This is a genomic window from Streptomyces sp. CLV115 (assembly GCF_038448545.1).
In the GTDB taxonomy this organism is placed as follows: Bacteria; Actinomycetota; Actinomycetes; order Streptomycetales; family Streptomycetaceae; genus Streptomyces; species Streptomyces sanglieri.
In genome coordinates, this window is the sequence record NZ_JBCEWQ010000078.1 from 1 (window position 1) to 40619 (window position 40619).

A 40619-nucleotide genomic window follows, 5' to 3' on the forward strand; every position below is an offset into this window, starting at 1 on the left:
GTGAACGGGAGGTGGCCTCGGGGAGGACCGTGCAGCCGCGTCATGAGCGGCGCGGGGATCCGGCCGCGGCCCCGCGCACGCGCAGTGGACGGGGCGAAGACCGGGCCCGCCCCGCGCACCGCCCACCCACGGCCCTCGCCGTCACCGCTCCCGGCCTCGTGCGCACCGCGCTCACCGGCTCCTACCTCCGGACCGCCGCCGTCCCGCTGCTGCACGCCGCGCTCAACCCCTCCCCGCCGCTGACCCAGCGCGCCGTCGGCGGCGGCATCCGGGCGATGATCCCGCTCCAGGCCGTCCTCGCCGCCCGCACCGGAGCGGTCGGTACGGCGCTCGCCGTCATGGGACTCGTACCGATCGCCCGCAACCTCGCCCGGAAGGTGAGCCCGACATGACGATCCGCCTCGGCTACGGCACCAACGGGCTCACCGATCTCCGCCTGGACGACGCCCTCGGGCTGCTCGCCGACCTCGGGTACGACGGGGTCGGCCTGACCCTCGACCACATGCACCTCGACCCCCTCGCCCCGGACCTCGCCGCCCGCACCGCCCACGTGGCGGCCCGGCTCCACGAGCTGGGGCTCGGCGTCACCGTGGAGACCGGCGCCCGCTACGTCCTCGACCCGCGCCGCAAGCACGGCCCCTCCCTCCTGGACCCGGACCCGGAGGCCCGCGCCGCCCGCACTCGGCTGCTCGTCCGGGCCGTCGGCATCGCCGCCGACCTCGGCGCCCACGCCGTGCACTGCTTCAGCGGCGTCATCCCGCCCGACACCACCCCCGACACCGCCTGGCAACGGCTCACCGGCTCCCTCACCCCGGTGCTGGAGGCCGCCGACCGATCCGGCATTCCGCTCGCGATCGAGCCCGAGCCCGGACACCTCCTCGCCACACTCGCCGACTTCCATCACCTGCGTGTCCTCTGCGCAGATCCCGCGCCGCTCGGACTCACCCTCGACATCGGCCACTGCCAGTGCCTGGAGCCCGCCATGCCGGTCGACTGCGTCCACGAGGCCGCCCCCTGGATCCGCCACGTCCAGATCGAGGACATGCGCCGCGGCGTCCATGAACACCTCCCCTTCGGCGAGGGCGAGATCGACTTCCCGCCCGTGCTCGAAGCACTAGACACCCTCTCGGACACCGGCTACCGGGGCCTCACCGTCGTCGAACTGCCCCGCCACTCCCACGCCGGACCCGAACTCGCCCGCACCTCCATCGAGTTCCTCCGCAAGCACGGTCCGTCGAGCCACTGAATCGCCGAAGGGAGCGACACCATGCCGATGTCCCCGACGAACCCCCCGCTGCTGACCCGCGAGGAGCTCGACGCACAGCTCGGCGGAGCCGCGCGCGCCTGGCTGGACGAGGCACTCGCCGAGGCGGAACACGCCGCCTCCCACCCGGACACCGAACAATCCCGCAGCCCCTACGCCGCCCCACCGTGGGAACTGCGCTACGCCGCGGCCGGCCGGCACTGCGGACTCGAACACACCGACTCCGTACGCGCCCTCCTGCTCATCGAAGCCAGAGCCGCGCTGCCCGCCCTGACCAGGCTCTACGAACAGGGCACCGCCGCCGAACGACGCGCCGTCCTGCTCGCCCTGCACCGGCTGGACCTCGGCCCCACCGCCCTCCCGCTCGTCGAGGACGCCCTGCGCACCAATGACACCCGGCTCGTCGCCGCGGCCGTCGGACCGTACGCCGCCGCCCATCTCGATGCGCACAACTGGCGCCACGCCGTTCTCAAGTGCCTCTTCACCGGGGTCGGAGCCGAAGCCGTCGACGGACTGGCCCGCCGCGCCCGCGGCGACGCCGAACTCGCCCGGATGCTCGGCGACTTCGCCGCCGAACGCATCGCCGCCGGCCGCAGTGTCCCGGCCGACCTCACCCGCGTCCTCGAACTCACCACCCCCGGTGCCGCCGCCCCCACGGAGGAGTCCTGATGCGCATCTTCGACCCGCACATCCACATGACCTCCCGCACCACGGACGACTACCGGGCGATGTACGACGCGGGAGTCCGCGCACTCGTGGAACCCTCCTTCTGGCTCGGCCAGCCCCGAACCTCGCCCGCCAGCTTCTTCGACTACTTCGACGCCCTGCTCGGCTGGGAACCCTTCCGCGCCGCCCAGTACGGCATCGCCCACCACTGCACGCTCGCCCTCAACCCCAAGGAGGCGAACGACCCGCGCTGCACCCCCGTCCTGGACGCCCTGCCCCGCTATCTGGTCAAGGACTCCGTCGTGGCCGTCGGCGAGATCGGCTACGACTCCATGACCCCGGCCGAGGACACCGCACTGGCCACCCAGCTCCAGCTCGCCGCCGACCACGGCCTGCCCGCCCTCGTGCACACCCCCCACCGGGACAAGCTCGCCGGGCTGCACCGCACCATCGACGTCGTCCGCGAATCCCACCTCCCCCCGGAGCGGGTGCTGCTCGACCACCTCAACGAGACGACCGTGAAGGACGCCAGGGACAGCGGCTGCTGGGCCGGCTTCTCCATCTACCCCGACACCAAGATGGACGAGGACCGCATGATCGCGATCCTCAGGATCCACGGCACCGAGAAGATCCTGGTCAACTCGGCGGCCGACTGGGGCCAAAGCGATCCCCTCAAGACCCGCAAGGTGGGCGACGCGATGCTCGCCGCCGGGTTCAGCGACGACGACGTCGACAAGGTGCTCTGGCGCAACCCCGTCGAGTTCTACGGGCAGAGCGGCCGGCTCCAGCTCGGCATCGCCACCCCCGAACCACTTCACGAGGGCAACTCCGTCCTGCGCGGCGGGGAGTGAGGCGATGCGCTTCCGCCACCCCGACGGCTCCACCGTCCACCTGTCGTACTGCACCAACGTCCACCCCGCCGAGACACTCGACGGCGTCCGCGCCCAACTGCGCGACCACTGCGAACCCGTCCGCAAGCGCCTCGGCCGCGACCGGCTCGGCATCGGCCTCTGGCTCGCCAGGGACGCGGCCCGCACCCTGGTCGACGACCCGGCCGAGCTGAGGTCCCTGCGCGCCGAACTGGACCGCCGCGGCCTGGAGGTCGTCACCCTCAACGGCTTCCCGTACGAGGGATTCGGCGCCGACGAGGTCAAGTACCGGGTGTACAAGCCGGACTGGACGGACCCAGAAAGGCTGACCCACACCACCGACCTCGCCCGGCTCCTGGCCGGACTGCTCCCCGACGACGCCACCGAAGGAACCATCTCCACCCTCCCGATCGCCTGGCGCACCCCCTTCGACTCGGACCCCGAAGCGGCCAGCGCCGTACACACCGCGCTCACCACCCTCGGCGAACGACTCGACGCCCTCGCCGAACTCACCGGCAGATCCATCCGCGTCGGCCTCGAACCCGAGCCGGGCTGCACCGTCGAGACCACCGCCGACGCGATCGCCCCGCTCACCGCCGTCGCACACCCACGCATCGGCATCTGCATCGACACCTGCCACCTCGCCACCTCCTTCGAGGACCCCGGCACCGCCCTGGACACCCTGCGTGCCGCGGACATCCCGATCGTCAAATCACAGCTCTCCGCCGCACTGCACGCCGAACACCCCCACCTCCCCGAGGTTCGCACCGCACTCGCCGCCTTCGCCGAACCCCGCTTCCTGCACCAGACCCGCACCCGCACCGCCGCCGGACTGCGCGGCACCGACGACCTCGACGAGGCCGTCACCGGCCGGGCCCTGCCGGACGGAGCCCCCTGGCGCGCCCACTTCCACGTCCCCCTGCACACACCGCCCGCGCCACCGCTCACCTCCACCCTTCACGTACTGCGATCCACCCTGACCCGCCTGGTGGGCGGCGCACGCCCCCTCACCAGGCACCTGGAGGTCGAGACGTACACCTGGCAGGCGCTCCCGGCCGCGCTGCGGCCCCGTACCCGCACCCAGCTCGCCGACGGCATCGCCGCCGAACTCACCCTCGCCCGCGACCTCCTGGTCGACCTCGGCCTCAAGGAGCTCCCATGACCACAGCCGAGCAGCCCACCGGGACCGCGGCTCCCACCCCTCTCCTCGTCATCGACGTCGTCGGCCTCACCCCACAGCTCCTCGACCACATGCCGCACCTGAAGGCCCTGGGACAGTCCGGCACCCACGCCCCGCTCGGCACCGTCCTGCCCGCCGTCACCTGCGCGGCCCAGTCCACCTTCCTCACCGGCACCACCCCCGCCGAGCACGGCATCGTCGCCAACGGCTGGTACTTCCGCGAGCTCGGCGACGTCCTGCTCTGGCGCCAGCACAACGGACTGGTCGCGGGCGACAAGCTCTGGGACGCCGCCCGCCGGGCCCACCCCGGCTACACCGTCGCCAACATCTGCTGGTGGTACGCGATGGGCGCCGACACCGACATCACCGTCACCCCACGCCCCGTCTACTACGCCGACGGCCGCAAGGAACCCGACTGCTACACCCGGCCGCCCACCCTCCACGACGAACTCACCGAGAAACTCGGCACCTTCCCCCTCTTCCACTTCTGGGGCCCCGGCGCCGACCTCGTCTCCTCGCAGTGGATCATCGACGCGACCCGGCACATCCTCGACACCCGCCACCCCGACCTGGCCCTGTGCTACCTCCCGCACCTCGACTACGACCTGCAGCGCTTCGGCCCCGACGACCCGCGCTCCTACCGGGCCGCGGCCGAACTCGACCGGGCCATGGCCCCCCTCCTGGACGACGCCCGCCGAGAGGGCCGCACCGTGGTGGCCCTCTCCGAATACGGCATCACCCGCGTGGACCGGCCCGTCGACATCAACCGGGCACTGCGCCGCGCCGGCCTCCTGGAGGTCCACACCCAGGACGGCATGGAATACCTCGACCCGATGGCCTCCCGCGCCTTCGCCGTCGCCGACCACCAGCTCGCCCACATCTACGTACGCCGCCCCGAGGACCTGGAAGCCACCCGCGAAGCGCTCCGGGACCTCCAGGGCATCGAGCAGCTCCTCGACGACGAGGGCAAGAAGGCACACGGCCTGGACCACCCGCGCTCCGGCGAGCTGGTCGCCGTCGCGGACCCGGACGCCTGGTTCACGTACTACTACTGGCTCGACGACGCCCGCGCGCCCGACTTCGCGCAGCTCGTCGAGATCCACCGCAAACCCGGCTACGACCCCGTCGAACTCTTCCTGGACCCCCAGGACCCGTACGTCCGGGTCAAAGCGGCCACGGCCGTCGCCCGCAAGAAGCTCGGCATGCGCTACCGCATGGCGGTCGTGCCGCTGGACCCGTCACCTATTCGCGGCAGCCACGGCCGCCTTCCGCAGAGCGACGAAGAAGGTCCGCTCATCCTGTGCTCCACCCCCCACGCGTTCACCGGCCCCGTCCGGGCCACCGAAGTGAAGTCCCTGCTGCTCCGACTCGCCGGACTGCACTGACAACGTCCCGCCCCCCAGAAGGAGTTCCCCCATGAGCCGCCGCACCCCCGTCGACGCCGAACTCGCCCACAAGCTCAGCAGGCGCTCCATGCTCGGCGTCGCCGCAGGAGCCACCGCAGCCGCCCTGCTCGGCGCCGCCGCCCCGGCCGCCTCCGCCCAGGGCAGGCCCCAGGGCGACCCCCTGCTGCCGCCGGGCCGCCTCGGGATCCAGCTCTACACCCTGCGCGACAAGGTCTCGACCCTCGGCTTCGACAAGGTCTTCGCCGAACTCTCGGCGTACGGCTACGACGAGGTCGAGTACGCCGGCTACACCCAGGGCTCGGCCGGCGCCATCACCCTCGCCCAGCTCAAGCAGCTGACCCGCGACCACGGTCTCAAGGGCATCGGCAGCCACGTCGGCTACTACGACGACAACAACGCCGGCGCCTACACCTTCGCGCAGAACCTCACCAAGGTCCTCGACGACGCCCAGGCACTCGGCCTCAAGCACGTCGGCACCGCCTCGGGGCCGTTCCGCTACGGAACGACGGTCGACGCCTGGAAGCGCGCCGCCGCGGACTTCAACACCTACGGTGCCGCGGCCAGGGAGCGCGGCATGAAGTTCTACCAGCACAACCACGCCGAGGAGTTCTCCTTCGCCACGGACCGGCCCGACGTCCGCCTCTACGACGTGCTGCTCGCCGAGACCGACCCCGATCTGGTCTTCCTGGAGATGGACATCTACTGGGCCTACGTCGGCCAGTTCCGGTTCGGCAAGCGGGCCGACGGCACCCCCGACACCTTCGACCCGCTGCACTACGTACTGAAGCAGCCCGACCGCTACCCGCTCTTCCACGTCAAGGACGGCGAGCACGACATCGCGGCCCGCGACGGCTACCGCATGGTCGACGTCGGGGACGGCGACATCGACTACAAGAAGTTCCTCTCCGCCGTCACCAGGACCCACGGCGGCCGCCGCGACCACCACTGGCAGGTGGAGCACGACCAGCCGATAGTGGACTCCTTCACCACGGCCCGCCGCTCCGCCGCCTACCTGCACACCCTGCGCCGCAAGGGCTGCTAGGACCGCCCGCCCGCGAAGGCCCTCCCCGCGACCGGCGAGGAGGGCCGCCGGGCGGCCCGGTGCCGCGGCCGGTCCGTTCATGCACGCGGGCAAGCGGCCCACATCCTGTGCTCGAACCGAACGTACGCCTGCGACCACGGAGCGTGGACGAGGTGGGGCGGATGGCGCCGGGTGCACCCGACGCGCCGCACTGACCACCGGAAACGCAGGTGAGAGGTGCGCAGAACCCCTGGTATTGTTTTCCATGTCGCCGCGGGAAACCGGGGCCGACCACCTGGTCCGGGTGGCGGAATGGCAGACGCGCTAGCTTGAGGTGCTAGTGCCCTTTATCGGGCGTGGGGGTTCAAGTCCCCCCTCGGACACAATGGTCAACCGACCCAATGAAGCCGGTCACAGAGACACCTTGTCACTGTGACCGGCCTTGTTGTTGTGGTGGACACGATCTGGCCCTCTGCGAGCTCGCACAGGGCCAGACCTGTTTGTGCTGTTCGGACGGGGAGTTCCTGGCGGTAGCGGATGCCGATGTCCCGGGCGAAGGCGACGGACCCGCGGCGGCGGATCGCGCGCCCATGGCCGGGGGTGGTGCTGCCCTGTCGGAAGCCGGGTGCTGTCGTCGGGCAGGACGGCCGGGCGGGTCCGGTGCACGCGAGCCCGCCCGGCCGTCACCGGGGTGCTGGTCAGCCGAGGGGCAGTTCCAGGGCGGCCTCGTGCCCGGTCGGGGAGGTGATGGTGAGGGTGCCGTCCTGCTTGCCGGTGAACGCGTAGAGGCGGTCCCGGCTGTTGACGACCAGGGTGAGGCGGTGGCCGTCGGCGAGGTCGTAGGCGGCGGGCTGGAGCGTCCAGTCGACGGTCCGGTCCGTGCCGGTGACCAGGCCTGTGGTGGTGAGGGGTTCGTGGGTGATGATCCGGGCGGTGCCGTCCGGGGCCACGTCGAAGAGGTAGGCGACCAGGGTCGCGGCGTCGCCCGCCTCGGCGCGGACGGTGAGCCTGAGCCTGGCGGCGCCGCGGATACGGCGCCCGCCCGCCAGCTCCTCGGTGGACCAGACAAGGAGCCGGTCGCGGTCGAAGCCGGCCGGGTCGTAGGTCTTGGGGTTGCCGAACCACTCCTTCTGGCCGGTCTCCATGATGTCGTCCATGGCGGTGGCGGTGGTCTCGTCCCCGGCGGTGAACGCGCGGCTCCAGCCCGTGGACGGCTTGTCGGACAGGGTGCCCTCGCCGTCCCCGTCGGTGCCGCTCAGGTACCAGGCCTCGGTGCCGGTGGTGGCCTCGGACCAGGAACCGAGCGATTCGCGCCGTGCTGCCTCGTCAATCCGGTCGCCGCCGGTTCCGGTCGGCTTGGTCTTGTAGGTGAACATCACCTGGCTGTTGACCACCGGCCAGTCCGGCACCTTGTTGGCCGTGCCGAGCAGGTGGTGGTCGAGCCAGGCGTAGGCCTCCGTCGTCGGCTTGAGGTAGCCCCAGAACGGGGTGCCGCTCGGCATGCCGGTGATGCCGACGCCCTCCGGGGCGCCGTGGTCGCCGATCCACAGGTTCAGGTGCTTGGGAACGGTGAGCTTCTCGAAGGCCGCGATCGCCTCACCCGCGGGGAACAGGCTCTCGTGCCAGGTGTTCGAGTAGAAGGTCGGGACACCACGGGCGTTGGTGATGTCCACGTAGGTCTCCGGGGACCGCACGGTGCCCCACTCCACCACCTCCTCCATGTTCTGCCCGTCCTGGAAGTTCTGGAGGATGCGCCACGTCGCGTCGTCGAACTTCTCCTTCTCCTTGCCCTTCTCGGCTCCGGTGAAGTTGATCAGCAGCTCCACGGCCTTCTCGTGCCGGGTGCCGTTGTCGTAGAGGCTGGTGGCCAGATTGCCCCATGTGCTCAGGGCGACCACGGCGGCGACCCGGTTCTTCTCGTCGTGCGCGGCGACCAGCTGGCTGATCCCGGAACCGTAGGACAGGCCCAGGAAGCCGACCCTGCTCGGCGCGAACAGCCCTTCCGCGTGGTCGATCACCTTCGACCCGTCCGCCCAGTCGTCCGGGCCGGCGACGCCGATGAACCCGTCGGACGTGAACGGCCCGTCCGGCTCGCCGAATCCTCGGGGCGTGTACGCCAGAACGTGGTAGCCGCGCGCCGCCAGGGAGAGGTATCCCACCATGAACGGCATCCAGCCGTACGGGTTCCACCCGGCGGGCACGATCACCACCGGGCGCGGCTCCGAGGTCTTCTGCTTGATCGCGAACGCGGAGAGACCGATCTCGTCCGTCACGGCAATGCGCGGGAAACCGACCCCGGCCTGCCCCAGGACCCGCTCCACCAGCTCCCGCAGCCCCTCGGGAAGCGCCCCGGCCGGGGCCGTCCCCTGGAGCGCCGCGAGCAGGGCCCTCGCGACGGCGAGTACCGACGGGTTGATGTCCAGGCTCGCGCCGCGCCAGATGCCGTTGGCAGCGATGTCCGCGAGGGTCGCGTCGGTGACCGACGCGACCGGCTCTCCGCCTTCTGTAGTCATGTGAACCGCTCCGTTCCTGCTGTGGCTGGATGACCAGGGCGCCCACCTCCGGGCGCCAGGCGGATCATGGACAGGGGTGCACACACCGAAACGGAAGGGCGACCGACCGCACTCGATCGGATGGAGAAACCCCCGGCCCGTGGTCCCGGCAGCGGTGTACTTGGTGGACGGGCCGGGCCCGGGCGGTGGCCTTCTGCGAACAGGCCCGAGGAGGGTGCGGCCACAGCCGAAGTCCGGTCACAACGGCCGTGACCGAGCCATGGCTCGACGATGACCGGTTGACGCCCCTGACAGGGCGCCCGGCCGGCTCCTGCCGCCCGGATCGCCCGATCCTGCCGGCGCTCACCGGCTGCGACCACCGGACCGGACCGGCAGCGGGAAGCCGGTCGAGTGCCGGTCGGGAATCCTCACGGTCGGCATTCCGCGTTCCCGGGCCCGCGCGTCGATGCGGGGTGTCGCATGTGACGCCGCGCCCCGCTCCCGGACGCCGGCGCCTCGCCTCCGTGGGCTCCCGCGCCACTCGCCGGGCATCGCCGACTGCTTGCCGCCGGCCGCCGGCCGCTCGTCACGATCCGGTCTCGGAGGGCGGGTGGGGGCTTGTTTCCGGCCGTGTAATCGTTTCCAATCTTCCGTGTAATCGATTCCATGGCTACGGCCCACTGGTTTCGAGGCTCACGGAAACCACAAGGAGGTGGTCCGGACATGACGAGCATCAAGGACGTCGCGGCTCAGGCAGGGGTCTCTGTCGCCACGGTCTCCCGTGTTCTCAACAGTCATCCCTCCGTCAGCCCGGACGCACGGACCCGGGTCCTCGCCGCCGTCGACGCCCTCGGCTACCGGCCCAACGCCGTCGCCCGCTCGCTGCGCACCGATCAGACACGCACCCTCGGCCTGGTCATCAGTGACGTGCTCAACCCGTACTTCACCGAACTGGCCCGCTTCGTCGAGGAGGAGGCCCGGGCCCTCGGCTACAGCGTCATCATCGGCAACGCGGACGAGCGGCCGGAGCTTCAGGACCATCACGTCCGCACGCTCCTCGACCGCAGGATCGACGGGCTCCTCGTCTCGCCCGCCGACGGCGACTCCCCGCTCATGTCCGAGGTGTCGCGCGGCGGTACGCCGATGGTCTTCGTGGACCGCTGGATGCCCGGCGTCGACGTCCCCGTCGTACGCGCCGACGGCCGCCACGCGATCCGGGACCTGGTCGCCCATCTGCACGCACTCGGCCACCGCAGGCTCGCCATCATCGCCGGCCCCGCGGCCACCACCACGGGCGACGAACGCGTCGAGGCCTTCCGCGAGGCGCTGCGTGCGTACGAACTCGACCTGCCCGAGGCCTACATCGGCCAGGGCGACTTCCAGGCGGACAGCGGCCGGCGCGTCACCGAACGCTTCCTGGCGCTCCCCGAGCCGCCCGAGGTCGTCTTCGCCGCCGACAACCTGATGGCACTCGGCGCGCTGGACGCCATCCGGGCGGCCGGTCTGCGCGTCCCGCAGGACATGGGGCTCGCCGCCTTCGACGACATCCCGTGGTTCGTCCACACCGACCCGCCGATCACGGCGATCGCCCAGCCGACCGGCGAACTCGGCCGCGCCGCCGTCCGTGCGCTGGTCGACATGGTCGAGGGCCGGTCCCCGCAGTCCGTCACCCTTCCCGCCCGCCTCGTCGTACGCCGTTCCTGCGGCGAGCCCGCTTCGGAACAGAGGAGCAACTTGTGAGCAAGCCGGACGAGTTGCTGCGCATCGAGGGCGTACGCAAGACCTTCCCCGGCGTGGTCGCGCTGGACAGCGTGGACTTCGACCTGCGCGGCGGCGAGGTGCATGTCCTGCTCGGTGAGAACGGAGCGGGCAAGAGCACACTCATCAAGATGCTCTCCGGTGCCTACCGCCCGGACAGCGGACGGATCTTCGCCAAGGGCCGCGAGGTCCGCATCCACGGTGCGCAGGACGCCGAACGGCTCGGCATCGCCACGATCTACCAGGAGTTCAACCTGGTGCCCGATCTGACGGTGGCCGAGAACATCTTCCTCGGCCGGCAGCCGCGCCGCTTCGGAATGATCGACCGGCGCCGTATGGAGTCGGACGCCGAGGTGCTCCTGCACCGGGTCGGTCTGCACGTCTCGCCGAAGGCCAAGGTCCGTGAACTGGGCATCGCCCGGCTCCAGATGGTGGAGATCGCCAAGGCACTCAGCCTGGACGCCCGCGTGCTGATCATGGACGAGCCGACCGCCGTCCTCACCTCGGAAGAGGTCGACAAGCTCTTCCGGATCGTGCGGCAGCTGCGCGAGGACGGAGTGGGGATCGTCTTCATCACCCACCACCTCGAAGAGATCGCGGCACTCGGCGACCGGGTCACCGTGCTGCGCGACGGCCGGTCCATCGGCCAGGTCCCCGCATCGACGCCCGAGGCGGAACTCGTACAGCTGATGGTGGGACGCAGCATCGACCAGCAGTACCCCCGCGAACGCCCGGAAACCGGCGACCCGTTGCTCTCGGTGCGCGGTCTGACGCGCAACGGCGTCTTCCACGACATCAGCTTCGAGGTACGGGCCGGAGAGGTGGTCGGTCTCGCCGGACTCGTCGGCGCGGGACGCACCGAGGTCGCCCGCGCGGTCTTCGGCGCCGACCCCTACGACGGGGGCACCGTCGACGTACGCGGCGAGCGGCTGGCCAAGCACGACGTCACCGCCGCGATGAGCGCCGGAATCGGCCTCGTGCCCGAGGACCGCAAGGGACAGGGCCTGGTGCTCGACGCCTCGGTCCAGGAGAACCTGGGCCTGGTCACCCTGCGTTCGGCGAGCCGGTCCGGACTCGTGGACCTCAAGGGACAGCGGGTGGCCGCGGCCCGGATCGCCGAACAGCTCGGCGTACGGATGGCGGGTCTCGGCCAGCACGTCCGTACGCTCTCCGGCGGCAACCAGCAGAAGGTCGTCATCGGGAAGTGGCTGCTCGCCGACACCGGAGTGCTGATCCTCGACGAACCCACCCGTGGCATCGACGTCGGCGCCAAGGTCGAGATCTACCAGCTCATCAACGAGCTGACCGCCTCGGGCCACGCGGTTCTGATGATCTCCAGCGACCTGCCCGAAGTCCTCGGCATGAGCGACCGGGTGCTGGTCATGTCCCAGGGCCGGATCGCCGGAGAACTCCCCGCCCACGAAGCGACCCAGGACGCGGTGATGGCTCTCGCCGTCGGCGCGGCCCCCACGACAGCGCCCACCACGACTACGGCGGCGGATCCGACCGTGAACGAAGAGGAGAGCCCCCGTGGCCACTGACACGCTCAAGAGCAATACGGGCGCCAGTGGCGCCGCAGGGCGCACGGTTCGCCGGCTCCTGCTCGAAAACGGCGCCCTGAGCGCCCTGGTCGTACTCCTGGTGGCGATGTCGCTGCTCTCCGGCGACTTCCTGACCACCCAGAACCTGCTGAACGTCGGTGTACAGGCCGCCGTCACCGCGATCCTCGCGTTCGGCGTCACCTTCGTCATCGTGTCGGCGGGCATCGATCTGTCCGTCGGCTCGGTGGCCGCGCTGTCCGCGACGGTCCTCGCCTGGTCGGCCACCTCGGAGGGGCTGCCGGTCTGGCTGGCCGTCGTCCTCGCCGTCGCCACCGGCATCGCCTGCGGCTTCGTCAACGGGGCCCTCGTCTCGTACGGCAAACTGCCACCGTTCATCGCGACGCTCGCGATGCTGTCCATCGCGCGGGGCCTGTCCCTGGTCATCTCCCAGGGAAAGCCGATCGACTTCCCCGACCCGGTCTCCGTGCTCGGCGACACGCTCGGTGGTTGGCTCCCTGTCCCCGTCCTCGTGATGGTCGTGATGGGACTGATCGCGGCACTGGTCCTCGCCCGTACCTACATCGGCCGTTCGATGTACGCGATCGGCGGCAACGAGGAGGCGGCCCGGCTCTCCGGGCTGCGCGTCAAGCGGCAGAAGCTGGCGATCTACGCACTGTCCGGGCTCTTCGCCGCGGTCGCGGGCATCGTCCTCGCGTCCCGGCTGACCTCCGCGCAGCCGCAGGCCGCGCAGGGGTACGAACTCGACGCGATCGCCGCGGTCGTCATCGGCGGCGCCAGCCTCGCCGGCGGTGTCGGCAAGGCGTCCGGCACACTGATCGGCGCGCTCATCCTCGCCGTGCTGCGCAACGGGCTGAACCTCCTCTCGGTGTCCGCCTTCTGGCAGCAGGTCGTCATCGGTGTCGTCATCGCCCTCGCGGTGCTGCTGGACACGGTCCGCCGCAAGGCCGGATCCGGCGCCGCCGCCCCGGGCGGTTCCTCTGCCGCGCCGGGGTCGCCGGGATCGGGCCGCAAGGGAGCGGGAGTGCTGAAGTTCGGCATCGCCGCAGTGTGCGTGGCCGTCGTCGTGGGCGGGGTGTCCTACTTCAACTCCGGCTCCTCCGGAGGCAACACCAAGGTGGGCATGTCGCTCTCCACTCTCAACAACCCCTTCTTCGTGCAGATGAAGGCGGGCGCACAGGCCGAGGCCAGGACGGCCGGGGTCGACCTCACTGTCACCGATGCGCAGAACGACGCCTCGCAGCAGGCCAACCAGCTCCAGAACTTCACGAGTTCCGGCATGAAGTCGATCATCGTCAACCCGGTGGACTCCGATGCGGCGGGCCCCGCCGTCCGGGGCGCCAACAAGGCGGACATCCCGGTGATCGCCGCCGACCGAGGGGTCAACAAGGCACGGACCGCCACCCTCGTGGCATCCGACAACGTGGCAGGTGGCAGGCTCGCCGCCAAGGCACTGGCCGACCGGCTCGGGGGCAGGGGCAGCATCATCGTGCTGCAGGGGACGGCCGGCACCTCGGCCAGCCGCGAGCGCGGCGCCGGATTCGCCGAGGGACTCAAGGCGTACCCGGGCATCAAGGTCGTCGCCAGGCAGCCGGCGGACTTCGACCGCACGAAGGGCCTGGACGTCATGACCAACCTGCTCCAGTCCCACCCCGGGATCACCGGTGTCTTCGCCGAGAACGACGAGATGGCACTCGGCGCGGTCAGGGCGCTCGGCAGCAAGGCGGGCACGTCGGTGTCCGTCGTCGGATTCGACGGAACTCCCGACGGGCTGAAGGCGGTCGGCGCAGGCACGCTGTACGCGTCCGTGGCCCAGCAGCCGAAGGAACTCGGCCGGATCGCCGTGCAGAACGCGGTGAAGGCGGCGGAGGGCAAGAAGGTCGACAGCATGGTGAAGGTGCCGGTCAAGGTCGTCACCAAGCAGAACGTCGCCGATTTCTCCTGACCGCGAAAGACAGCGAAAGACCGCAGATGACCGCAGATGGCCATGGATGACTGCGGATGACTGCGAACGAGTGGGGCCCGGGCGGGCCCCGAGCAGTGGCCGGCCACGGAAAGCAGGAACGATGAACGACAGCGATCGCGATCACGGCCAGGACCGGTACGACCTGCTGGTCGTGGGCTCCGCCAACGCCGACCTGGTCGTCGGCGTCGAACGCCGGCCGGCCGCCGGTGAGACCGTGCTCGGCTCCGACCTTGCCGTCCATCCGGGCGGCAAGGGCGGGAACCAGGCGGTCGCCGCCGCCCGCCTCGGTGCCCGCACGGCTCTGCTGGCCCGGGTGGGCGACGACGCGCACGGCCGCCTGCTGCTGGAATCACAGCGGGCGGCGGGCGTCGATACCGCCGGTGTCCTCGTGGGCGGGGCCCCCACCGGCGTGGCGCTGATCACCGTGGACCCCTCGGGGGACAACAGCATCGTGGTGTCGCCGGGGGCCAACGCCCGGCTCACACCCAGGGACGTCCGGGCGGCCGGCGCGCTCCTCGGCGCCGCCCGAGTCGTCTCCGTACAGCTGGAGATCCCGCTGGAGACGGTCGCCGAGGTGGCCGGGGCGATGTCGCCCGGCAGCAGGCTGGTGCTGAACCCCTCTCCGCCCGCGCCCCTGCCCGGCCGTGTGCTGGGTGTCTGCGACCCCCTGGTGGTCAATGAGCACGAAGCGCGCTACGTGCTGGGCGAGTCCGCGGGCAGCACGCCGCAGGAGTGGGCGCGGGCACTGCTCAGTCTCGGCCCCCGATCGGTCGTGGTCACGCTGGGGGCGGCGGGAGCTCTCGTCGCGGACGGCCGTACCGGCGATGTCGTACCCGTTCCGAGCCCCAGGGTCGAAGCCGTGGACACGACCGGGGCGGGCGACGCCTTCACGGCAGCCCTGGCCTGGCGGCTCGGCCTGGGGGAGGAGCTCACGGAGGCCGCCGCGTTCGCCGTCAGAGTGGGGGCGGCGGCCGTCACCCGGCGGGGCGCGCAGGAGTCCTTCCCCACGGCGGACGAAGTCCCGGCCGCAGCGGAAGCCGCCACCCCGTGAAGAAGGCAGGAATCCTCAACCGCCACCTCGCCGGAGCCCTGGCCGAGCTGGGACACGGCGACGGAGTGCTGATCTGCGACGTGGGCATGCCCATCCCGGCCGGCCCCCGCGTCGTCGACCTGGCCTTCCGCGCCGGAGTCCCCTCGTTCGCCGAGGTTCTCGACGGTCTGCTGGACGAACTCGTCGTGGAGGGCGCGACAGCTGCACACGAGGTCGTGGAGGCCAACCCGGAGACCGCCCGGCTCCTGACCGACCGCCTGACCGGACTCGCCCATGTACCCCACGACGAGCTCAAGCTGCTCTCGGCGGGAGCCCGGCTGGTGGTACGGACGGGAGAGGCGCGGCCGTACGCGAATGTCCTCCTGAGGTGCGGGGTCTTCTTCTGACCTCTCCGCAAGGGCCGGGCGGTATCGTTCGGTGCACCGGAAGAGGGGCAGGCGGGTCGGTGGGACCAGTGCTGTTGGTGGACGTGGACGGACCGCTTATCTGTGCGCTTCGATCCCGTCTCGCTGTCTCACTGGCCAGCCCGCCCACGCCCGCTATGGCCTGCCCGTGTGCGTGCCTCACTCTGGAAGGCCGTCAGCGGGTGAGCGCCCTCCGAGATCGCCCGGTGATCGCCATGACTGCGAACGGGAATGCATCCCGACCGAGGCCGAGGGCCATCCCACGTCCATCCAGGCACGGTGATGCGCCGGGGTGGCCGGAGCCTCGGCAACACCTGGACCTACGAATTGCAGACCTGCCGGAGACGCAAGCCACGGGAAGCCTCTGCAGCCGCGCCCGCCAACGGCACCGCCGCCGACAGTGAAACTGTCACCTCTGGGACACCGCTACGGTCGAACCAGATCAACAACCATCACATGGCTGCCAGTTTCATCGATATCGGGCACATCCGAATGTGTCCCACCTACCGTGCAACGGTGATTCTCTTCTACTTCTCCAAAGCTGGTGGGGAGGATTGGGACCTCGCCTCGCCACCGCTCAACCGCGACGGCATGCCGGTTCTCGTGGACGATGATCTCCGCTTCGAAGACGAGAACGGTCTCCGACCGGTGACGTTCATCAACCGCTGGCTGCGAGAGCTGCCGATCAGCGGAGCCCCTGCCGAGAGCTCATGGAAGACCTACGCCCTACAGCTGAAGTCTTGGGTCGAATTCCTGTCCGCCCATGGCATCGCCCTGTTCTCCGACCGCCAGCGGCTACGAGACGGCCTGTCCCTGTACTCCGAGCATCGCCTGTCCGGCCCGCTGGAGGTCCGGCTTGGAGCGTCCAGCTGGAACCTTGCGATCAAAACCATCGCGGCGTTCTACCAGTGGGCCGTGAACGAGGGGCACTGTCAGCAGGTCCCGTTCTCCTACGCAGTGGGCTCCCACCTGCGCCCTGACGGCGTACGAGTGGAGTCCGCCCGTAACCTCGCCACCGTGCGCGGCGCCAGACGGCACGCCACCCGTAAGTATCTGGAGCGGCCGTACTCCGATCTGCTGCTCAACGCTCTCGCGGGCAACGGCCCGGACGGCGAGCCCGACCGCACGTTCCGGGGCCGCGAGACCGGCAGGAACGTCGCCGGGGGTTCGCTTGCGATCTCCACCGGTCTGCGGCTCCGAGAATGGCGGCTCCTCACGCTGTGGGAGATCCCTCCCCTCCCCCGCCAGCGGACCGCCGTCCCCATCCCGTTGTCGCTCGCACCTCCGACCACCAAGGGCAGCAAGGGCCGACAAACCTGGGTGGAATACGACGCCCTGGCCCGCGTCCACGACTACACGACTCTGGAGCGGGCCGCCCATGTGGACGGCTCCCGCTGGCGCCCTGCTTACGCCCTCCACGTAGAGAACCCAACATACGAGGGCGCCTACCTCAACGGCACCTACCGCCGCTGGCACCTGCTGACTCCAGCCGAAAGGCTCCGCCTTGTGGGCCCCGGTGGCGGGAGCGCCCTCCTCGCCGTCCAGTCCGACGGCTCACCCTTCCTGGACTGGGCGACCACACTCCGCCGGACCTCCGCCCGCGTCCGAGACCGGTGGGAGCCCGCGTTCCCGCACGTCCACCCCCACATGACCCGCCACACGATGGCCATGGCCACCCTGGAAAAGCTGGTGCGCGGCTACTACCAGCAGGCCGCCCGCCTGGTCCTCGACACCGGCGACGACAACGCCATGGCTCTCTACCTCACCAAGGCCGATCCCCTGCTAATCCTGCGGGACCTCCTCGGCCATGCCAGTGTCGCCACCACCCAGGTGTACCTCCATCTTCTGGACACCCAGCGGATCTTCCGCCAGGCATACGAGGACGCCGACCTTGACCCGGCCGCCCGCCTGGAGGCCGGATCAGAATTCCAGGACTCCGATGCCTGCTGAAATCCAACAGCCTCTCGCCGTTCAGTACACGCTCCCGGGTCAGCGGCCCTACCTCGGCATGCTCCACGAGCTGCCCGACCATGTGCTGGCCGGCGACCTCGCCCGCGGACTTGTTGCTGCCGCTCATCCCAACGGCCCGATCCGCACCTACCGCGAGGCCCGGCATGCCGTCCGCTGCGCCCGGCACCTCGCCCGCTACCTGCACGCGACCGGATTCACCGGCCCTCTTTCCGGTCTCACTGCAACACGCATCACGCCCTACTGGCTGGAGTTCGGGTTCACCTTCGAGCGGCACAGCCGCATCACCCTCAACGGCTTCGTCGCTGACGGCGGCAGCCTCAACGCCGGCGTCCAAGCCCACCTCGACGGAAGGCCGATCAACCAGCAGGTCGGCTCCACCCCCCATCGGCCCTACAGCGACGCAGAGTGGCGGCGCATCGATCAGGCCGCCCGCAGCGCCATCGACACTGCCTGGCAGGACTACCGCAAGGCTCTGGAATCCGCTGAACGCGGGGCCAACCCGATCGTCCACGGCATCACCCGGGACAATCTCGCCTGGCTGATCCGTAGGACCGGCCCCGTGCCGGTTCGCGCGATCCGAGCGATGATCCCTGGAGCCTCTTGGGCAATCACCACCGCGGTCCTGGAGATTCGCGACGCCCTGTTCCCATCCGGGTATACGGCACTCGTCTACAACCTCCGTCTGGCCATGCTGACGGGCGCCGTGCCCGACGGTATCGACGCCCTCGCCGTACCCGACTTCACGCACACAGGCCCCGCCACGGGCATGCTGTCGTACCGGAAGGGTCGGACCGCCCGCGAAGCGCTCAGCCTGCGCGGCCCCGCCGTGCGACTCCTGGACCAATGGCTCTCCCACTCCGCGCCTCTGCGTGAGCATGCCGGAGAACTCTCCGACTCCATGTGGATCAACTACAACGGCACGGCGCTGTCCGGGCAACCCCGAACCCCATGGCAGCGGATCAAGTGGGCTCAGACCGTCGGCCTGACCGACGACAACGGCCGGCCTATGGCCCCGCACGGCGGCAGGATCCGCACGACCTGTCATCACAGGCGCGACCGCTCCGCCTGGACCGGGCGCACCACCATCGACCCCAACCACACCCCTGCGATCGAAGGCGATCACTACCTCCACCACCACACCCCCACCCAGGTGGAGGCCATCGAGGGAGTCATCGAAGAGGCCCAGCGAGACATTCGCCGCAAGGCCGCACCACCGGTCATCGCTACCAGCCGAGACGCCGCCCGGTTCGCTGCCGACTTCCCTCGCCTCGTTGCGGACGCCGGACTCGACGGCGACGCCATCAAGGGGCTACTGGCCGGCGAACAGGACGTGTTCGTCGCCTCGTGCGCCAGCCTCTACAACAGCCCCCATGCCCCGACCGGAACCGCCTGCCCAGCCCGCCCCTGGGTGTGCCTGTTATGTCCACTCGCCGTGTTCACCCCAAGGCACCTGCCCAACCTGCTGCGTCTCCAACGCTATTTCGCCGATCAGGAACGGCACATGACGAACGCGCAGTTCCTGGCCATCTTCGGCCCCTACGCCGAGAGGCTCAGCACCGACCTGCTGCCCCGCTTCAACACGACAGCGATCCAGTCCGCGACCGAAAACGGGTTTGCGGTCCTGCGACCGGAGGAGATCCCGTGACCAGACCCGACGCTCTGCCCGCCAGCGCCGGTAACAGTCCCTTCACCGGCTCGGACATTCTCCAGACTGCTGGGTACCGCACGCGGCCCGGCACTCGTCACCCACACTTCGACCAGGACGTCTGGGACCTGACCTGCGTCGCCGACGCCCCAGCGTCCTGGCCGCGGAGCGAGCAGATCCTGGACTTTACTCAGGTCACCAATCCGACCTGTCGAGTGGTAGCGCGCACCTATTTGATGGCCCGCCTCGTGCCCACTCATCCGTCTGTCGCCGTCCTCCCGCAGGCATACCGTTCTCCGCTCGCCCTGCAGACGCTCCGGCACGAACTCGTCCGCCTCACAGCCTGGTTCAACCACCTCACCAAGGCGGGACTCACCAGTCTCCGGCAGATCCACCAGCAGCACTGTGACGCCTACCTGCCCGTCGTCTCCGCCGGCCGCACCAACCCCGGCCAGGCGGTCACCCCCGGCACCATCGCAGGTTTCGTTCTGACCACTCAGGCTCTGGCCGCGTACGCACCGCTGCTGCCCGACGCCTACCCGACAGGTTTCCGTCCATGGGGCGACCGCACTGCCGCCCAGGTCGCCGGATACCAGCGTCCCGACACCAACCAGACTCCTGCCGTCCCAGACGACATCCTGCGGCCCCTCCTCGCGGGCGCCTCCTACCTCATCGACACGATCAGCCCCCACCTGGCCGAGGAAGCCTCCCGTGCCCGGCAGACCATCGCCCGCCGGAGCGGCATCCGGTCGTCCCTCCGCGTCGAGCACCACCCGCTCGTCATCGCCGAAATCGAGCGGTCTATCGCGGCCGGAACCCCGGCGCCCCGTGCTGCCCCTTCCGGCGTCTCCCGTCGGCTAAACACGGGTTGGGACACCTGCGACCCACTCCTCACACTCGCCCATACGTCCTTCACCAAAGACATCCTTGGGCTCTCCTCCACCCAACGGGATCTCGAGAGGCTTCGGCCACAGTTGGAGGCATGGGTCGCTGCCTGCGGTATCGAGAACCCGTGGTGCCGTGGCGCGGCAGCGGTGCCTCGCGCCGATGACGAAGAGCCTGTGCCTTGGGCCCTCCCGATGAATCACTTCGCCCTGGACAGCACGGTTTTCGCCGTCATTTCCGCCGCCTACTACCTCACCTCGGCACTGTCTGGCATGAGGAACTCGGAGCTGGCCGAACTGACGCACGGCTGCCGCCGCAGCGAAGACCGCACCTACGGCTCCCGCCACTGGCTGGACTCCCGCCGCGTCAAGGGTGAGAAGTTCGGCGGAGTACCGGACTCATGGGTGGTCATCGAGGATGTACACCGCGCTGTCGGAGCCGCTGAAGCCCTCGGCGGCACGGAGCCTGGGGACCTGATCTTCCCCGGCGCCAACAACTCGGCCAACCGGTACACCGCGCTCCGGGACTGGATCAACGGTCCTCACGGGCAGCATCTCGGCCTCACCCCGATCCCCGATGGACCTGTCCACCCGCGGGCTCTGCGCCGTACCCTCGCTCTGTCCATCGCCCAACGCCCCCACGGCCTCCTGGCCACAAAGTGGCACTTGAAGCACGTCTCGGTGGCCACCACCGAGGGCTACACCAAGGCTCGGGAATTGCATCAGACGGGCGCGAAGCCGCAGGTCACCTGTTCACGGCGACGGCCTGACGGACCCCAACGCTACTACGAACTGGCCTTCTGAACAGGCAGTTTGCCAGGCACATCCCGTCTGATGCAAGATCTGCCCTCCAGAAGGGATGGTCTGGAGTGGCGCAAGAACGGAAGGTGGCCCTGGCTGGGGCGGCTCATCTGGAGCTGGTCTCGGGGGTGATCCAGCTGCGTCCGGAGGACGCGATGGTCGACGCGATGCTGCGCGGCTGGCGGGCCCAGCAGATGTCCCGGGGCCTGAAGGAAGACACGATCGCCGGGCGGGAGCGGCTGATTCGCCGCTTCCAGGAGTTCACCAACGAGTACCCGTGGTCGTGGTTGCCGGGCCACACGGACGAGTGGTCGGCCTCGCTGACGGGTGAGCGGCACCTGGCGCCGTCCACGATCCGCAGCTACCAGGGCGACGTGCGGCAGTTCACCGAGTTCCTCATCGACGGCCGCTACGGCTGGGCGGTCGCCTGCGAGGACGCCTTCGGTACCCACCCGGTGGCGATCTGCCACGAGTGGAACACCATCGCCCACCTCAACGACTACGAGGGCGACCCGGAGGCCCGGCCGTTCACCCGCGAGGAGCTCCAGCGGTTCCTCGACTACGCCGACGACCAGGTCGATCGGGCGGTGCGGTCCAAGCGCAAGGGCGCCCTCGCCGCCTACCGGGACGCCACCTTGTTCAAGGTCATCTACGGCTGGGGACTGCGGCGCACGGAAACCTCGAAGCTGGATCTGGCCGACTTCGGCCGCAATCCGAAAGCCCGTCAGTTCGGACGGTACGGCACGCTGAACGTGCGTTACGGCAAGGCGAAGAAGGGGCAGCCGCCGCGGCGCCGGAACGTGCTGTCGGTCATGGACTGGGCGGTGGACGCCGTCCAGGACTACGTGGAGAACGTCCGCCCGCAGTTCGGCTGCGAGGACCACCCAGCGCTGTGGGTGACCGAGCGGGGCGGGCGGGTCAAGCCGTCGGAGATCAACGCCCGGTTCGTCGCCTACCGCGCGGCGCTCAAGCTCCCCGAGGCATTGGTCGTCCACTCGCTGAGACATTCCTACGTCACGCATCTGACTGAGGATGGGGTGGATCGGCGGTTCATCCAGGAGCAGGTCGGTCACGAGTGCGATAGCTCCACCGCCATCTACACCCACGTCAGCGACGACTTCATGAACACTGCTCTGAGCAAGGCACTGAACCCGGCGTTCGACGAGGCGCCGACCAGGAAGGACCGATGATGGCCGCCAAGCTCGACTACCGCTGGCACCTGCGTCACCTGATGGCGGACCGCGGAATGTTCTCCACCACGGACCTGCTGCCGCCGCTGGCCGAACGCGGCATCACCCTGTCCTCCAGCCAGGTCTACCGGCTCGTCGTCGAACGCCCCGAGCGGCTCAGTCTGAAGATCCTCATGGCCCTGCTGGACATCCTGGACTGCACGATGGACGACCTGATCGAACCCGTTGCCGCAGCCAGCGCCGCGCAGAGGCCGAAGAAGGCGGCCGCGGGCGGAACGACGGCCGAGGGCATCGGCGGCCTGCGGCCCAAGCGGGCACGGATCGCACCGGTGGACCGGTGAACGGGCTCTCGGAAGAGGTGCTGGCCGACCCGGTCGGCCTGGTCGTGCGCCTGGTCGGCAACGTCGAACGGCACCTGGAAGCCGACCGCATCCGCGAGATCGTCTGCACGGTCATGCGCGAGCGGGCTGGTCGCCGGCGCCTCGCCCAGGCCCTGCACGAGGATCCGTCACTGCTGCGGACCGGACGACCTCCGGCACCGTTCTGCGTCGCACGACTGCTGATGGCCCTTCACGAAGCCGGCGCACAGGACATCGCCCTTCCCCGCTGCGGTGAGTGCGGCCGCGCACGCCCCTACGTCGGCAGCCGCAGCGGCGGCCGACGGGGCTGCTCGCCCTGCTTCGACAAGGCCGCCGACTGCGCGGGCTGCCACCAGCAGCGGCGCGTCGTCAGCCGCGACCGCCACGGCAACCCCCGGTGCGCGAAATGCCCCGATACGGACGGCGATCCATTCGCCACGCTCGCCGGCCTCATCACCACGGTCGATCCCACGCTCGACGCGGGCGCCGTTCAAGCAGCGCTCGACCGCGCCACCGTCCGAAAGGCCGGCCAGCGCCGCCTGGCCTGGGCGATCACCGCCCAACCCGACCTGCTGACCGGTGCTGGCTACGACGCCCCAACCCCCGCCGTCCTACGGTTCATCGACGCACTCGTCCAGGCCGGAGCCACCAGGGTCGTCAATCCGGCCTGCTACCGCTGCCATGAGGTCAAGTCCCTGTCGAAGGTGCTCGACGGCAAACGGGTCTGCCGCAACTGCTTCGCCCGCAACGCGGCTGTGCCCTGCACCCGCTGCGGCTCCGTCCGCGAGCCCGCTGCCCGCGACGCCGAGGGGCGGCCGCTGTGTCCCAACTGCCTGGTCAGTGACCCCGTCAACCTGGAGGAATGCCGCGACTGCGGGCGCCGCCAGAAGGTCGCCGCTCGGCTTCCCGACGGACCACGTTGCGCCAACTGCCGGCCCAGGACCGCCGCCCAGTGCGGCATCTGCGGACGGACAGGAGTCTGTGAGATCTCCCGTGTCACGGGCGAACCCTGGTGCAACCGGTGCCAGTTGCGGTGGGCGCCCTGCAGTGGCTGTGGAGCCGTCGACCACGTCCGCAGCGGCACGTGGGATGCACCCCTGTGCGCGAAGTGCACCAACCCGGACCCGGACTACTGGGGCCGCTGCCCCGTCTGCCGACCACCTGGCAGCTCAGCACCCGTCCCTGCCAGCGATGCGCGCTCGACCGGCAAGTACGCGACCTCCTGGCCGGCAACACGGGCACGATCCGGCAGGACCTCGTCCCTCTCTACAAGGCACTGTCCGGAGCCGAACGCCCCACAAGCACCATGTTCTGGCTATCGGGCTCGAAGGTCGGCGGCCTGCTCCGGCAGATAGGCCGTGACGAACGGCCCGTCACCCACGACACGCTCGACGAGTTGCCCGCGAGCAAGGTCCTCGCACATCTCCGCAGCGTCCTGGTCGCCACCGGCGCCTTGCCGCCTCGCGACGAGCGGCTGGTCGCCCTGGACCAGTGGATCACCTCGGCGCTCCAAGCACGCACCGATCTCACCGAGCGCCGGATCCTGCACGGTTACGCGGTCTGGCACCACCTACGTCGACTCCGGCGACGCCTCGGCCAGGAGCACACCACGCACCTGCAGGCGCTGAACGTACGCTGCCACGTCACCGCAGCAGCGAACTTCCTCGACTGGCTGTCCGACAGCGCTCTCACGCTGGGCACGTGCACCCAGGTTGACCTGGAGCGATGGATTGCCGACCCCAAGGCCACCTACCGGGACGAGACCAGCCACTTCGTCCGGTGGTCCGTCCAGCACCGGCATGCCAAGGGACTCACCTACGGCACCGTGCGCTGGACAGGACCCTGCGGGACGATCGACAGCGAGAAGCGCTGGGCCGACGCCAGGCGCCTCCTGCACGACGACACGCTGGCGACCTCGGATCGAGTCGCCGGCCTGCTGCTGGTCCTCTATGCCCAGCAGATCGCCACCATCAGCCGCCTGACGGTCGACGACGTCCACCTCGACAACGACAAGGTCGGGATCACGTTCGGCACCTCACCTGTCGTCCTCCCCGAACCGCTGGCCGGCCTGGTGCGCGACCTCATCGCCACCCGGCGCGGCAAGGCCAGGATCGGCGCCCCCGACGACGCGCCGTGGCTATTCCCCGGCGGCCGTCCCGGACAGCCCATCGGTGACGACCGGCTCGGCCTCCGCCTCCAGAAGATCGGCCTCCAGCCGCGCCAGGACCGCTCCACCGCCCTGTTCACCCTCGCCACCGAGGTCCCCGCCGCCATCCTTGCCCGGATGCTGGGCGTCCACATCCAGGTCGCCGTCCAGTGGCAGAAGGCATCGGCCGGCGACTGGGCCGCCTACGCCGCCGAGGCCAGCCGCCGTGCCCCCACTCCGGCGGGCGAAGTCCAGACCAACGAGGTTCCCGATGGCCAGCACCCAAGAACAACAAACCCTCCGGGGCTAACGACGTGAAGAGCCACGTTGATCTTGCCGCGATTCCTACACCGAACGAGAGGTGCAACCCATGACCGACCATCTGTCTGCCGTCTTCACGATGCTTGGGCCGGGAGGCCGACGCTTCGCCGATCCCGAAAGCTGGGCGCGTCTTGAGTCGGAGGTCGGCACAGAACTCCGCAGCGACTACAAGGAGTTCATCGACGAGTACGCGCCGATCACGGTCAACAGCCACCTCTATTTCAAGCACCCGGCGACCACACGTTGGAACCTTCTCAAGGACATCCGGGAGACCGAGCAAGCCTTCCGCGATGCCGACTGGGACGGCCTTCCGCACCCGGAGACCGGTGCTGGCGGAGTTCTGATTCCTGCCTTGTCGACCGACTTCGGCTTCCACGTCTTCCTCAGCCGCAGCCCACGGACGCCCGACTGGAGCGTGGTGGTACACGACCGGGACAAAGGCGGGTACTGGGAGCATGCCATGAGCTTCGCCGAGTGGCTCTACCGGCACCTCATTGGCAGGTAGTCATCCATCCCAATGGAACGCATTTCTACCCCGGTCCGGTCAATCTCGAACACTTGCCCATGAGTCCGGACGATCGCCCCGTTCCCTGGTACGGACCTGACCGCGGGATGTGACGGTGGTTATCTAGTGTTGTCAAGCCATCGAGCCAGTTCATCCCAGATCTGATCCGGTAAGGCATGTTAGGCAAGTTCTAACTGCGGAGGGTGTCGGCGGACGTATCCGCTAGTGTCGAGGACAGGCAGACACTGTGATCCAGGAGGAGCGGTGTACTACAGCGGGTTGGGGCTCGACCGTGTCGTTGATCGGCGGGGAGACTCGGACTGGATCGAGGCACTGCTGACCAGGGCCAGTACCCAGGTCATTCCCCTGTGGCAGGACCAGTGCCTGGTGCGAAACGAAACGCCGTTGCGGCTGCCCTTGGCCCAGGCGAGGGACATCCTCGTCGCGGCCGGCGACCGGGTGCTGCTCGGCCTCGAAGGCGAGAGGGCGGTGTTCGCGGCTGATGTGTCCGGGCTCGAACGGGAGAGCGCCGTCGAGCTGGCCGGCGCGGACAGGATGCTGGACGTGCGGGCGATGGTTCCCACCATCACGCCGGACGAAGCGGGTCTGCTGGCGTACGCGCGGGGAATTCTGCACTGGAACCGCAATCAGCGGTTTTGTGGCGCCTGCGGGGGCCCGGCCCGGTCCTACAATGGTGGCCACCTGCGGACCTGCCAGAACTGTGGGAAGCTGCTGTTCCCGCGGATCGAACCGGCCGTGATCGTGCTAGTCGAGCTTCCAGGCACGCCCCGGCGCTGCCTGCTCGGCCGCCATGCGGCATCCGGCCCGAACCGCTTCAGCACCCTAGCCGGGTTCGTCGAGATCGGCGAGAGCTTCGAGGACACGGTGCGCCGCGAGGTGCGGGAGGAAGCCGGCGTCACCGTGGGTGCGGTGACCTACCAAGGTTCCCAGGGGTGGCCGTTCCCGGCCGGGGTGATGATCGGGTTTCGCGCCGAGGCCCTTTCCGACGCGATCGATGTGGACAACGTGGAAGTGGTGGAGGCACGCTGGTTCACGGCCGCGGAACTGCGCGCGCGGCTGGCGGACGCTGCTCTCGGCGGCCCGTACCGGGTCGATTCGATTGGCAAGGCGCTCATCGACCAGTGGCTGGCCGACACAGACTGAACCGATGCGGTGCGAAGACAGATTTACGCTGCCTCGCTCATCTTCTGCTTCAACTCGGCCACCGCCTGCGTCCGTTATCTGGGGTTGAGTAGCCAAAAGCGCAGCTCAGAGGCCATGGGGCGCTGTAAGGCATGAGGGCAGCCCGCTCGCAGGTTTGGACATCTGTCTGACGAAGAGTCTCGATCGAAACTCTTTGCCGCCCTGGTCAGAGGGCCTGCGCACCCGCCGACTGAGCTGCGGAGTGAAAACCGCAGCGACGGGGACCAGCGTACAACCGCATGCCTTACAACCCTTACGGCTTACAGCAACCCACGATAACCTCGGGGCCGAGGCATTCTGAGAGTTCCAATACCCGACTCCACCATTAAACCCTCGGAAATGGACGCCTCTGGAACCGGTTCGATATAGGCACCCCGTGAACGTGATCCTGCCGGATCAGTCCTTCGATCCACATTCATCGAGCGGCTTTGCCGTCGTCGCGGAGTTGGAAATAGCGGGCTGTTCGACATTTGGCAAGTGATGCCCCTCGGGAAAGCTTTCGAAGACCCTTCCGTTGATCATCGCAGCATCGCCGATAACTGGAAGGTCTTGCGAAAATTTCCCCGTCTTGCCAGGCTTCCCCTTCTCTAGTAAGCCTCGGACTCTGTGCCATTCCACCCCCTTGGCGTCATTGAAAGTCATCTCGCTGACGTCCAACACGGCAACGCGGGAAACTGGGTTGCCGTCTTCATTGAGCAAGCTCGTGGACTCCACAGCGATCTTCGAGCAGGGCGGGAGAGTCGGAATCCAGGTGCCCCCGGCGGCTGCGTGCCGAAAAATCGGGACACTACCTCGCATTTCACCTTCATAGACTCGGTACAGGAAGCCCACCTGTTTCACCGGGTCCAATGATCGGTTAACGATTACCAACCGATTCCGGGACGCTCCCAACTGCTTTTGGTCATCCGACTTATGGTCCTCCAGCCAGTAGGTCACCTTCGACGCCTGATCCTTCGTCTTGTCTTCGTCCTGCTCCTTGGACTGCTCGAGTTGATCTTCCGCTACCTGGGCGCTCCAGTAGGTACCCCACGCGGTGATCGCCAGGCTGAAGGCACCTACCGCAGCCGCCGCAGTGAGCGCCCAGGTTTCGGCGCGGGTGCGGGCCCTTCCCAAGTTCTGCCGCTCTTCTTGGAGCCGGGACTCCTCGGCTCGCAGTTCGTTGCGCCGCTGCATGGCCCTCACGCCGGCCCGTTGACTGGCTCTCACCGCTTCCCCCTGACACTCGATCACCAAGCGGGGAGGAGGTTACCGGACGCCGCTGGAGGGGGATCGTTTCGTTTCCCGCCTGGCGGCCGCGGAACCCGAGGAAGCTGCAGCGGGCTCGCACGGGCGACTAGTGCGATCAAAAGCCCGAAAGTAATCGATTTAGCCCGAATTGCCCCGAGGCAAGCGTGACTTGAGCGCGGCCTGCAGGCACTGGACAAGCCAAGGCATTCGGACAGTTCCAATACCCGACTCCACCATTAGCCCGGCCGGGCGGCCACCAGGCCGCGTTCCTCGCCGAGGTCCGGGCCGAAGAGGAAGTTCAACACACCCGGCTCGCAGTCGCCGCCTACCACGAATTCCAGCAAGGCATCCTCCCCTCCGGCCGAGGCGCACGCGACCTGGTCACCGCATTCCAGAACGTGGACCAGTCCCTCGCCGGACACGACCCCGGCCCCGCCACCGTCGCTGACGACCGCCGTGTGGAGACTCCTCAAGACCCGGGCGAAGACCCTTCACATCGGCGTGGCGAACTACTGCTGGTTCACCGACCCAGCCAAGGCCCTGTGCCTCACCATGGCCGGCACCCCGAATGCCAGCGAGCCTCTGCTCGGCATGTGCGACTCCGCTCGCTGTCCCCAAGCCACTCATCACCCTCAACATCGGCAAGCATGGGCCGACCACGCCGAGAAGACCCGAGCCGTGTTCCTCGGCAATCCCCGGCTGTCCGCGTCGGAACGTCAACGCGCTCAGCAGACCTACGAGCGATCCATGCGCATCGTGGAATCCATCGACGCCGCAGCAGCCGGTGAGGAGACATCCAGTGCCCCATGACCGCCAAGCCAACGCGGAGAGTCGTTTGAAGGCCGCCATGGATCAGCTCATGGCCGGGGACGTCCCCGAGGGCCTGTGGTGCAACATCAAGTCCCTCAGCATCCTCGCCGCTGTCCCTAGAGCAACGCTGTACCGCACCTATCCCCATATCAAGGAAGAGTTCGAGAACCGGCTCGGCAGGGCCCGGGAGGTCACTGGCGAGCCAGACCCACGCGTCGCCCAGATCGACCGTCTCAAAGCCGAAGTAGCCGACTTGAAGGAGCGACTCTCCCGGGCGAAGCAGGAAGCCTCCGCGGCAGCCGAGTTCAAGACACTGGCGCTGTCCCGGCTCTCCGAACAGCACGACGAAATCCAGCGCCTCCGCGCAGCCCTCGAGGGGAGTGGGAACATCCGCACGCTCCCAGTGGGAGCACGCATGCGCCCTGGGCAGTAAGGGCCAGGCCATCCCCCTGGCTAGCTGATTCCGGCCCGCCGCGAGTGGAGTTCGGAGCGGACGAGCTCGAGGAGGCGACCGCTCCAGTTGCGTCCGCGGCCAGCGTTGTCGCCCCAGAAGCCGGAGTCGGCGTCATCGTAGATGAGGGTGGCGTCGCCGGTTTCCAGCAGGATCTCGGCCAAATCAGGGTGCTGCATGTACTTGGCGCGCAGGAGTGTGGTCATGACGGCCGTACGAGCATGCTCCCAGCCCTCGCGCCGAGTGGCGGCGGCGGCCAGCTTGCGGGCACTGTATGAGGTATCCGCTGCGGCAACGGCGGCTTGCACAGTGGAATCGGCGACTGACAAAGCCCAATAGGCGTGGGAGACCGACGAGTAAGTGATGCCGTCGATGTCGATGGGCGCAGGGTAGTCGCTGCGAAGGGCCACCACACCCGGGTCGTCGACTCGCTGCCGCGGGTACGAGTGGTACAGCTGGATCGCCGGTGCGTGCGGCGTTGCCGGCCCATCCGCAGAAACCCGCGAAGGCCGTTCCGAGATCAGCCGGCCCCGCTCCTCGAAGTAGGCGACAGCATCGGCGTAGTCCTTCTCGGAGACAGGCTCGTCGGACCACCACCCTTCGGGTACGACGCCCGGCCCGGCAACCAACACTTTGAGCGGCCAGTCCTTGCGGTCCATGTCGCCCAGCGCATAGCGGCGCTGTGTCTTCGGGATGGCGAGATAGGCGGCATGTGCGGCAGCACGGTTCTCCTCGGTCCGGTCAGCGAGGAAAACATCGACGGCGGCCAAGCACCGCGCGGTCGAATCGGGGCGGCCGTTCAGCTGGTCGATGGTGTCCCGTACTTCGGCGAGCAGCAGCTCGGGGGTGAGCCATGTGCGTGGCTCACTGAACTTCCACATGGCCAGGCCGTGAGCCGATGCCTCGGCGCCTTCCGGGAGGTCGGTGGCCACCCATCCGGAGTGCAGCTTCTGCTCGAACTCGTCGACGGTGACCAGCTCCCAGCAGTCGATGAGCCCGTCGGCGTAGATGACGAGGTCGGTGAGGAAGAACGTCCCCCCGTTGCGAATGAAGGCGTGACGCCAGGTACCGGGTATGCGGACGCCGTCCGCCTTGCGATGAGTGATCCGGTTGCCGATCATCCCGTCATTGTGCCCGCCCGGCCTCGCGCCCTACCCCTCGCTGAAGATTCATCCCGCCGCGATGCTCAGGCCCCCTCCCCCCCAGCATCCACGGGAAACGGCCGGACATGTCTCATGCCCGCATAAGACCGCTGAACCCGTATGCCGCCAAGCCGTACCGGCGGCCCGAAGGCTATGAGACGCACCGGTTCCTGACGCCTCGCTGGAAGGCCGCCGAGCGGCGGCGGCTCATCGGGACAGGGATGCCGGACAAGGCGGTGAAACCGCTCCGGGTGTGGCTCGATCCGAGTCACGGTCCGGCATTGGAGGCGCTTCCTCTCGACCTGGTGTGGGCGACGACGTGGGAGGAAGAAGCCAACGAATTCATCGCCCCGGTCCTGGGACTTCCCGAACTGCCCTTCATCGCCTGGTCCCCGTCGCGGGCCGCGCCGGACGACGGTGTGTTCTGGAAGACGCCGGAAATCGTCGATTGGGCGCAGGGCCGGCCGTTCGCCTGGGTCGACGACGAGATCACGGAGGCGGACCGCACCTGGGTGCGCGAACACCACGACGGTCCCGCACTGCTGCACCGCATCGACCCCCGACACGGCCTTTCCGGTGACGACTTCGCCACACTGACGGCGTGGGCGGCCGGCCTGGACCGGCGTCCCGGGGACTGAGCCGGTCCAGGAACGCTGAGAAGGACGAGACCTTCCGGGGCGCGAATGCCTTCCTGCCCGCTGTCCCGGTGGCGGTGACCCGGAAGCGGAGTTCCCGCCCTCGCGGTCGTCGCGGGCGGACGGCGGATGATGAACAGACCATCAGTAACCCACGGCCGAGGTCGCTTTGGGGCGGGCGTGACGTAGCGTTGCCCTTTTGGTGGTGCTCGAAGGAGCACCACGAGGCATCGTTGTGCCCCATCATCTGGGGCACCGAGGGGTTTTGGGATGAAGCTCTGCTTCCTCGTCGAAGAGCTGTACCGGCATGACGGCATGCCGCTCGACGTCGTCCGGCAACTGAAGTCGTGGGGACACCAGGTGGACGTGGTGCGCCCCGGCGGCTCACTCCTGCGGATCTCGGAGGAGGTGCGGGCGGGAACCCATGACGCCTGGGTACTCAAGACCGTGTCCGGCGGCCCCGGACTCACCCTGCTGGAGGCCGCGGCGGCGGTGGGACTGACCACGGTGAACGACGCACGGTCCATTCGCGCGGTGCGTGACAAGGTCCTCACCTCGGTGATCGCGCGCCATCACGGACTGCCGGTTCCGGTCACCTATTCGGCACCGAGGGCCTCGCTGTTCGCGGACGTGCCCGCGGAGCTCTTCCCTCTGGTGGTCAAGCCCGCCGACGGCAGCTCGGGGCGCGGGGTACGGCTCGTGACGGAACCCGGGGAGACGGCCGAGGCGGAGCAGCCGGACGAGGGCCAGCTCATCGCACAGCCCTACGTGGCCAATGCGGGCTCCGACCTGAAGGTCTACTGTCTCGCGGGCGAGTTCCACGCGACCGTGCGCCGATCCCCGCTCCACCCGGACGCGCCGGTCGACGAGCGGGCCGTCCCGCTGCCCGCCGAGGTGGCCGAGGCCGCGGCGAAGGTGGGAGCGGTCTTCGGACTCGATCTGTACGGCATCGATGTGGTGCTCGGCCCGGACGGTCCCGTGATCGTCGACATCAATGACTTCCCGAGCTTCCGTCAGGTCCCGGACGCCGCGTCCCGGTTGGCCGGAGCGGTCCTTGAGCTGGCCAGGTCCGGCGGCGCCGGCCGGGCGGGCATGCCCGCTGCCACTCCGCGCGTTTCCGTGCCGGCACAGGGCCCCCAGGTGCGGTCCCGTCCGCATCCCGTGGTCGGACTCGGTCCCGCCACCGAAGCGGACATGGTGGCGGCTGTGCCCGAGGGCGCCCGGATATGAAGGTGTGTCTGCTGACCGACAAACCCGATCATCCGCTGCTCGCCGCGGTCTCCGCCGCACTGGTCGCGGCGGATCACCAGGTGACATTCTCCGATCCGGATTCCGCAGCCGCGTCCCCGTCGCGGCCGGTGCCCCCGGGCGGACTCGCCGATGTCTACCTCCTGAAGGCGCACACGCCCCGGGCGCTGGCGCTGGCACGCTCTCTCGAAGCGCTCGGCGCCCGGGTGGTGAACTCCGCTGCCGCGACGGAGCTGTGCCAGGACCGGAGCCGGATCGCCGCAGTGGCGGCGGAGGCCGGTCTGCCGATGCCCCGGACACGGACCCTGGACGCGCTGTCCGAAGCCCTCGGCGGAGCGGAGCCGGCGCAGAACGGCTATCCGCTCATGGTCAAGAGCCGCCACAGCCGACGCGCGGACCTGGTCGCCCGGGTGGACGGCCCGGACGGGCTCAGGGGCCTGGCGTCGAAGTGGTCCGACGAGCCCGTCGTCCTGCAGGAGTTCGTCGCGAACAGCGGCTGGGACCACAAACTGTGGGTGATCGCGGGTGAGGTGTTCACGGGGGTACGCCCCGCCGCAGTGGGCGCGCTGCCGGGCGGCGCGCGGCCCGCGCCGCTGGTCCGCGATCTGCCGCGGGACTGGACCCGGCTTGCCGTCCGTACGGGAGAGGTCTTCGGCCTGGATGTCTACGGTGTCGACCTGCTGGACCGCGAGGGGGCGCCCGTCGTCGTCGACATCAACGCCTTCCCGGGCATCCGAGGCCCGAAGGGCGCCCCCGAGGCGCTGGCGGCCCTGGCCCTGCGACGAGCCAGGCCCGGCCCCCACACACCGGAGGGCTGAGACACATCGGCCGTCTCCAGGGACTTGCCGGGCGTGCCCGGCCGTCCTCCGGGCGCCCTCGAAGGACATGAACCGGACCCGGCGTCCGGCCGGTTGCCCGGCGCCTCGTTCGCGACGGGCCGCGCGGCCCACCGGGTCGCGCGGACACGCGGCCGGAGCGGGGACTCCTCAGCTCCGGTTCGCGTACACGATGAGGTTGTCCACCGGGTGGCCCTCGGCGTCGAAAGCGCCGTCACAGGTGATGAGACGCAGGGTGCGTGCGCCGGTGGATCCGTAGACCTTCTCGGTCGGGAACGCCTTCTTGCCGACCGTCTCGGTGGCGGTGACCCGGAAGTGGAGCTCCGCGCCGCGGTCGTTGCGGACGGCGATGTCCGCTCCCTCGGCGATCTTCTTCAGATCGTGGAAGACGGCCTTCCCGAAGCGGGTGCTGTTGTGTCCGATGACGACTGCCGCGCCGCGCTCGCCGGGAGCGGCGCCGCCGGTGTACCAGCCGGCGGTCATGCCCTTCTCGGCGGGAGGGACCTCGACGGTGCCGTCCTGGTTGAGGCCGAGGCGCATCAGCTCGCTGTCGATTCCGAGTGACGGGATGCTGATGCGGACGGGGGCGGCCGCCGGGGCATCTGCGGCCTTCCCGGCCTCCGCCGAACCGGACTCTGCCGAACCGGACTTCTTCGAACCGGCCCCTGTCGAACCGGCCTGTGCCGGAGCGTCGACCGTGGCGGTCCTGCTGCTGCCGGGTGCGGTGGCGGACGGGCCGTCCGCGGCGTCAAAGGAGCAGCCGGCGAGGAAGAGACAGGCGAGCAGCGGCAGCGCGGCGCGTCGGAGCGAGGGCGAGGTGCGGAACATGAGGGCTCCAGGTCTGGGCGGGAATCGGCAGTGGCGCCGCCCGGGAGGGGCGGCGCCCCCACGAGGGGGCGTCAACTGCTCACGGGCGTCGACCGGCCCGCGGAGTCAGCCGACTCGGTGAGGCTGCTGCCGGCCGGTCAGCCGTTGCGCTGCGCGGCGGAGCGGCGGCGCAGCACGATCGTTCCCGCGCCGGCGACCAGCAGGGCCGCCGCGGCCGATCCGGCCAGAACGGTGGTCTGATCGCCGGACGTCCCGGCCGGTCGCTCACCGGCGGCCACCCCACCACGCGGAGCGGCGGCCCCCGGACGCCTGACGGTGGGCTCGGCCTTGGCCGGTGCCGGGCTGTCGCCCGCGGCGACACCGCCACGGGGCGCCGCCGACGGCTGCGCGCTCCTCTTGGGCTCGGCGGTGGCGCCGCCCTCCGCGCGGGCTGCCGCGGACCTCTTCACGGACGGCGCCGAAGGCGAGGGCGTGGCGTCGGCGAAGGCGGAGGCGGACGGTACGAGCACCGCGCCGGCCGCGACAGCGGCGAGGACAGCGGTGCGCAGGGACAGTCGGTGGGGCATGGACATCGCTCCATTCCAGGTCGGCCTCGTCGGTCCCCGGGTGCCGGTTCGCACCCGGGCACGAGGCATGCCGACAGGCTGGCCCGAAGTTATGAAGAAGCTGTCAGGACGTTGTGGGCATCGCATCAGGCCCGGTCGGCGGCGCCCGGGGACTCGTCGGCCGGCCCCACGGCGCTCGTCGGCCCCTCGGCGCTCGCCGGACCCGGTGCGTCCGCCGCATTCGCGGGCAGGCGGAGCGTGAACACCGAACCCTGCCCCTCGACGCTCGCCGCACTCACCGAACCCCCGTGCGCCTCCACGAGTTTCCGTACGATCGCCAGACCCAGCCCACTGCCCCCGGTACGGCGGTTGCGCGACTTCTCGGCGCGCCAGAAGCGGTCGAAGACATGCGGCAGGTTCTCGGCCGAGATGCCGCTGCCGGTGTCCGCGACCTCGATCACGACCTCGCGGCCGGCCGCCGCCCCGTCCGCCACCGCCCCCGCGCCGTACGCGCGCACCGTCACACGTCCGCCCGGCGGGGTGTGACGTACGGCGTTGGAGACCAGGTTGCCGACGGCCTGGCGCAGCCGGACCGGGTCGGCCCACAACACGGGGGACCGCGCGCCGTCCCCCGCGGGCGGTGCCGAGAGTGCCACCCCGGCGGTCTCGGCACCCGCCTGGTGCGCCGCGGCGACCTGTGCGAGCACGTCCTCGACGCGCACCTGCTCCGGGTGCAGACGCAGGGCGCCGGCGTCCGCCGCGGCGAGATCCTGGAGGTCGTCGATGATGTGCTGCAACTGCACGGCCTCCGTGTGCAGCGAGGCGATGAACGCCGGGTCGGGCTCCGCCAGGCCGTCCTGCGCGGCCTCCAGCCAGCCCCGGATGTTGCTCAGCGGGGTGCGCAGCTCATGGGCGACGTCGCTGACCATGTCCTTGCGCTGCGCCTCCAGACGCGCGCGGTGGTCGGCCATGTCGTTGAAGGCCGCGGCGAGCCGGCCGATCTCGTTGTCGCCCGTGACCAGCACGGGCTCGGAGTCCTCGCCGTCCCGCATCCGCTGGGCCGCGCCGGTCAGCGCGTGCAGCGGTCGTGCCAGCCGGGATCCGGCGAGCATCGTGGCCCCGACGGTCAGCGCGAGGACCAGCGCCGCCGCGCCCGCGATCTTCGCGGTGTTCGCGGGGGAGAGGTCGAAACCGGGCACCGTCGTGCCGTCCTCGTCGCCGATGAACAACAGGGCGGGCGAGGCGACGTAGGAGCTGAGCTGTTCCCGGCGGGCCGTGTCCACGCACGAGGCGGTGGCACGGTCGTCCTCGTCGGTGCGCAGGCTCGGCGGCGGCTCGGGTGTCGGAGTCGCGGCGCGGGCCTTGACGGCGGCCTGCGGTACGGAGTCGTCTCCCCAGGACAGGTCCAGATTGAGCTGTACGCCCGGACGGTCCTGACGTTTCAGGCAGGCGTCGGCGAGCTGATTGAGCGCGTCCAGGGCCTTCTGCTCGGTCGCGGTCGGTGAGTCCAGCTCTTCGGTCGTGCACCGGGTGTTCTGCACACGGTCCGGATCGTTGCCCACGATCTGCATGCGCGGCCGCCCGCTCGGACCCGTGACCACGTCCGCCGCGATCCCGACCCGGCTCAGGCACACCGCGCTCCGGTCGGCGGCACGCTGCAACGCCTTGCGTTCGGCGGCGGGCAACCGGAACGGGCCGACCGCGCGCGGGTCGACCCGGTCGGCCGCGTCCCCGGACCGGTCGACCGTCCGGGACAGGGCCGTGTCCACGGACAGCGGGTCGACGATCGCCGATGCCTGGGGCGGCAGCGCGGGCGGCGCCGGCCGGGAAGCGGAATCGGCGAGCGGACGGCGCTGCTCGGTGGTGAGCGCGATCCGCCGGCCGGACTGCCGCGCCAGATCGCGCACGGTGCTGTCGACGCCCTCCCAGGTGGGGTGGCCGGCCGCGTAACCGAGCAGGGTGTTGTAGATCCGGGCGTCGGCGGTCAGGTTCTGGCCCTGCTCCTGCTTGATGGCACCGGAGGTGGTCTGTACGGCCAGCCAGGCCGTGGCGGCCACCGAACAGGCCGCCACCAGCACGGACACCGTCAGCAGACGGCCGAACAGGCTCTTGCGGAGCGGCGGCCGGTTCCGCCGCCGGTCACGAGGCACGCGGAGCGTTTTTCGCCGGGTCCGTCAGCTTGTAGCCGACACCGAAGACGGTGAGCAGCCGGATCGGACGACGTGGTGCGGGTTCGATCTTCTTGCGCAGGTTCATGATGTGCACATCGACCGTGCGGAAACTGATGTAGCGGTCGAAGCCGTGCAGTTCCTCCAGGAGCCGCTGCCGGCTGAAGACCCGCTCCGGTTCGGTCGCCATGGCGGCGAGGATCCGGAACTCACCGGGTGTGCAATCCACCGGCAGGCCCTCCACGGACACCTCGTGCCGGTCCGGGTCGACGACCAGCGCACCGCACCTCAGCGTCTGGTCCGCGGGGGACGCGGTGCTCTCCGTGCCCCGCCGGCTGCGCCGCAGCAGGGTCCGTACCCGGGCCATCAGCTCACGCGGGCTGTACGGCTTCGTCATGTAGTCGTCCGCGCCGAGATCCAGCCCCAGCAGCAGATCGTCCTCGGTGCTGCGGGCCGTCAGCATCAGCACCGGAAGCTCCCGGTGCTCGGCGCGCAGCACACGTACCACGTCCAGGCCGTCGGCCCGCGGCATCATCACGTCGAGCACCAGCAGATCGGGCTCCCGGTGCCGGACCTCGGCGAGCGCCGCGAGCCCGTCACCGACGACCGTGACCGCGTGGCCCTCGTGTTCGAGGTAGCGGCGTACGAGTTCGGCCTGTTTCTCGTCGTCTTCGGCGACCATGACATTTGCGCACACGCGAACGATCGTAGATGACCACGAAGAGACCATTCATGGCGCCGGATCGTGCCGGTGGTTCCGGCTGATGCCGCTTGCACCGGCCGGATCGCCGCAGGTGCGGACGGTCCGCACCCACGGCCGGCTCTCCGCCCGCTCCGGGGCGCTACTGGGCCGAGGCGATAACCGGGTAGTGGTCGGAGAGGTTCGTGTACGTGTAGCCGGTGCCCCAACTCGACACCGTCCAGGGCGCGCTCTGCTCCTTGACCACCTCGTTCGTCCACCCGGGCGGCTGCGCGTGCCCGACGCGGTGCAGCACGTGGTCGAGGTCCTCGCGGGGGTCGTCGGGGTAGCGGTCGGCGGCGATCGAGTTGTCCCGGGTGTCGAAGGAGTACGGGTGGCCGGTGCGGGTGGCGGCGGTCAGATCCGCGTCGGCGAGCATCGAGGCGTACTCGGAGGAGTGCGAGTCGACGTTGAAGTCCCCCGCCACGACGACCTGTTCGGATGCCGGAATGTTCTTGGCGTCGAGGAAGGCGTCGATCTGCTTGAACTGCAGACTGCGCTTCGCGGCCGCCTCACCCGCCTTGCACCCGGAGTCCGTCGACTGCGTGTGGGTACCCACGACATGGACCCTTGCACCGCGCACATTGAGCTCGGTGTACGCGAATCCCTTGTTGGACCAGCTGTCGCTGCCGCAGGCGTCCTTGTAGATGTGCTGCTCCTTGCGGACGATGGGCCACTTGCTCAGCACCGTGACACCCCCATCCTCCGGAGTCACCGCCGAGTACGCCCCGCCGGTGGCGTCCCAGCCGCTCCTGCTCCGGCCCACCACGGGGGTCTGGTACGGGTACTGGGCGGACGCGTTGCGCAGCAGGGCGTCGGACGCGGAATTGTCGAACGCCTCCTGGAGCACGACGACGTCATTGCCCCGGAAGAACGAGGTCTTCGGTATCTCCGCGGCGCGGTGGTCCTGGCCCCAGTTCGGGTACAGCGTCCTGCTGAAGACGAACGTGTTGTACGTGAGGACGCGCAGCGACGGAGTCTCGGCCGCCGACGCCTGCGGCGCGTTGGCGGCCAGCGTCGCCGCGGCGAGCGCGCCGGCCAGAGTCGCGCCGGAGATACGACGGATCGCGTGATTCGGCACAGGGTCTCCTCGTGTGGGGGGAGGGGGCGGAAGGTGGTGCCGCCCATCAAAGCAGGGGGAGTTACCCGTGGGTAGACATCGGATGCCGGCGGACTTGCCGCAACCGTACGAATGGGCGCCGCGCCGCGACCGCGCGGGCCCGACCGGCTCTGCACGGCGGCGGAAACCGATCGGAGCCGTGGCGTTGTGGCACTTGTGGCAGCTCCTGCCACCTGGTCTTCTGTACCACGGGCGCCGTGGGGCACCCAGGGATGCGGCCTGCGGGCGGGCTGTTCACATCGGGTGGGCGGGCAGGCTCGGCAGAAGCGGGGAGAAGAGTGGAATCAGCGACCGGACGCGATGCACGGGGCACGCTGCCCGAAGGGCTCGGCGATGCCCTGCGGGCCACCGCGGAGGACATCGCGGCGGTGTTGCGCGGGGCCGCGGACACGAGTGTTCCGGTGCCCCGGTCGGAGTGGACCGTGGGGGAGGCCGCGGCACACCTGGCACAGGCCAACGAGCTGATGGCCGACATCGCGGCCGGCCGGGAACGCCGCTACGGGGACGGAACGCCGCAGAGCCTGGCGGCAGCCAACGAGCGGGGGCTCGCGGAGTTCGGCGAGCGGGGAGCCGGGCCGTTGGCGGAGCTGATCGTGAGGCACACCGAGGCGTACCTCACGGCCTGCGAACGGCGCGCGACGGACAGCGTCGGGACGAGTGGCGGGACCGGTGGCGGGACCAGTGGCGGGGCGGGTGACGGTACGGGGGACGGCACCGGCGGAGGGACCGGTGGGACGGCCGGGACCGTGGTCACGCCGCTGGGGCCGATGAGCCGGGAGGTGCTGGGCTCGTACCTGCTGACGCACATGCTCGGCCACGGCTACGACCTCGCCCGTGCGCTGGGGCGCCCCCACATGATCGACCGCACGCGCGTCGACCTGTCCCTGCCGTTCCTGATCACGGCGATGCCCAGGGTCACCGATGCCGCCGCCACCGCCCGGCTCACCGCCAGTTACACGATCCGTCTGTGGGGTGGCGCCCGATTCGGTGTCACCTTCACCGACGGCGCAGTGACCGTCGGTACCCGTCCACCGGCCCGCCCGGACTGCACCATCCACATCGAGCCGGTCACCTTCTTCCTGATGGCGCTCGGCCGCATCGGCCCGAACGGCGCCATGGCCCGGGGCCGGGTGTTCGCCCGGGGCCGCAGACCCTGGCTCGCGCTCCGGTTCCCGGGGCTGTTCAAGGCACCCTGAGCCCTGAGCCCCGAGCCCTGAGCCCCGGGGCCGGGGTTCACTGTCCTACGCCGGGTTCCCGTGGGATTCCATGAGCTCCTGGTGGGCCGCCGTCACGTCCTGGGCGAGCACGGTGGTGATCTCCTCCCGGGTCGGCGTCGAACCGCCCGAGTGCTCGGCGTACAGCCGCAGGTCCCGCTGCGCGGTGGCCTTCTGGCACAGCTCACGCGCGAAGCGGGCATTGCCCAGGGTGTCGGCCATGCCGCCGTCCACGGCGGCGGCGAAGAGGTCACCGAGCGTGGTGGCGGCCGCCGCGTCGGGCACGTCGCCCTGATCGCCCAGCACGGACCGGGCGATCAGCAGCAGTTCCTGCGCGGAGTAGGAGGGGAAGTCGACCCGGGTGTTGAACCGGGACACCAGCCCCGGGTTGGCGGCGAGCAGGCCGGTCATCTCCTCGCGGTACCCGGCGAGCACCACCACGAGCCGGTCCCGGTCGTCCTCGGCCCGCTTCAGGAGCACCTGGAGCGCCTCGTCACCGAAGGCGTCGCCACCGCTGTACCCGCTGTTGGACAGGGCGTACGCCTCGTCGATGAACAGCACGCCGTTCAGTGCGGAGTCGATGATCTTGCTGGTCTTGATGGCGGTGGATCCGAGGTGCTGCCCGACGAGGTCGACACGCTGGGCCTCGATGACATGGCCGGAACTCAGCAGTCCCAGCCCGGCGAAGACCTTGCCGATGATGCGGGCGACGGTCGTCTTGCCGGTACCGGGAGGGCCCGCGAAGACGAAGTGCCGGGGCCGGGCGCCGCTGGGCAGGCCCTGCTCCTCCCGGAGCGCCGCCATGCGCAGCTGCGCGATCAGTGTGAGCACCTGCCGCTTCACGGGCTCCAGACCGATCATGCCGTCCAGCGCCTGCTGGGCCTCCGCGAGCAGACGGGCCATCTCCTCGCGCGACAGCCCGTCCGCACCGTCCGTCTCCGCCGGCCCGGAGCCCTGTCCCGTGCCCGGAGCGGCCGCGGCAGGGGGGACGGGGG

Annotated in this window: 35 protein-coding genes, 1 tRNA gene and 1 pseudogene; 27 read left to right on the forward strand and 10 right to left on the reverse strand. The window is 69.8% G+C overall.

The genetic code is table 11. From position 1 onward, the window contains the following. The 8 genes and pseudogenes from AADR41_RS24775 to AADR41_RS24810 form a co-directional block, all read left to right on the forward strand. Positions 1–392, forward strand: a pseudogene (locus AADR41_RS24775) (SCO3242 family prenyltransferase); the annotation flags it as partial. Next, positions 389–1246 (forward strand): sugar phosphate isomerase/epimerase family protein, encoded by an 858-nt coding sequence (locus AADR41_RS24780; RefSeq protein WP_342283605.1) that lies wholly within the window; start codon positions 389–391, stop codon positions 1244–1246. The pseudogene AADR41_RS24775 and the gene AADR41_RS24780, both read left to right, overlap by 4 nt. Before the next feature lie 21 nt (positions 1247–1267). Further along, a complete protein-coding gene (locus AADR41_RS24785) occupies positions 1268–1933 on the forward strand; it encodes an EboA domain-containing protein (protein WP_342283606.1) in 666 nt (221 codons plus the stop codon). Further along, positions 1933–2781: a TatD family hydrolase gene (locus AADR41_RS24790; RefSeq protein ID WP_342283607.1), complete on the forward strand. Its 849-nt coding sequence runs from the start codon at positions 1933–1935 to the stop codon at positions 2779–2781. The genes AADR41_RS24785 and AADR41_RS24790 overlap by 1 nt, the downstream gene beginning before the upstream one ends. 4 nt (positions 2782–2785) lie before the next feature. After that, positions 2786–3961: a metabolite traffic protein EboE gene (eboE, locus tag AADR41_RS24795; protein WP_342283608.1), complete on the forward strand. Its 1176-nt coding sequence runs from the start codon at positions 2786–2788 to the stop codon at positions 3959–3961. Next, on the forward strand, positions 3958–5364 hold the full coding sequence (locus tag AADR41_RS24800) for a nucleotide pyrophosphatase/phosphodiesterase family protein (protein ID WP_342283609.1): 1407 nt from the start codon (positions 3958–3960) through the stop codon (positions 5362–5364). Before eboE ends, AADR41_RS24800 begins: the two co-directional genes overlap by 4 nt. 31 nt (positions 5365–5395) lie before the next feature. After that, the gene (locus AADR41_RS24805; protein ID WP_342283610.1) at positions 5396–6427 is read left to right on the forward strand and encodes a sugar phosphate isomerase/epimerase family protein; all 1032 of its coding nucleotides are present in this window, start codon (positions 5396–5398) and stop codon (positions 6425–6427) included. Between the two features lie 277 nt (positions 6428–6704). Next, a tRNA-Leu gene (locus AADR41_RS24810) sits at positions 6705–6789 on the forward strand. Between the two features lie 315 nt (positions 6790–7104). Here AADR41_RS24810 and AADR41_RS24815 read toward each other — a convergent pair. Continuing rightward, on the reverse strand, positions 7105–8919 hold the full coding sequence (locus AADR41_RS24815; RefSeq protein ID WP_342283611.1) for a CocE/NonD family hydrolase: 1815 nt from the start codon (positions 8917–8919) through the stop codon (positions 7105–7107). A gap of 702 nt (positions 8920–9621) precedes the next feature. On the opposite strand from AADR41_RS24815, the gene AADR41_RS24820 reads away from it, so the two are divergent. The 14 genes from AADR41_RS24820 to nudC all read left to right on the forward strand — a co-directional run bounded on the left by AADR41_RS24820 (position 9622) and on the right by nudC (position 26622). Next, a complete protein-coding gene (locus AADR41_RS24820; protein ID WP_342283612.1) occupies positions 9622–10638 on the forward strand; it encodes a LacI family DNA-binding transcriptional regulator in 1017 nt (338 codons plus the stop codon). Then, positions 10635–12197 (forward strand): sugar ABC transporter ATP-binding protein, encoded by a 1563-nt coding sequence (locus AADR41_RS24825; RefSeq protein WP_342283613.1) that lies wholly within the window; start codon positions 10635–10637, stop codon positions 12195–12197. The genes AADR41_RS24820 and AADR41_RS24825 overlap by 4 nt, the downstream gene beginning before the upstream one ends. Beyond that, the gene (locus tag AADR41_RS24830; RefSeq protein ID WP_342283614.1) at positions 12187–14160 is read left to right on the forward strand and encodes an ABC transporter permease/substrate-binding protein; all 1974 of its coding nucleotides are present in this window, start codon (positions 12187–12189) and stop codon (positions 14158–14160) included. Before AADR41_RS24825 ends, AADR41_RS24830 begins: the two co-directional genes overlap by 11 nt. A 121-nt stretch (positions 14161–14281) precedes the next feature. Then, the gene (locus AADR41_RS24835; protein ID WP_342283615.1) at positions 14282–15232 is read left to right on the forward strand and encodes a ribokinase; all 951 of its coding nucleotides are present in this window, start codon (positions 14282–14284) and stop codon (positions 15230–15232) included. Next, the gene (gene rbsD, locus AADR41_RS24840) at positions 15229–15618 is read left to right on the forward strand and encodes a D-ribose pyranase (protein ID WP_342283616.1); all 390 of its coding nucleotides are present in this window, start codon (positions 15229–15231) and stop codon (positions 15616–15618) included. The genes AADR41_RS24835 and rbsD overlap by 4 nt, the downstream gene beginning before the upstream one ends. 534 nt (positions 15619–16152) lie before the next feature. Continuing rightward, positions 16153–17586 carry a site-specific integrase gene (locus AADR41_RS24845; protein ID WP_342283617.1) on the forward strand — a complete coding sequence of 478 codons (1434 nt, stop codon included), beginning with the start codon at positions 16153–16155 and terminating at the stop codon, positions 17584–17586. Between the two features lie 58 nt (positions 17587–17644). Further along, on the forward strand, positions 17645–19252 hold the full coding sequence (locus AADR41_RS24850; protein WP_342283618.1) for a hypothetical protein: 1608 nt from the start codon (positions 17645–17647) through the stop codon (positions 19250–19252). Next, entirely contained in the window at positions 19249–20940 is a 1692-nt protein-coding gene (locus tag AADR41_RS24855; RefSeq protein ID WP_342283619.1) for an integrase, read from the forward strand. The genes AADR41_RS24850 and AADR41_RS24855 overlap by 4 nt, the downstream gene beginning before the upstream one ends. A 65-nt stretch (positions 20941–21005) precedes the next feature. Next, on the forward strand, positions 21006–22127 hold the full coding sequence (locus AADR41_RS24860; RefSeq protein ID WP_342283620.1) for a tyrosine-type recombinase/integrase: 1122 nt from the start codon (positions 21006–21008) through the stop codon (positions 22125–22127). Beyond that, a complete protein-coding gene (locus tag AADR41_RS24865; RefSeq protein ID WP_176729247.1) occupies positions 22127–22468 on the forward strand; it encodes a helix-turn-helix domain-containing protein in 342 nt (113 codons plus the stop codon). The genes AADR41_RS24860 and AADR41_RS24865 overlap by 1 nt, the downstream gene beginning before the upstream one ends. Then, a complete protein-coding gene (locus tag AADR41_RS24870; protein WP_342283621.1) occupies positions 22465–23841 on the forward strand; it encodes a hypothetical protein in 1377 nt (458 codons plus the stop codon). The genes AADR41_RS24865 and AADR41_RS24870 overlap by 4 nt, the downstream gene beginning before the upstream one ends. Next, positions 23793–24950 carry a hypothetical protein gene (locus tag AADR41_RS24875; protein ID WP_342283622.1) on the forward strand — a complete coding sequence of 386 codons (1158 nt, stop codon included), beginning with the start codon at positions 23793–23795 and terminating at the stop codon, positions 24948–24950. The genes AADR41_RS24870 and AADR41_RS24875 overlap by 49 nt, the downstream gene beginning before the upstream one ends. 52 nt (positions 24951–25002) lie before the next feature. After that, positions 25003–25458 (forward strand): SMI1/KNR4 family protein, encoded by a 456-nt coding sequence (locus tag AADR41_RS24880; RefSeq protein ID WP_342283623.1) that lies wholly within the window; start codon positions 25003–25005, stop codon positions 25456–25458. A gap of 264 nt (positions 25459–25722) precedes the next feature. Beyond that, the gene (nudC, locus tag AADR41_RS24885) at positions 25723–26622 is read left to right on the forward strand and encodes an NAD(+) diphosphatase (protein WP_342283624.1); all 900 of its coding nucleotides are present in this window, start codon (positions 25723–25725) and stop codon (positions 26620–26622) included. Positions 26623–27057: 435 nt separating this feature from the next. Here nudC and AADR41_RS24890 read toward each other — a convergent pair whose 3' ends face one another. Further along, a complete protein-coding gene (locus AADR41_RS24890) occupies positions 27058–27834 on the reverse strand; it encodes a hypothetical protein (protein WP_342283625.1) in 777 nt (258 codons plus the stop codon). A 290-nt stretch (positions 27835–28124) separates the two neighbouring features. Further along, entirely contained in the window at positions 28125–28361 is a 237-nt protein-coding gene (locus AADR41_RS24895) for a hypothetical protein (protein WP_342283626.1), read from the reverse strand. A gap of 374 nt (positions 28362–28735) precedes the next feature. On the opposite strand from AADR41_RS24895, the gene AADR41_RS24900 reads away from it, so the two are divergent. Beyond that, positions 28736–29131 (forward strand): hypothetical protein, encoded by a 396-nt coding sequence (locus AADR41_RS24900; RefSeq protein ID WP_342283627.1) that lies wholly within the window; start codon positions 28736–28738, stop codon positions 29129–29131. A 20-nt stretch (positions 29132–29151) separates the two neighbouring features. Here the strand turns inward: AADR41_RS24900 and AADR41_RS24905 are convergent, their stop codons facing one another. Beyond that, positions 29152–30270, reverse strand: coding sequence for an NADAR family protein (locus tag AADR41_RS24905; protein ID WP_342283628.1), 1119 nt, complete (start codon positions 30268–30270; stop codon positions 29152–29154). Between the two features lie 107 nt (positions 30271–30377). On the opposite strand from AADR41_RS24905, the gene AADR41_RS24910 reads away from it, so the two are divergent. The 3 genes from AADR41_RS24910 (at position 30378) to AADR41_RS24920 (ending at position 32992) form a co-directional block, all read left to right on the forward strand. Then, positions 30378–30929, forward strand: coding sequence for a hypothetical protein (locus AADR41_RS24910; RefSeq protein WP_342283629.1), 552 nt, complete (start codon positions 30378–30380; stop codon positions 30927–30929). A gap of 267 nt (positions 30930–31196) precedes the next feature. Beyond that, positions 31197–32156 (forward strand): ATP-grasp domain-containing protein, encoded by a 960-nt coding sequence (locus tag AADR41_RS24915; RefSeq protein WP_342283630.1) that lies wholly within the window; start codon positions 31197–31199, stop codon positions 32154–32156. After that, the gene (locus AADR41_RS24920) at positions 32153–32992 is read left to right on the forward strand and encodes an ATP-grasp domain-containing protein (RefSeq protein WP_342283631.1); all 840 of its coding nucleotides are present in this window, start codon (positions 32153–32155) and stop codon (positions 32990–32992) included. Before AADR41_RS24915 ends, AADR41_RS24920 begins: the two co-directional genes overlap by 4 nt. 168 nt (positions 32993–33160) lie before the next feature. Here AADR41_RS24920 and AADR41_RS24925 read toward each other — a convergent pair whose 3' ends face one another. The 5 genes from AADR41_RS24925 to sph form a co-directional block, all read right to left on the reverse strand. Then, entirely contained in the window at positions 33161–33838 is a 678-nt protein-coding gene (locus AADR41_RS24925; protein WP_342283632.1) for a class F sortase, read from the reverse strand. Positions 33839–33975: 137 nt separating this feature from the next. Then, entirely contained in the window at positions 33976–34404 is a 429-nt protein-coding gene (locus tag AADR41_RS24930; protein ID WP_342283633.1) for a hypothetical protein, read from the reverse strand. Between the two features lie 125 nt (positions 34405–34529). After that, positions 34530–36533 (reverse strand): sensor histidine kinase, encoded by a 2004-nt coding sequence (locus tag AADR41_RS24935; protein WP_342283634.1) that lies wholly within the window; start codon positions 36531–36533, stop codon positions 34530–34532. Continuing rightward, positions 36523–37233 (reverse strand): response regulator transcription factor, encoded by a 711-nt coding sequence (locus AADR41_RS24940; protein WP_342283638.1) that lies wholly within the window; start codon positions 37231–37233, stop codon positions 36523–36525. The genes AADR41_RS24935 and AADR41_RS24940 overlap by 11 nt, the downstream gene beginning before the upstream one ends. 160 nt (positions 37234–37393) lie before the next feature. After that, on the reverse strand, positions 37394–38371 hold the full coding sequence (gene sph, locus AADR41_RS24945; protein WP_342283635.1) for a sphingomyelin phosphodiesterase: 978 nt from the start codon (positions 38369–38371) through the stop codon (positions 37394–37396). Between the two features lie 317 nt (positions 38372–38688). Between sph and AADR41_RS24950 the strand changes: the two genes are divergently transcribed. Next, complete coding sequence (locus tag AADR41_RS24950; RefSeq protein WP_342283636.1) at positions 38689–39606, forward strand: maleylpyruvate isomerase family mycothiol-dependent enzyme; 918 nt, start codon at positions 38689–38691, stop codon at positions 39604–39606. 45 nt (positions 39607–39651) lie between these two features. Here the strand turns inward: AADR41_RS24950 and AADR41_RS24955 are convergent. Then, positions 39652–40619 (reverse strand): AAA family ATPase (locus AADR41_RS24955; RefSeq protein ID WP_342283637.1); only part of this gene is annotated, 968 nt, incomplete at its 5' end.

Excerpts from the sequence above, each read along its gene's own strand:
- AADR41_RS24835 (WP_342283615.1), top strand. The coding sequence starts at position 14,282 with ATGAACGACAGCGATCGCGATCACGGCCAGGACCGGTACGACCTGCTG.
- AADR41_RS24910 (WP_342283629.1), top strand. The coding sequence starts at position 30,378 with ATGTCTCATGCCCGCATAAGACCGCTGAACCCGTATGCCGCCAAGCCG.
- AADR41_RS24875 (WP_342283622.1), top strand. The coding sequence starts at position 23,793 with ATGTTCTGGCTATCGGGCTCGAAGGTCGGCGGCCTGCTCCGGCAGATA.
- AADR41_RS24905 (WP_342283628.1), bottom strand. The coding sequence starts at position 30,270 with ATGATCGGCAACCGGATCACTCATCGCAAGGCGGACGGCGTCCGCATA.
- AADR41_RS24920 (WP_342283631.1), top strand. The coding sequence starts at position 32,153 with ATGAAGGTGTGTCTGCTGACCGACAAACCCGATCATCCGCTGCTCGCC.
- AADR41_RS24785 (WP_342283606.1), top strand. The coding sequence starts at position 1,268 with ATGCCGATGTCCCCGACGAACCCCCCGCTGCTGACCCGCGAGGAGCTC.
- AADR41_RS24805 (WP_342283610.1), top strand. The coding sequence starts at position 5,396 with ATGAGCCGCCGCACCCCCGTCGACGCCGAACTCGCCCACAAGCTCAGC.
- AADR41_RS24880 (WP_342283623.1), top strand. The coding sequence starts at position 25,003 with ATGACCGACCATCTGTCTGCCGTCTTCACGATGCTTGGGCCGGGAGGC.
- AADR41_RS24925 (WP_342283632.1), bottom strand. The coding sequence starts at position 33,838 with ATGTTCCGCACCTCGCCCTCGCTCCGACGCGCCGCGCTGCCGCTGCTC.
- AADR41_RS24865 (WP_176729247.1), top strand. The coding sequence starts at position 22,127 with ATGGCCGCCAAGCTCGACTACCGCTGGCACCTGCGTCACCTGATGGCG.
- AADR41_RS24890 (WP_342283625.1), bottom strand. The coding sequence starts at position 27,834 with ATGCAGCGGCGCAACGAACTGCGAGCCGAGGAGTCCCGGCTCCAAGAA.
- AADR41_RS24900 (WP_342283627.1), top strand. The coding sequence starts at position 28,736 with ATGGATCAGCTCATGGCCGGGGACGTCCCCGAGGGCCTGTGGTGCAAC.
- AADR41_RS24800 (WP_342283609.1), top strand. The coding sequence starts at position 3,958 with ATGACCACAGCCGAGCAGCCCACCGGGACCGCGGCTCCCACCCCTCTC.
- AADR41_RS24820 (WP_342283612.1), top strand. The coding sequence starts at position 9,622 with ATGACGAGCATCAAGGACGTCGCGGCTCAGGCAGGGGTCTCTGTCGCC.
- AADR41_RS24790 (WP_342283607.1), top strand. The coding sequence starts at position 1,933 with ATGCGCATCTTCGACCCGCACATCCACATGACCTCCCGCACCACGGAC.
- eboE (WP_342283608.1), top strand. The coding sequence starts at position 2,786 with ATGCGCTTCCGCCACCCCGACGGCTCCACCGTCCACCTGTCGTACTGC.
- AADR41_RS24850 (WP_342283618.1), top strand. The coding sequence starts at position 17,645 with ATGCTCCACGAGCTGCCCGACCATGTGCTGGCCGGCGACCTCGCCCGC.
- AADR41_RS24780 (WP_342283605.1), top strand. The coding sequence starts at position 389 with ATGACGATCCGCCTCGGCTACGGCACCAACGGGCTCACCGATCTCCGC.
- AADR41_RS24815 (WP_342283611.1), bottom strand. The coding sequence starts at position 8,919 with ATGACTACAGAAGGCGGAGAGCCGGTCGCGTCGGTCACCGACGCGACC.
- AADR41_RS24940 (WP_342283638.1), bottom strand. The coding sequence starts at position 37,233 with ATGGTCGCCGAAGACGACGAGAAACAGGCCGAACTCGTACGCCGCTAC.
- AADR41_RS24930 (WP_342283633.1), bottom strand. The coding sequence starts at position 34,404 with ATGCCCCACCGACTGTCCCTGCGCACCGCTGTCCTCGCCGCTGTCGCG.
- AADR41_RS24915 (WP_342283630.1), top strand. The coding sequence starts at position 31,197 with ATGAAGCTCTGCTTCCTCGTCGAAGAGCTGTACCGGCATGACGGCATG.